The 57,671-nt window shown below is 45.9% G+C and carries 52 protein-coding genes and 1 pseudogene (1 of these 53 running past the window's edge); 33 read left to right on the top strand and 20 right to left on the bottom strand.

Features of this window, described 5'->3' with window-relative positions:
- Positions 1–110, top strand: the final stretch of a protein-coding gene (fadA, locus tag JC606_RS11795; protein WP_102425459.1) for an acetyl-CoA C-acyltransferase FadA. Its footprint begins 1,054 nt before the window's first position; only the last 110 of its 1,164 coding nucleotides appear in the window; its start codon lies beyond the left edge, outside the window; it ends in the stop codon at positions 108–110.
- A 242-nt stretch (positions 111–352) separates the two neighbouring features.
- Positions 353–1,333: an acrylyl-CoA reductase (NADPH) gene (acuI, locus tag JC606_RS11790; protein ID WP_198778640.1), complete on the top strand. Its 981-nt coding sequence runs from the start codon at positions 353–355 to the stop codon at positions 1,331–1,333.
- Positions 1,334–1,421: 88 nt separating this feature from the next.
- Here acuI and JC606_RS11785 read toward each other — a convergent pair whose 3' ends face one another.
- Both JC606_RS11785 and JC606_RS11780 read right to left on the bottom strand, forming a co-directional pair.
- Positions 1,422–2,363 (bottom strand): LysR family transcriptional regulator, encoded by a 942-nt coding sequence (locus JC606_RS11785; RefSeq protein WP_137407579.1) that lies wholly within the window; start codon positions 2,361–2,363, stop codon positions 1,422–1,424.
- A gap of 153 nt (positions 2,364–2,516) precedes the next feature.
- Positions 2,517–2,702 (bottom strand): hypothetical protein, encoded by a 186-nt coding sequence (locus tag JC606_RS11780; protein ID WP_004739241.1) that lies wholly within the window; start codon positions 2,700–2,702, stop codon positions 2,517–2,519.
- Between the two features lie 149 nt (positions 2,703–2,851).
- Between JC606_RS11780 and tusA the strand changes: the two genes are divergently transcribed.
- On the top strand, positions 2,852–3,103 hold the full coding sequence (tusA, locus tag JC606_RS11775) for a sulfurtransferase TusA (RefSeq protein ID WP_004739242.1): 252 nt from the start codon (positions 2,852–2,854) through the stop codon (positions 3,101–3,103).
- 83 nt (positions 3,104–3,186) lie between these two features.
- Here the strand turns inward: tusA and JC606_RS11770 are convergent, their stop codons facing one another.
- Positions 3,187–3,441 (bottom strand): hypothetical protein, encoded by a 255-nt coding sequence (locus JC606_RS11770; RefSeq protein ID WP_198778639.1) that lies wholly within the window; start codon positions 3,439–3,441, stop codon positions 3,187–3,189.
- Between the two features lie 147 nt (positions 3,442–3,588).
- Positions 3,589–4,146, bottom strand: coding sequence for a TMEM165/GDT1 family protein (locus JC606_RS11765; protein WP_004739245.1), 558 nt, complete (start codon positions 4,144–4,146; stop codon positions 3,589–3,591).
- A 420-nt stretch (positions 4,147–4,566) separates the two neighbouring features.
- Here JC606_RS11765 and glyQ point away from each other — a divergent pair, with 420 nt between their 5' ends.
- The 4 genes from glyQ (at position 4,567) to JC606_RS11745 (ending at position 11,347) form a co-directional block, all read left to right on the top strand.
- Positions 4,567–5,487, top strand: coding sequence for a glycine--tRNA ligase subunit alpha (gene glyQ / locus JC606_RS11760; protein ID WP_008223226.1), 921 nt, complete (start codon positions 4,567–4,569; stop codon positions 5,485–5,487).
- Positions 5,488–5,489: 2 nt separating this feature from the next.
- A complete protein-coding gene (gene glyS, locus JC606_RS11755; protein ID WP_198778638.1) occupies positions 5,490–7,556 on the top strand; it encodes a glycine--tRNA ligase subunit beta in 2,067 nt (688 codons plus the stop codon).
- A 202-nt stretch (positions 7,557–7,758) separates the two neighbouring features.
- Positions 7,759–9,846 (top strand): alpha-amylase, encoded by a 2,088-nt coding sequence (locus JC606_RS11750; RefSeq protein ID WP_198778637.1) that lies wholly within the window; start codon positions 7,759–7,761, stop codon positions 9,844–9,846.
- A gap of 250 nt (positions 9,847–10,096) precedes the next feature.
- Positions 10,097–11,347, top strand: a complete 1,251-nt coding sequence (locus tag JC606_RS11745) for a valine--pyruvate transaminase (protein WP_198778636.1) — start codon at positions 10,097–10,099, stop codon at positions 11,345–11,347.
- 216 nt (positions 11,348–11,563) lie between these two features.
- On the opposite strand, the gene JC606_RS11740 is transcribed toward JC606_RS11745, so the two are convergent.
- From JC606_RS11740 to dnaA, 10 genes are all read right to left on the bottom strand, one after another.
- Positions 11,564–11,998 (bottom strand): Hsp20 family protein, encoded by a 435-nt coding sequence (locus JC606_RS11740; protein WP_004739258.1) that lies wholly within the window; start codon positions 11,996–11,998, stop codon positions 11,564–11,566.
- 370 nt (positions 11,999–12,368) lie between these two features.
- Positions 12,369–13,349: an ABC transporter ATP-binding protein gene (locus JC606_RS11735; protein WP_137407576.1), complete on the bottom strand. Its 981-nt coding sequence runs from the start codon at positions 13,347–13,349 to the stop codon at positions 12,369–12,371.
- Positions 13,346–14,332 carry an ABC transporter ATP-binding protein gene (locus JC606_RS11730; protein ID WP_008223241.1) on the bottom strand — a complete coding sequence of 329 codons (987 nt, stop codon included), beginning with the start codon at positions 14,330–14,332 and terminating at the stop codon, positions 13,346–13,348. Before JC606_RS11730 ends, JC606_RS11735 begins: the two co-directional genes overlap by 4 nt.
- Position 14,333: 1 nt before the next feature.
- Positions 14,334–15,227 (bottom strand): ABC transporter permease, encoded by an 894-nt coding sequence (locus JC606_RS11725; protein ID WP_137407574.1) that lies wholly within the window; start codon positions 15,225–15,227, stop codon positions 14,334–14,336.
- Positions 15,228–15,237: 10 nt separating this feature from the next.
- On the bottom strand, positions 15,238–16,191 hold the full coding sequence (locus tag JC606_RS11720; RefSeq protein ID WP_137407573.1) for an ABC transporter permease: 954 nt from the start codon (positions 16,189–16,191) through the stop codon (positions 15,238–15,240).
- 11 nt (positions 16,192–16,202) lie between these two features.
- Positions 16,203–17,957, bottom strand: a complete 1,755-nt coding sequence (locus JC606_RS11715) for an ABC transporter substrate-binding protein (protein WP_137407572.1) — start codon at positions 17,955–17,957, stop codon at positions 16,203–16,205.
- Positions 17,958–18,327: 370 nt separating this feature from the next.
- A complete protein-coding gene (gene gyrB, locus JC606_RS11710) occupies positions 18,328–20,745 on the bottom strand; it encodes a DNA topoisomerase (ATP-hydrolyzing) subunit B (protein ID WP_198778635.1) in 2,418 nt (805 codons plus the stop codon).
- 17 nt (positions 20,746–20,762) lie between these two features.
- Positions 20,763–21,842 (bottom strand): DNA replication/repair protein RecF, encoded by a 1,080-nt coding sequence (gene recF / locus JC606_RS11705; RefSeq protein ID WP_198778634.1) that lies wholly within the window; start codon positions 21,840–21,842, stop codon positions 20,763–20,765.
- A 37-nt stretch (positions 21,843–21,879) separates the two neighbouring features.
- Positions 21,880–22,980 carry a DNA polymerase III subunit beta gene (dnaN, locus tag JC606_RS11700; RefSeq protein ID WP_061033947.1) on the bottom strand — a complete coding sequence of 367 codons (1,101 nt, stop codon included), beginning with the start codon at positions 22,978–22,980 and terminating at the stop codon, positions 21,880–21,882.
- 81 nt (positions 22,981–23,061) lie between these two features.
- The gene (gene dnaA, locus JC606_RS11695) at positions 23,062–24,489 is read right to left on the bottom strand and encodes a chromosomal replication initiator protein DnaA (protein ID WP_004739264.1); all 1,428 of its coding nucleotides are present in this window, start codon (positions 24,487–24,489) and stop codon (positions 23,062–23,064) included.
- 310 nt (positions 24,490–24,799) lie between these two features.
- Here dnaA and JC606_RS11690 point away from each other — a divergent pair, with 310 nt between their 5' ends.
- The 24 genes and pseudogenes from JC606_RS11690 (at position 24,800) to JC606_RS11575 (ending at position 46,833) form a co-directional block, all read left to right on the top strand.
- Positions 24,800–25,549 carry an amino acid ABC transporter substrate-binding protein gene (locus tag JC606_RS11690; protein WP_137407569.1) on the top strand — a complete coding sequence of 250 codons (750 nt, stop codon included), beginning with the start codon at positions 24,800–24,802 and terminating at the stop codon, positions 25,547–25,549.
- A 115-nt stretch (positions 25,550–25,664) separates the two neighbouring features.
- Complete coding sequence (locus tag JC606_RS11685) at positions 25,665–26,336, top strand: amino acid ABC transporter permease (RefSeq protein ID WP_004739268.1); 672 nt, start codon at positions 25,665–25,667, stop codon at positions 26,334–26,336.
- A complete protein-coding gene (locus JC606_RS11680; protein ID WP_198778633.1) occupies positions 26,333–27,070 on the top strand; it encodes an amino acid ABC transporter ATP-binding protein in 738 nt (245 codons plus the stop codon). The genes JC606_RS11685 and JC606_RS11680 overlap by 4 nt, the downstream gene beginning before the upstream one ends.
- 206 nt (positions 27,071–27,276) lie before the next feature.
- Positions 27,277–27,411, top strand: coding sequence for a 50S ribosomal protein L34 (rpmH, locus tag JC606_RS11675; protein WP_004735800.1), 135 nt, complete (start codon positions 27,277–27,279; stop codon positions 27,409–27,411).
- Between the two features lie 45 nt (positions 27,412–27,456).
- Positions 27,457–27,780, top strand: a complete 324-nt coding sequence (rnpA, locus tag JC606_RS11670) for a ribonuclease P protein component (RefSeq protein WP_017055478.1) — start codon at positions 27,457–27,459, stop codon at positions 27,778–27,780.
- Entirely contained in the window at positions 27,747–28,004 is a 258-nt protein-coding gene (yidD, locus tag JC606_RS11665; RefSeq protein ID WP_102426369.1) for a membrane protein insertion efficiency factor YidD, read from the top strand. Before rnpA ends, yidD begins: the two co-directional genes overlap by 34 nt.
- Before the next feature lie 2 nt (positions 28,005–28,006).
- Positions 28,007–29,629, top strand: coding sequence for a membrane protein insertase YidC (yidC, locus tag JC606_RS11660; protein WP_128162547.1), 1,623 nt, complete (start codon positions 28,007–28,009; stop codon positions 29,627–29,629).
- Positions 29,630–29,758: 129 nt separating this feature from the next.
- Entirely contained in the window at positions 29,759–31,120 is a 1,362-nt protein-coding gene (gene mnmE / locus JC606_RS11655) for a tRNA uridine-5-carboxymethylaminomethyl(34) synthesis GTPase MnmE (protein WP_061033980.1), read from the top strand.
- A 50-nt stretch (positions 31,121–31,170) separates the two neighbouring features.
- Positions 31,171–31,605, top strand: coding sequence for an FMN-binding protein MioC (gene mioC / locus JC606_RS11650; protein ID WP_137407567.1), 435 nt, complete (start codon positions 31,171–31,173; stop codon positions 31,603–31,605).
- A gap of 481 nt (positions 31,606–32,086) precedes the next feature.
- A complete protein-coding gene (gene mnmG, locus JC606_RS11645; protein ID WP_061033952.1) occupies positions 32,087–33,982 on the top strand; it encodes a tRNA uridine-5-carboxymethylaminomethyl(34) synthesis enzyme MnmG in 1,896 nt (631 codons plus the stop codon).
- Positions 33,982–34,614 carry a 16S rRNA (guanine(527)-N(7))-methyltransferase RsmG gene (gene rsmG, locus JC606_RS11640; protein WP_137407566.1) on the top strand — a complete coding sequence of 211 codons (633 nt, stop codon included), beginning with the start codon at positions 33,982–33,984 and terminating at the stop codon, positions 34,612–34,614. Before mnmG ends, rsmG begins: the two co-directional genes overlap by 1 nt.
- A 14-nt stretch (positions 34,615–34,628) precedes the next feature.
- On the top strand, positions 34,629–35,402 hold the full coding sequence (locus tag JC606_RS11635; protein WP_026084427.1) for a ParA family protein: 774 nt from the start codon (positions 34,629–34,631) through the stop codon (positions 35,400–35,402).
- A 23-nt stretch (positions 35,403–35,425) separates the two neighbouring features.
- Positions 35,426–36,307 (top strand): ParB/RepB/Spo0J family partition protein, encoded by an 882-nt coding sequence (locus tag JC606_RS11630; RefSeq protein WP_137407565.1) that lies wholly within the window; start codon positions 35,426–35,428, stop codon positions 36,305–36,307.
- 191 nt (positions 36,308–36,498) lie between these two features.
- A complete protein-coding gene (locus JC606_RS11625; protein WP_004739288.1) occupies positions 36,499–36,888 on the top strand; it encodes a F0F1 ATP synthase subunit I in 390 nt (129 codons plus the stop codon).
- A gap of 8 nt (positions 36,889–36,896) precedes the next feature.
- A complete protein-coding gene (gene atpB, locus JC606_RS11620; RefSeq protein ID WP_004739289.1) occupies positions 36,897–37,694 on the top strand; it encodes a F0F1 ATP synthase subunit A in 798 nt (265 codons plus the stop codon).
- 52 nt (positions 37,695–37,746) lie between these two features.
- Positions 37,747–38,004 (top strand): F0F1 ATP synthase subunit C, encoded by a 258-nt coding sequence (gene atpE / locus JC606_RS11615; protein ID WP_004411110.1) that lies wholly within the window; start codon positions 37,747–37,749, stop codon positions 38,002–38,004.
- Positions 38,005–38,063: 59 nt separating this feature from the next.
- A complete protein-coding gene (atpF, locus tag JC606_RS11610) occupies positions 38,064–38,534 on the top strand; it encodes a F0F1 ATP synthase subunit B (RefSeq protein WP_032498590.1) in 471 nt (156 codons plus the stop codon).
- Between the two features lie 15 nt (positions 38,535–38,549).
- The gene (atpH, locus tag JC606_RS11605) at positions 38,550–39,083 is read left to right on the top strand and encodes a F0F1 ATP synthase subunit delta (protein WP_004739291.1); all 534 of its coding nucleotides are present in this window, start codon (positions 38,550–38,552) and stop codon (positions 39,081–39,083) included.
- Between the two features lie 13 nt (positions 39,084–39,096).
- Positions 39,097–40,638, top strand: coding sequence for a F0F1 ATP synthase subunit alpha (gene atpA / locus JC606_RS11600; protein ID WP_008221384.1), 1,542 nt, complete (start codon positions 39,097–39,099; stop codon positions 40,636–40,638).
- Between the two features lie 48 nt (positions 40,639–40,686).
- Positions 40,687–41,553: a F0F1 ATP synthase subunit gamma gene (gene atpG, locus JC606_RS11595; protein ID WP_008221382.1), complete on the top strand. Its 867-nt coding sequence runs from the start codon at positions 40,687–40,689 to the stop codon at positions 41,551–41,553.
- A gap of 51 nt (positions 41,554–41,604) precedes the next feature.
- A complete protein-coding gene (atpD, locus tag JC606_RS11590) occupies positions 41,605–43,008 on the top strand; it encodes a F0F1 ATP synthase subunit beta (protein WP_008221380.1) in 1,404 nt (467 codons plus the stop codon).
- An 18-nt stretch (positions 43,009–43,026) separates the two neighbouring features.
- The gene (locus JC606_RS11585; RefSeq protein WP_198778632.1) at positions 43,027–43,449 is read left to right on the top strand and encodes a F0F1 ATP synthase subunit epsilon; all 423 of its coding nucleotides are present in this window, start codon (positions 43,027–43,029) and stop codon (positions 43,447–43,449) included.
- A 183-nt stretch (positions 43,450–43,632) separates the two neighbouring features.
- Positions 43,633–44,991 carry a bifunctional UDP-N-acetylglucosamine diphosphorylase/glucosamine-1-phosphate N-acetyltransferase GlmU gene (gene glmU, locus JC606_RS11580; RefSeq protein ID WP_008221377.1) on the top strand — a complete coding sequence of 453 codons (1,359 nt, stop codon included), beginning with the start codon at positions 43,633–43,635 and terminating at the stop codon, positions 44,989–44,991.
- A 221-nt stretch (positions 44,992–45,212) separates the two neighbouring features.
- Positions 45,213–46,833: pseudogene (locus tag JC606_RS11575) on the top strand (sensor domain-containing diguanylate cyclase).
- Between the two features lie 74 nt (positions 46,834–46,907).
- Here the strand turns inward: JC606_RS11575 and punC are convergent.
- Positions 46,908–48,119, bottom strand: a complete 1,212-nt coding sequence (gene punC / locus JC606_RS11570) for a purine nucleoside transporter PunC (protein ID WP_137407564.1) — start codon at positions 48,117–48,119, stop codon at positions 46,908–46,910.
- Between the two features lie 163 nt (positions 48,120–48,282).
- On the opposite strand from punC, the gene punR reads away from it, so the two are divergent.
- On the top strand, positions 48,283–49,197 hold the full coding sequence (gene punR, locus JC606_RS11565) for a DNA-binding transcriptional activator PunR (protein WP_061033956.1): 915 nt from the start codon (positions 48,283–48,285) through the stop codon (positions 49,195–49,197).
- 71 nt (positions 49,198–49,268) lie between these two features.
- On the opposite strand, the gene ilvA is transcribed toward punR, so the two are convergent.
- From ilvA to ilvG, 5 genes are read right to left on the bottom strand one after another with little or no spacing between them, the layout of a single operon-like run.
- Entirely contained in the window at positions 49,269–50,813 is a 1,545-nt protein-coding gene (gene ilvA / locus JC606_RS11560) for a threonine ammonia-lyase, biosynthetic (protein ID WP_102426595.1), read from the bottom strand.
- Between the two features lie 3 nt (positions 50,814–50,816).
- Positions 50,817–52,658: a dihydroxy-acid dehydratase gene (ilvD, locus tag JC606_RS11555; protein WP_137407563.1), complete on the bottom strand. Its 1,842-nt coding sequence runs from the start codon at positions 52,656–52,658 to the stop codon at positions 50,817–50,819.
- Positions 52,659–52,691: 33 nt separating this feature from the next.
- Positions 52,692–53,645: a branched-chain amino acid transaminase gene (locus tag JC606_RS11550; RefSeq protein WP_137407562.1), complete on the bottom strand. Its 954-nt coding sequence runs from the start codon at positions 53,643–53,645 to the stop codon at positions 52,692–52,694.
- A gap of 12 nt (positions 53,646–53,657) precedes the next feature.
- Positions 53,658–53,942: an acetolactate synthase 2 small subunit gene (gene ilvM / locus JC606_RS11545; RefSeq protein ID WP_004739310.1), complete on the bottom strand. Its 285-nt coding sequence runs from the start codon at positions 53,940–53,942 to the stop codon at positions 53,658–53,660.
- 1 nt (position 53,943) lies between these two features.
- Positions 53,944–55,590, bottom strand: coding sequence for an acetolactate synthase 2 catalytic subunit (gene ilvG, locus JC606_RS11540; RefSeq protein WP_116869882.1), 1,647 nt, complete (start codon positions 55,588–55,590; stop codon positions 53,944–53,946).
- A gap of 472 nt (positions 55,591–56,062) precedes the next feature.
- On the opposite strand from ilvG, the gene JC606_RS11535 reads away from it, so the two are divergent.
- Positions 56,063–57,586 carry a YifB family Mg chelatase-like AAA ATPase gene (locus tag JC606_RS11535; RefSeq protein WP_061033961.1) on the top strand — a complete coding sequence of 508 codons (1,524 nt, stop codon included), beginning with the start codon at positions 56,063–56,065 and terminating at the stop codon, positions 57,584–57,586.
- Positions 57,587–57,671 lie beyond the last annotated feature (85 nt).

The raw sequence follows: 57,671 nt of genomic DNA, 5'->3' as shown, positions 1-57,671 counted from the left end.
TCTCTACAACGCTAATCAACCTAATGGAAGCGCAAGACGTGAAATACGGATTAGCAACCATGTGTATTGGTTTAGGCCAAGGTATTGCAACGGTATTTGAACGCCCATAGCACTCATCGACGGTAATTTTGTCGGATAATCTTAAGTGCAGCTATCTTTATATAGCTGCACTTTTTATTTCCAACTATCAGACAAACGATAGGTTCGTTCAGCAAACTCAATCAGGAGGAAAGTAGCCAACAATATCTATGCATAAAACGCATAGATTCAATGTTGATGTTTCATTTTTTTTTCTCCAACGATTCAACTAAAGTTACTTCAGTTTCCTAATATTTCTCCCATGGAGCAGATCATGTTTAAAGCACTTGTACTAAACCAAGAAGACAAAAAAACTATCGCATCAGTTTCTCAAATTGAAGAGTCTCAACTACCTGAAGGTAACGTGAAGATCGATGTAAGCTACTCTTCTTTGAACTACAAAGATGGTTTGGCGATTACAGGTAAAGGGCGCATTGTTCGCAACTTCCCTATGGTTCCTGGTATCGACCTTTCTGGTGTGGTTTCACAATCTGATGACCCTCGCTACAAAGCAGGCGACGAAGTGGTTCTAACTGGTTGGGGTGTTGGTGAAGGTCACTGGGGTGGCATGGCTGAGAAAGCAAGCCTAAACGGTGACTGGTTAGTGCCTATGCCTAAAGGTCTAGACGCTAAGAAAGTAATGGCGATTGGTACAGCAGGCTTCACAGCAATGCTTTGTGTTCAAGCAATTGTTGATGCAGGCATCAAACCTGAAGACGGTGAAATCCTAGTTACTGGCGCAAGTGGCGGTGTAGGTAGCGTGTCTATCACTCTACTAAACCAGCTAGGTTACAAAGTAGCAGCAGTAACAGGTCGAGCTTCAGAAAATGGTGAGCTACTAAAATCGCTCGGTGCAACTCGCATTGTTGAGCGTGCTGAACTAGAAGAGCCAGCGAAACCACTTGAGAAACAACTGTGGGCTGGTGCTATCGACACCGTAGGCAGCAAAGTACTTGCGAAAGTATTGGCACAAATTGATTACAACGGCGCGGTTGCAATCTGTGGCCTAGCGGGTGGCTTTGACTTACCAACGACGGTAATGCCATTCATTCTACGTAACGTTCGCCTACAAGGTGTTGATTCTGTTATGTGCCCTCGTGAAAAACGCATTAAAGCGTGGGAACAACTGGCTGAATTGCTACCTGAGTCTTTCTACGGCAGCGCGACAAAAGAAGTATCTCTAGATGACGCGATTCAAGCGGCAGAAGACATCACTAACGGTCAAATCACAGGCCGTGTCGTTATCAAGCTGTAATCGCTCGGACTCTAAAGTGCGACATGTAAAAAAACAAAAGGGCTGATCATGATCAGCCCTTTTTGCTACTTGCTACCAACTCTTAAGTCTAGCCTAAACCGACATCAGCAATCCGCTTTTGAATTAACTCACCACACTCTTCTTTGACCACGCTTCTCAACCATTGTTGTGAGGCAGAAGAGTCACAGCGTGAATGCCAAATCAACGAGTAATCAAACGGCATAAACTCGAATGGCAGCGGCTTAACGACTAAGTCATAACGCTCTGCAACCAAGTATGCCAAATCAGCCGGTACCGTAATCACTAACGGCATTCTATCGACAATCGCCAATGCCGCTTCAAGGTGATAAGCACGCAGTACCATTTTTCGAGGTTGTTGATTGGCTAAAGCGTTGTCCAATAACGCCTTTACACCATCACTGATCGCAATCATCGCATGAGGTAAAGAGACATAATCCTCAAGGCTCAATGAACTGTCTGCCAAAGGGTGATTTTTAGAGAGTAAGCACGACACCCCGACAGGGCCAAGGACCTCTTGATGAAGTGGCGCAACACTGCCACTTGGTCGGCAAATCGCCATATCGACGCGCTCGGTACTAAGCTGCTTAAACAAATGCTCATGCTGCAGCGGGGCAAATTCCAAAGAGATATTTGGTGCTTGCTCATAAATCTTCGGCAATGCATAAGGCAAGATGGTTTGCATCGCGTAATCAGTGGTCGCAATTAGAAAGCGTTCGCTGCAATAGTAAGGGTCGAAATCACTAGGGCTAAGTAGTTGGCGGAATGATTCTAAAGGCTGATCAATTCGCTGACTGATCTCGAGCGCTTTTTTGGTCGGAATAAGATGTTGGCCCTGACGAGTAAACAGAGGATCGTTGAGCAGGTCTCTTAAGCGCCCGAGCACTCGGCTGGTTGCCGACTGACTCAAGTTAAGACGAAGCGCGGCCTGACTAACGCTGCCCTCTTCAATCAATACCTTTAAAGCGACCAATAAATTAAGGTCTCTACGATAGATGTCTTCTAATTCCACGCCACTTACCTAGCTGAATACAATAATCATTGTTCACTAACTTGTTTATAGCATGCTTTAGATAAAAAAAATCCCGCAATTACGCGGGGAAGCCCAAGAAAATTTGGGGATAGTGTCGGAATGTCGTATCGGAATTTGTTTGCTGTACTTAGGTTAGTGCTCTTGCTCTTCGGCTACACCCTGCCAACGGCGCATCTCAACCCAAATACCAATAATCGTTGCTACTATGCCAAAAATAGGCATCAGTGAGGTCTCTGTTGATGAGCGTAAAACTAACGCACAAAAAGAAATAAAACAGAGAACCGAATAAATTGTTAATCTATCTAATCCTGTCAACATCGCCACTCCTTAGCTAGTTGCCTTTGCTTTAAGTTGTTATCAACTTGTTAACTAAGTTATAGGAAATGATTCTGTTTGCCAAGCACTTATTGCATATTTTTTCTGCAGACGTATTATTCACATGTTAGATAGATATAGAGATACAAACCATGACATTCAAACCTGAACTGGCAACCCATACTTTAGAAGCTGAAGGCCTGCGTTGCCCAGAGCCAGTAATGATGGTCAGGAAGACAATTAGAAACATGCAGGATGGCGATGTGTTACTGGTAAAAGCTGACGATCCGTCGACCACTCGAGATATCCCGAGCTTTTGTCGATTCATGGATCACCAGTTGGTAGGCCAAGAGACAGAAACGCTGCCATACCAGTATTTGATCAAAAAGGGATTGGAGGCGTAACGCCCCACCGAGAATCAAACATCAAAAAAGCCGCTGGTACCTTATGTTCTCAAGTAGAATTCAGAGTACCAGCGGCTTTTTGTTTATTCATCTCTAGACTTGGTTTGCAGATAAACAAGCTGTTGTTGTAACGCTCGGATGTCTTTACGCATCGGAATAATATGCGCGACTCGAATCCAAGCCTCAACTGCAAGTCCAGTCATGATCATAGCGCCGGCGACCATTGGTAGCCACATGTCCGTCAGCACCATGCCTAATAGTGTAAGTGCAAGACCAAAGGTAAATAGATAGCTTTGGCTTTGTGGAGTAATACCCATATAACGCGTCAACATAATCATGCCCTCGTGTTCTTAACTCACAAGATTAAAATATCATGACAAGTATGACAGTTATATGTCCATTCGCTCGATAAACCCCACAATTCTGTAAGAGTATGACCTACAATACATTACTCCACTGGTTGAGTATAATAAGACTCAAAACACTCATGAGTAAAACGCAGCAGCGATAGCCAAACCAACAAATAACAGGGCTGTGATCTTACGAATCAGATCAAGTGGCATCTTATCTGCCGACAGCTTACCAATGATCACCACAGGTACGTTCGCCAGCAACATGCCTATGGTTGTACCCAGAATCACCCACGCCAAAGCATCGGCGTATTGTGCCCCTAGAATAGAAGTCGCAATCTGAGTCTTATCACCAATTTCAGCGATAAAAAACGCAATGAAGCTGGCGACAAAAGGACCACGGTTTGAAATTTGTTCGTCATCATCGAGCTTATCGGGAATCAGAATCCAGCCCGCCATTGCAATAAAGCTGACCACCAGCACCCATTTTAAAACTTCTGGCGATAAGTAATCGGCGACGACCACACCGAGCCATGCTGCAAGGGCATGATTGGCTATGGTGGCAAAGAAGATAGCCGCAATGATAGGTATCGGCTTGCGATATCGACTGGCTAATAAAAGGGATAGCAACTGGGTCTTATCACCGATCTCGGCTAAGGCGACAGTTGTAATTGAAATTGCTAAAACGCTCACGACATGCTCATTTGGGATGGAGATTATTATATTTAACCAAAGACAAACCTCGCGCCCCATCCCGGTTCACGATGCTTGTCTAAGGTCTTGCTAAGCGCCACCAAGGTGGTGGTTGCCTCGAACGCCATGATGATTTTGCATCAATTATGTTGACGAACGAACTCATTCACTAGGATATGAACAAGTAAGCTACTCCCCAAAGACCGCGAGATTCTAATCACCCACGTAGACAAAAACAAGTGTCAAACTTATCAAAATATCTACTTGCACCGAAAAACAAACATTAAAGGCAAAAAAATCCATTAAACGACATTTTAGACCACTAATTAAACAAGATTACCCCTACTCGCTTTACGAATATCTCGGTATACTCAGAGGTTATTTTTCTCATTCATTTAAAAGAATCGCGCGAACCTGACTATGCAAAAATACGATATCAAAACCTTCCAGGGAATGATCCTCGCGCTGCAGGATTACTGGGCTCAAAACGGTTGTACCATTGTTCAACCTCTAGATATGGAAGTAGGTGCAGGCACCTCTCACCCAATGACATGTCTACGAGCACTTGGCCCAGAGCCAATGTCTACAGCTTACGTTCAACCTTCTCGTCGTCCGACCGATGGCCGTTACGGTGAAAACCCTAACCGTCTGCAACACTACTACCAATTCCAAGTAGCGCTGAAACCATCGCCAGACAATATCCAAGAGTTGTACCTAGGCTCACTAGAGGTTCTTGGTGTTGACCCACTTGTTCACGACATTCGCTTCGTTGAAGATAACTGGGAAAACCCAACACTAGGTGCATGGGGCCTTGGTTGGGAAGTATGGCTAAACGGCATGGAAGTAACTCAGTTTACTTACTTCCAACAGGTTGGCGGCCTTGAGTGTAAGCCTGTAACAGGCGAGATCACTTACGGTATCGAGCGTCTAGCAATGTACATCCAGGAAGTAGATTCAGTTTACGACCTAGTATGGAACGTTGCACCAGACGGCTCTAACGTAACTTACGGTGACATCTTCCACCAAAACGAAGTTGAGCAATCAACGTACAACTTCGAACACGCAGACGTAGATTTCCTATTCGGTTTCTTCGACCAGTGTGAAAAAGAGTGTAAAGAGCTGCTTGAGCTTGAGAAGCCACTTCCGCTTCCAGCTTACGAGCGCATTCTAAAAGCAGGCCATGCATTCAACATCCTTGATGCGCGCAAAGCTATCTCTGTAACAGAGCGTCAACGTTACATCCTTCGTATTCGCAACCTAACTAAATCAGTTGCTGAAGCATACTACGCATCACGTGAAGCACTTGGCTTCCCAATGTGCAAGAAGGACGAGGAGAAGTAATCATGGCTAAAGAATTTCTAATTGAACTGGGTACTGAAGAGCTACCACCAACGCAACTTCGCACTCTAGCAGAAGCATTCGCGGCAAACTTCGAAGCAGAGCTAAAAGGCGCAAACCTAGCGCACGAAGGCGTGAAGTGGTACGCAGCACCTCGCCGTCTTGCTTTAAAAGTAGCAGCACTGGCTGAAGGCCAAGAAGACAAAGTTGTTGAAAAACGCGGCCCTGCAGTTTCTGTGGCATTCGATGCTGACGGCAACGCAACAAAAGCTGCTCAAGGCTGGGCTCGTGGTAACGGCATCACGGTTGAACAAGCTGACCGTCTAGTAACAGACAAAGGCGAATGGCTTCTTTTCAAACAAGAAGTAAAAGGTCAAGCAACGTCTGAAATCGTTGTTGAGCTAGCGGCTAAAGCACTAGGTAACCTGCCTATCGCTAAGCCGATGCGCTGGGGTAACAAGACGACTCAGTTCATCCGTCCGGTTAAAACACTGACTATGCTGATGGGCGCTGACCTGATCGAAGGTGAGATCCTAGGTGTAGCATCTGGCCGCACTATCCGTGGTCACCGCTTCATGGGTGAACAAGAGTTCACTATCGATTCAGCAGAGCAATACCCAGCGATCCTAGAAGAGCGCGGTAAAGTAATGGCTGATTACGAAGCGCGTAAAGCAATCATCCTAGCTGATTCGCAAAAAGCAGCAGCAGCGGTTGGCGGTAAAGCTGACCTAGAAGATGACCTTGTTGAAGAAGTAACATCTCTGGTTGAATGGCCAGTAGTACTAACAGCGAAATTTGAAGAAGAGTTCCTAAAAGTTCCTTCTGAAGCTTTGGTTTACACCATGAAGGGTGACCAAAAATACTTCCCTGTTTACGATGAAAACAAGAAGCTACTTCCTAACTTTATCTTCGTATCGAACATCGAGTCTAAAGAGCCTCGCCACGTTATCGAAGGTAACGAGAAAGTTGTACGCCCACGTCTTGCTGATGCTGAATTCTTCTTCAACACAGACCGTAAGCGTCCTCTGATCGACCGTCTTCCAGAACTAGACCAAGCTATCTTCCAGAAGCAACTTGGTACTATCAAAGACAAAACAGACCGTATCACTGAGCTTGCTGGCTACATCGCTGAGCAAATCGATGCTGACGTTGAGAAGTCTAAGCGCGCAGGCCTACTGGCTAAATGTGACCTAATGACCTCTATGGTATTCGAATTCACGGATACTCAAGGTGTAATGGGCATGCACTACGCGACTCACGATGGTGAAGACGAGCAAGTTGCACTAGCACTTTACGAGCAGTACATGCCTCGTTTCGCAGGTGATGACCTACCAAGCACTGGTATCTCTTCTGCAGTAGCAATGGCAGACAAGCTAGACACTATCGTAGGTATCTTCGGTATTGGCCAAGCTCCAAAAGGTTCTGACCCATTCGCTCTACGTCGTGCATCACTAGGTGTGCTACGTATTATCGTTGAAAACGGCTACAACCTAGACCTAACGGATCTGATCGCAAAAGCGAAAGAACTACTAGGCGACAAGTTAACCAACGACAACGTAGAAGCTGACGTTATCGACTTCATGCTAGGTCGTTTCCGTGCATGGTACCAAGATGCTGGCTTCAGCGTGGATATCATCCAGGCAGTACTAGCTAACCGTCCAACTAAGCCAGCTGACTTTGACCAACGTGTTAAAGCGGTTTCTCACTTCCGTGAACTAGAAGCGGCAGAAGCACTAGCAGCAGCGAACAAACGTGTAGGTAACATCCTTGCGAAATTCGATGGTGAGCTAGCAGCTGATATCGATCTAGCCCTTCTTCAAGAAGATGCAGAGAAAGCACTGGCTGAAAACGTTGCCGTAATGACAGAAGCACTAGAGCCAGCATTCGCTACAGGTAACTACCAAGAAGCTCTGAGCAAGCTAGCAGCTCTACGTGAGCCTGTTGATGCGTTCTTCGATAATGTAATGGTTATGGCTGATGACGAAGCGCTTAAGAAGAACCGTCTAACGCTACTGAATAACCTACGTAACCTGTTCCTACAGATTGCTGACATCTCTCTACTGCAAAAATAAGTGTAAGTGAGGAAGCTGTTCAAAGCGATGCTCTGAGCAACGAAAGGTAAATACCCAAAGGGAAGCGAAAGCTTCCCTTTTTGTTTTTGTGAACCAAGCATTTGTTTGTAGAGGTGTTATTGATTAACTGAATGAATCAGCACTCAGACTGTAGAGGGCATTGTTTGCTATAACTGGCCTGTTAATTCAAGGGAAGGGAACAATGAAAAAAACAGTACTCGCACTTTCAATGCTTGCACTCAGCGCATGCAGCCAAACCAGCGACAACAGCCTATTATTGACGATTGATAACGACACTGTAGTATTCGAATCGACAGGCAAAGGCACTGTGATCGCAGAACAGGAACTCGCTAAAGGTAGCTATACCTTCTCCATCAGCGACAGTAAAAACACCTGTGGCACCAACTATGCACTGGCGAAAGAGAGTCGCATTAAATTCAATAAGCCCCTTCGCCTAGACGATTGCGCCGAGAAATCTGAGCTCGCCATTAAGGTCTTTCGCGCGAATACCTACCAGTTTACGCTCAACCCGCAAACTAATGAGTTAACGGTTCAAATAAAGCCAAAACAGCAACAACTCCAAAACTTTGCCTGCCCAGTACCTAGTGGCGCACCGACGACCATCAATGTTGCTCAAACCTTTGACGATGGCACCTTGGTCAGAGATGCCCTTTCCGGAATACAAACAACGGTCACTAACGGCAGTGTCACCATGCAGCCAGCAGAAAATAGCCAAGGTGTTTTGTTGCTAGAAAAGGTTGAGCCTGAAACCAAAGCAGATTTTAGTTGGGATAACGCCACGGTTTACTTCGTGATGACAGACCGTTTCCACAACGGCAACCCTGACAACGACAGCAGTTACGGCCGTAGCCAAGATGGACAAAATGAAATCGGCACCTTCCACGGCGGTGACCTAGCAGGCTTAACCGAAAAACTCGACCACATTGAATCACTGGGTGCTAATGCTATCTGGATTACATCTCCTTTAGAGCAGATACATGGTTGGGTTGGCGGTGGTGACCGTGGTGATTTCAAACACTACGGCTACCATGGTTACTACCATCAAGATTGGACCAAACTTGATAAGAACATGGGTACCGAAGACGAGCTAAGAACCTTCATCGATACTGCGCACAGCAAAGGAATTCGCGTTGTTTGGGATATAGTCATGAACCACACAGGCTACGCTACCCTTGCCGATATGCAGGAGTTCGACTTTGGTAAGCTCAACCTGAGTGATGAAGAAGCAACAAAAACGCTTGATGAGAGCTGGACAGATTGGCAACCTGCTAAAGGTCAGAACTGGCACTACTTCAACAACTACATCTCTTACGGCGACAAAGAAGCGTGGGAAAAATGGTGGGGCAAAGCCTGGCTACGCAGCGATATCGGTGCTTACGACTCTCCAGGTTACAACAACCTGACCATGTCATTAGCGCACTTGCCTGATTTCAAAACAGAATCGACAGAAACCACAGGGCTACCGAATTTCTATCGCAACAAATCCACCAGCGCGACTGATGAACTCAAAACACCTCGTGACCACCTCATCACTTGGCTTTCAGACTGGGTACGTGAATACGGCGTGGATGGCTTTAGAGTCGATACCGCCAAGCACGTTGAGCTGGAAGCGTGGGCAGAACTGAAAAAGAGCACTAACCAAGCACTGGCTGAATGGAAACAGAACAACCCAGACAAAGCTCTAGATGACCTACCCTTCTGGATGACCGGCGAAGTATGGGCACACAGCGTGGTGAAGTCAGATTACTTCGCTAACGGATTTGATTCGATCATCAACTTTGAATTCCAGAGCGATATCGCCCCTAAAGCGCTTAAATGCCTATCCGATCTCGATGCTGACTACCTTCGCTATGCAGAGAAGATCAGCAGTGACAGCGAGTTCAACGTGTTGAGTTACTTATCCTCTCACGACACCTCACTATTCTGGACGCAGCACGGCAATGACTTTGCCAAACAAACCAAAGCCGCGAATGCGTTAATGCTGGCTCCGGGTGCAGTCCAGATCTATTACGGAGATGAAATAGCCCGTGACTTTGGACCAACAGGATCAGACCCAATGCAAGGCACTCGCTCAGACATGCCTTGGGAGCAAATCACCGGAGAGCATGCCGAGTTGTTAAAGCACTGGCAAGCACTCGGACAATTCCGCCAACGCCACCCAGCTGTCGCGCAAGGTAAGCACATCATCCGCAACAGCAAGGGATATTACGCCTTCGAACGTCAATACCAAGATGACAAGGTGCTAGTTGTGTATACCGGCTCGAAATAAGCCAGCAGGGTTAAACAGTCAAAACTCATGGAGAAGCTTCGGCTTCTCCTTTTTGATCTCAAAAACTAGTGTAATAAGCAAGCAGTTACTCATTAGCCAAACTTTATAGAAGTTTTTTACGTGTTAGAGCATTTGGCGCTATGCGTCGCAAAAACATTGCGGTATGTTCAAGGATTACACTGATGGCAGACATAAGGTCTGCCTTAATGACACATAACAAGCAATCACAATGAATTAGGTAAAATAAGTAATGCAGTTCTCTAAGTTTGGTGAAAAGTTTAATCGTTACTCTGGAATCACTCGTTTGATGGATGATTTGAATGATGGCCTGCGCACTACTGGCGCAATCATGCTTGGTGGTGGCAACCCAGCCGCTATCCCAGCCATGCTCGATTACTTTAACCAAGCCAGTGCAGATATGCTCGCCAGTGGAGAACTCATCGCCGCCCTCGCCAACTACGATGGCCCGCAGGGCAAAGACAGCTTTATTAAATCTTTAGCGGCGATGCTAAAAGAGACCTATGGCTGGGACATCAGCGAAAAGAATATCAGCCTAACTAATGGCAGTCAAAGTGGCTTCTTTTACCTGTTCAACCTGCTAGCAGGCCAACAGCCAGATGGCTCACATAAGAAAATCCTACTGCCGATCGCACCGGAATACATCGGCTACGGCGATGCGGGAATTGATGACGATATCTTTATCTCTTACCACCCAGAGATCGAACTGCTAGAAAACCGCCAGTTCAAATACCACGTCGATTTCGAACAGCTAAAAGTGGATGACTCAGTCGCCGCTATCTGTGCGTCTCGCCCAACCAACCCAACCGGTAACGTACTGACCGACGAAGAAGTGCGTAAACTGGATAAGCTGGCGCGTAACAACAACATCCCACTGCTGATCGACAATGCTTACGGCCTACCATTTCCAAACATCATCTTTGAAGATGTGGAACCATTCTGGAATGAAAACACGATTCTGTGCATGAGCCTTTCTAAGCTTGGTTTGCCAGGAGTGCGCTGCGGTATCGTGATTGCGAGCGAAGAAGTCACTCAAGCACTAACCAACATGAATGGCATCATAAGCTTAGCGCCAAGCAGTGTTGGGCCAGCGATTGCCAATCACATGATTGAAAACGATGATCTACTGCGCTTGAGCAGCGAAATGATTAAACCTTTCTATAAAGAGAAGTCTTTGCGCGCTGTCGAACTGCTACAAGAAGCGATTGATGACCCACGTTTCCGTATTCACAAACCTGAAGGCGCTATCTTCTTGTGGCTATGGTTTGATGAACTGCCAATCACCACCATGGAACTGTACGACAGATTAAAAGCTCGCGGCGTGCTGATTGTTCCGGGTGAATACTTCTTTATCGGCCAAGAAGATGAGTGGGATCATGCTCATCAGTGCCTACGTATGAACTACGTACAAGACGATGAAGCAATGCAAAAAGGTATTGCGATTATTGCTGAAGAAGTGAAAAAGGCTTACGCAGAACAGTAATCAGAGCTTTTAGCTTACCGTAGACCAAATACAAAAAGAGCACCTCATAGGTGCTCTTTCACTTTTACTTCCCGATAGTTTTGTCACTTGAATACCCTAAATAATTGGGGGTTCAGCTAGGCGACTAGAAAATTCAGCCCTATGAGCATAGGGAACCTATGTGATTAGGGGGAATTTACGACGTCAACAACGCTGTAGCTTCAAGTATGACGGGGATTAGCCTTCTAGTAGGCTATTACCATTAATAGCAATCTTACGTGGTTGCATCGCTTCTGGGATTTCGCGTTCTAGGTCGATGTGAAGAAGACCATTTTCCATGCTTGCTCCTACTACTTTTACGTAATCTGCAAGTTGGAATTTACGCTCAAAATCACGCTCTGCGATACCTTGATACACATAGGTTTTTTCTGCTTCAGGTTTACGCTCACCTTTAACAATTAGCATGTTCTCTTTCTGAGTCAGATCTAATTGGTCATCAGCAAAACCAGCAACAGCCATAGTGATACGGTAGTTGTTCTCGTCTTTTTGCTCGATGTTGTATGGAGGGTAACCGCCAGAAGTATTCTTCGATGTGTTCGCTTCCATCATGTTGAATAGACGATCGAAGCCGATTGCGTTGCGGTAAAGTGGAGTGAAATCTACAGTTCTCATAATGCTATCCTTTTAGTAAGCAATAGTCTTAGCTGCGAATTTTACTTGATCGAACCTGTGTATGAGACCAAGTAAACAGCTAAGAGATTCAATTCGCATTCCTCGGGTTTCACCTCTGTTGGCGACAACACTGGGACATGACAGTGAATCAATTTTTAAGTTGTGTGCTGCTAAAGTTATCCTCTGTTGAGCGATACTTCGTCAGCGGTAATGAAGGTTCTGTTTCTTCTCTTGTAGAGCAAGACAGTCATCCTCTTCACAAATAGATATATGGATTGAGCAAAATAGTTTCAAGGGTCTCAAACAAAAAAAGTGCCCTCAAGGAAGGCACTTTGCTATAAGCTCAATATTTCATTGGGTGTGATTGATGTTATTTATACAAATGACAACTAACTAAGTGCTCAATCTCACCGTCAAATGCCAGGTTTGTTAACTCCGGTTTAACGTTTTTACACTCGAGTGTTGCTTGTGGACAACGCGTTCTAAAGGTGCAGCCACTAGGAGGGCTTAACGGTGACGGAACATCCCCTTGTAAAAAGTTTCGCTCTTTCGTTTTGGTAGGGTCTGGGACCGGGATCGCAGATAACAATGCTTTTGTATAAGGGTGTTTCGGATTGCGATAGAGCTCCTCAGCTGAAGCTTTTTCAACGAGTCGCCCCAGATACATCACGCCGACTTCATCGCATATATGTTGCACAACCGCTAAATCGTGGGCAATGAATAGAAAAGATATTCCCTTCTTCTCCTGCAATTCAGCAATGAGATTAAGCACCTGTGCCTGTACTGATACGTCCAACGCAGAAACAGGCTCATCAGCAACAATAAACTCTGGTTCAAGAACTAAAGCACGCGCAATTCCTACACGTTGACGCTGGCCGCCCGAGAATTCATGTGGATAACGATTCAGAACGTGCGGTCTTAAACCAACAATATCAATCACTTCTGCTATTTTTGCTTCTCGCTCTTCAATAGTTCCAATGTTATGAATATCGAGAGGTTCACGTAATATGTCATGAATCGTCATACGTGGGCTCAATGAGGCAAAAGGGTCTTGAAAGATAATCTGTATATCTTTACGTAAGTTTTTAAGTTCCTTACTAGGTAAGGCCACCAGATCTTGACCATTTAAGCTTACTTTGCCTGCTGTAGGTTCATGTAAACGCAGAATACAACGACCTAACGTGGACTTCCCACACCCAGACTCTCCCACTAAGCCTAATGTTTTTCCTTTGTAAATAGTAAATGAAACATCATCCACCGCTTTACAAACCGCACGATTTTTTTTGAAAAAGCTACTTCCAACAACAAACTCTTTCTTGAGGCCTTTAACTTCTAACAGCGGTATATTCATGCCATTCTCCCTTCTGCATGAAAACATGCGACTTGGTGCGTTTCTCCCTTACTTAGCTGTGGTCTTGACTCTCGACAAAGGTCAATGACACGATCACAACGGTCAGCAAATCGGCAACCTTTAGGTAAATTGGCCAAATCTGGAACCATTCCCTCAATGGTGGGTAAGCGAGGTATTTTCTTATCTCGCACAACAGGAATAGATTGCAATAAGCCTTTTGTGTAGGGGTGCTTGGGGGATGCGAAGATCTGCTCTACCGGTGCTTGCTCTATTATCTGTCCGCAGTACATGACAATAACACGCTGACAGGATTCAGCGACAACTCCAAGATCGTGTGTCACCAGCACAACAGCCATGTTGAACTCTTTTTGCAACCGAACCATTTCTTCCATAACTTGCGCCTGAATAGTAACATCCAGAGCCGTTGTCGGCTCATCTGCAAGCAGCAAATCCGGGCCGCATGAGAGAGCCATCGCAATCATGACACGCTGTCGCATCCCTCCAGATAACTGGTGAGGGTATTCATCAATGCGAGTTTCTGGAGATGGAATACCAACAGTTTCGAGCATTTCGATAGCACGTTGTCTCGCATTCACCTTGTTAAGGTTACTGTGCAAACGAATCACATCGACCATCTGTGTCCCAATTTTTAGCACAGGATTAAGAGCAGTCATCGGCTCTTGGAAAATCATAGAAATATCATTACCACGAACTCTGCGATACTCTTTTTCTTTTAACCCAACAAGCTCTTTACCTTTAAACTGAATACTGCCTGACGCTATCTTCCCTGGCGGTGAAGGAACTAGCCCCATCACAGCCAAAGAACTCACTGATTTACCACAACCAGACTCACCGACAATCGCAACGGTTTCTCCAGGGTTTACGTGAAAGGATATTTCATCAATAGCACGTACCGTCCCTTTATCATTTTTGAAATCGACAGCAAGATTGCTCACTTTTAATAACGGTTGATCATCGCTCACGCTATACCTTCCTTGGATCTAATGCATCTTGCAAAGAGTCTGAAAACAAATTAAACGCCAATACTAGGACAAACAGCAAACCGGATGCTGCAAAGAAATTCGCAAAGTGCCCAGCAGTCACATCGCTGCTTGCTTCTGAAATCATTAATCCCCAGCTAATGCTGTCTTTAATACCTAACCCTAGAAAGCTTAAAATAACTTCACTTTTTATGGCCGTAATAAACAACAGTGTCATATCCACCAACAACAGATGCATCGTATTGGGCATAAGGTGCTTAAAGATAACTCGATAAGTCGGTACACCCAATGAATGTGCCGCCTCAACAAATTCCATGCTTTTAAGTTTTATAACCTCACCACGAACAACCCGCGCCGTCCCCGTCCAAAATGCGATCGTCATGGCAAAGTGCATAGAGTATGGGCTATCATCGAAAGCGACTGCAATCGCAGCGACCATCAAAAAGTAGGGAATACAGTCGATACTATTCATGATCCACAGAATAAATTCGTCTAGAACGGTGCCTGAAAAATACCCCGTGATACAACCGAACCCCGCTCCAACAAGAGTCGCGAAGATGGCAACCGTTAAGCCGACTTCAAAAGCCGTTTTGGTGCTATATGTAGCACGCTGGAAGATGTCCTGCCCATTGATGTTTGTTCCAAACCAATGCTCTATTGTTGGGGCTGAAAAACTCGCCCCCATCATCTCATCCCAGTCTTGAGCGATAAAGCCAGCCCAAACGAGCAGTGCAACAGTAAAGTAGACGGCAACCACGAAAAAACTGATTAAACCTATCTTATCTCGTTTGAATTTAACCCAAGCTTTTGTCCATAAAGACTCTCGCTTTTGTAGGGTTAACTCCTCCGTACTAGGCTTCGCTAACGCTTCTAACATTGTATTCCCCCTACTTCAAAGAAACTCTTGGATCCACTGTTTTGTAAAGCACATCAACAATGCTCACAACAGCAATGAATAAGAATGTAATTAGAACAATGACAGCCTTCAGTACCGGTAAATCGCCCGTTGTAATCGCATCATAGGTAATCAGCCCAACTCCAGGGATACCAAAATAACTTTCTAAAAGTAAAGAGCCACCAATGACAACAAACGGAATAGAGAACACCACTCTCGTGATGATGGGGATCATTGCGTTCTTTAACACATGTTTAAAAAGAATGGTGGTCGGCTTATGACCAAATGCTTTGGCAGTACGAATGTGATCTCGATTTAACTCCTCGACCAACACCGCCCTGTAAAACCTAGTATTGTATCCAACTGACACAAAAACTGCGGAGATCGTAGGGACTGTCGTATAGTAAATATAATCAGACAAAGAGTTCACTTCCCAGCCATAGACTGGGAAGAGGTTAAGGCCAAAACTTGAACAGAAAATCAGTTGTGTTGCGATAATCACAATCAGGTATGAAATGCTCATGCCAACAACCGAAGACGACATCACCAGCTTATCGATAAGCGAGGCTCTATTTTGCGCAGCCAATAACGCCAAACCAACCCCCATCAAATGACCCAAAATAAAGCCGGGTGCTTGCAGTGCAAGCGAGACAGGAATGGTTTTGCTTAAAATAGAGGTAACTTTTTCACCCGTTGAATCTGAATACCCAAAATCAAAAGTAAAAACCTGCTTCACATATTCAGCATAACGGACCCAAAAAGGGTTGTCGTAACCGAGTTGATGACGCATTTCATTAATGTCTTCAATGGTCGGGTTTCGTCCCAATAGATCATATGTTTTATCCGGGCCAAAATAGACCATCAAGATAAAACTGATCAGCGTAACACCGAATAGTAGAGGCATGCTGTATATCAGCTTTTTACCACAATAACGCAACGTTTCCATTCAGCTTCGCCTTACTTTACATCCACATATTTGAAGTAGTTGCCAACAAAGTCATGTTGAGGCCACACAACGACGTCTTTATTCCACAAATCAATTCTCGTGCGAGAAAAGCTGCCAATACCGACGCAGTCTTCCACTAGCATAGTATTCATGGTTTGATAGATCGCCGTTCGTTCTGGGCTTGGTTGCATGACCGATGACTTCTTATACAATACATCGTATTCTGGGTTGCTGTAATTTGAGCTGTTGGAGCCAGGCGAGCGATTTGGACCGTAAAATAGTTGTAAAGTATTTTCCGCATCTGGGTAGTCCAGTAGCCAAGCAAGACCCATCATCTGCGTCTGACTATTCTTCAAATCACGGTTGTAATCCCCAAACGTTGCGTAACCTTTGAATTTAATTTTGTTTTTCGGGTAACCTATCTTAATTAAGTTGCCACGAAACTGTTCAAAAAACTGCTTATCACGTGTGCTAGAGACACTTGGATATTCTAGAGTCGGTAGATTTTTTGCGTTCCAACCGTTGGCTTTCAATAACGCTTTTGCACCAGCAATATCTTGCTGTATCGAGGCCTTATCCATATTTGGATCAAAGCCATCCGTGCCCGGTAAAATAAACCCTGGATAGGCTTTACCTAAACCGAGATAAAAACGCTCAATACGCTCATCCCAATTAAAAGATTTAACGATCGCACAACGTAATGCCTTATTTTGCGCCTCTGTTTTTGCGTCATCATCAAAACCAAAATAGTCGTCATCGAAGTTGAATAAGTTATAAATTAATTCCGATTGCGTCGTTACCCGATAGTGGTATTTTTCCGCATACTCTGGATTCAATGTTACTGGCTGTTTGGATGACAAAACCGTTTCAATTTGCTCATTTTGCAAGGTAGATACTTGGATTTCATTGCCTTTTGTGAACGAATTCCAACGTGCGGAAGGCTGTTTTATCCAGTTCGCTTCAATACGGTCGACGATCGGCAGTGTTTTACCATCAAGCGCCGCAATACCCGCTTTACCATGAACCGCAGGATCGTAACCCGAGCCAGCCAAATCAAACGTTTCATTTCGGTAGGTGGGGTTCCGTTCAAGGACAGTTTTCGTACTGTTGTGTGAGACCAATTTGTAAGGCCCAGAGCCTACAGGGTGTACTGAAAGTTCACGACCATACTTTGTGACAGCTTCGTGCGGCACCAAGGCGGAATAACCCATCGCCAATGTATACGTCAACTGAGGGAAAGGTTGAGTAAGCTTGATCTGAATGGTGTGGTCATCGAGAGCATGCAGGCCTTCAATGTCCTTCGAGTAATCTGCGCCATCCGCTTTCCATTGATCTAAGCCAACAATTTTTCCCGCCCATAACCAAGCACCTTGTGAGCGATTTTTAGGGTCAAAATGTCGTTTAATAGAGTAAACAAAATCACTGGCTACCACCTCTCGGCCTTTTCCGCCGTTAAAGGCTTCATCGTCGCTGTACTTAACGCCTTGTTTGATTTTGATGGTATACGTTAGGCCATCATCCGAAACTTCAGGTAATGCGACGGCAAGGTTAGGTTTTAACTCAAAAGGCACTTTGAGATACTTATATTCATACAGAGTATCGTAAACGGCCGTCACAATAGTATTGGAGTAGCTGGTGCCAGCTTGTGTCGTATCAAATGAAGTCGGTGTTCCATTATCTGAATATTTAAAAACTTTGGCATCATCTGCGATAGCAAAGCTTGATGCTACCAACATGGCCAAAGGCAACAGCCTGAATTTGCTCATAATATATCCTTATGTATGACTTTTTTTGAAGATAAACACGTTCTGGTGGACATTAACCTTTAAAAAGGAAATGCCTTTCATTCCAGTATGCTAAAAATTATTATTTCCGTAGTTATCCATAAACATGCCAGATAGACAAAGATCAATTGAACAATATTTGAACCAATCCACACAAAAACAACAAGTTGCATACAATTTGGTGGCATATTTATCAACATGCCTCTTCGAACCCATACAAGATAACGGCCGATAAGTTGCCGATTTCAATAGTAAAACTCTCAAAAGTCACCGTTTTTCGAGACAAAAAAACCACCTCGAATGAGGTGGTTTAATGGAAAGCATAACCAAAGCTCTCAAGCCATATTGATGACTAAACGTCTAGGTTTGATACTTTAAGTGCGTTCTCTTCGATGAAGTTACGACGCGGTTCAACTTGATCACCCATTAGCGTGGTGAACAGTTGGTCTGCACCGACTGCATCTTCAATAGTTACTTGCATCATGCGACGTGTCTCTGGGTCCATTGTGGTTTCCCAAAGCTGATCTGGGTTCATCTCACCTAGACCTTTGTATCGTTGTAGGCTTAGACCACGACGAGACTCTTTAATCAACCAGTTCAACGCTTCAACAAAGTTTGATACTGCTTGAGTACGCTCACCACGTTTGATGTAAGCGCCCTCCTCAATCAGACCGTCTAACGCTTCTGATAGGCTTGCTAGTTTGCCGTACTCTTTCGAGTTGAACAGATCAACGCTTAACGCGTGTTCGTGTGTTACACCGTGGGTACGAACGACAATCTTAGGTAGGCTTAGACCTAGCTCCTCATGCTTCTCAACTTCTAGAGAGTACTGGCTTGCACCAACCTCTTTCGCATTCAGTTGTTCTACTAGCTGCTTGCCCCATGCTTCTACTGCTGACTCATCGTGACACTGCTCTGCAGTTAGACGAGGCATGTAGATCATTTCATGCATTAGAGCATATGGGTAACGGCGGCTCATGCGCTCTACCAGCTTGATACCAGAGTTGTATTGCTGAACTAGCTTCTCTAGCGCTTCACCTGCCAATGCTGGTGCATCAGGGTTTACGTGTAGCGCTGCGTTGTCTAGAGCCAATGCCACTTGGTACTGGTTCATTGCATCTTCATCTTTGATGTACTGCTCTTGCTTACCTTTCTTCACTTTGTAAAGCGGTGGCTGAGCGATGTAGATGTAGCCACGCTCAATAAGCTCTGGCATTTGACGGTAGAAGAAGGTCAATAGTAGCGTACGAATGTGCGAACCATCGACATCGGCATCGGTCATGATAATGATGTTGTGGTAACGCAGCTTATCTGGGTTGTATTCGTCGCGACCGATACCACAGCCAAGAGCCGTGATTAGGGTTGCCACTTCTTGTGAAGAAAGCATCTTATCGAAGCGTGCTTTCTCTACGTTTAGGATCTTACCTTTTAGTGGAAGAATCGCTTGGTTCTTACGGTTACGGCCTTGTTTTGCGGAGCCGCCTGCCGAGTCACCCTCCACTATGTATAGTTCAGACAGTGCAGGGTCTTTTTCCTGACAGTCTGCAAGCTTACCTGGTAGGCCAGCTAGGTCTAAAGCACCTTTACGACGCGTCATTTCACGTGCTTTACGCGCTGCATCACGAGCTCGTGCTGCATCGATAATTTTAGTACAAACGGTTTTCGCTTCTGTTGGGTTCTCGATAAGGAACTCAGACAGTTTTTCACCCATCGCTTGTTCAACGGCAGATTTCACTTCAGAAGAAACCAGCTTGTCTTTAGTTTGGCTAGAGAACTTAGGATCTGGCACTTTTACCGAGATAACCGCAGTTAGGCCTTCACGAGCATCATCACCTGATGTTGCTGTCTTCGCTTTCTTAGAGAAGCCTTCCTTATCCATGAAGCTGTTCAGAGTACGCGTCAGCGCAGCACGGAAACCAGCAAGGTGAGTACCACCATCACGTTGAGGAATGTTGTTTGTGAAACAGTAGATGTTCTCTTGGTAACCATCATTCCATTGCATCGCTACTTCAACAGTAATGCCGTCTTCACGTTCGTGGTCGAAGTGGAAGATTTTTTGGATGATCGGAGTTTTGTTGGTGTTTAGGTGATCAACGAACGCCTGAATACCACCCTCAAACATGAAGTGATCCGATTTATCTTCTTCACGCTCATCAATTAGCTTGATAGAAACGCCTGAGTTTAGGAACGACAGTTCACGTAGACGTTTAGCTAGAATATCGTAGTGGAAAAGTACATTTGAGAATGTCTCTTCACTTGGCCAGAAACGGATTTCTGTACCCGTTTGGTCCGTATCACCAATCACAGCTAGTGGCGATTGAGGCTCACCATGGTGGTACGTTTGAGTATGGATTTTACCACCGCGGTGGATAGTAAGAGTAACCTGCTTAGACAGTGCGTTTACTACTGAAACACCTACACCGTGCAAGCCACCTGATACCTTGTATGAGTTATCATCGAACTTACCACCAGCGTGAAGAACCGTCATGATTACTTCAGCAGCAGACACGTTCTCTTCTGGGTGAATTTCAGTTGGAATACCACGGCCGTCATCGCGTACCGATACTGAATTGTCTTCATGGATAGTAACAATGATGTCATTACAGTGACCAGCAAGCGCTTCATCAATAGAGTTATCTACTACCTCGAAGACCATGTGGTGCAGACCGGTACCATCATCCGTGTCGCCAATGTACATTCCAGGACGCTTACGAACCGCATCCAGACCCTTCAGTACCTTAATACTCGATGAATCGTAATTATCTGACATAGTTACTCTCTGACTAATTATCCTTGCTCTATTTTGCCATGTTCCACATGAAACATCCTGCTATTTTCATCATGCATATCTGCAATCTGATCAGCGGTAATAGAGCTTACAAAAACTTGAGCCTCGGTCGCCTTTAAACACTCAGCAAGACGTGCACGGCGTTGGCTATCTAATTCGGAAGCGAAGTCATCTATTAAATAGATGCACTGCTTACCTGTCATTTGAGTGAGGTGTTGCCCTTGTGCTACTCGCAACGCACACACCATCAACTTCAATTGACCTCGTGACAAGACATCTTCCACTGGAGTGCCGTTCACTTTTATCTTCAGATCCGCTTTGTTTGGCCCACTAAAGGTGTAACCAAGCTGCTGATCCCTTTCAAAATTCTTCTCTAATATCTCGGCGTATGGGGTGTCTTTGTCCCAGCCGCGATAGTAGTTAATCTTTATCTCAAACTCAGGTAGGAAGGTCGCACAGATCTCTTCGGCGACTTCTTTAAGCTGCTCAACGTAGGTGGCACGCCACTCACTGATGCTTTCCGCTAAACGGGCCAGTTCTTGGTCCCAGTAGCTCAGCTCTCGATAATGCGTTGCCGTTTTCAATAAGGCGTTTCGCTGCTTATTGAGGCGCTTTACCCTGCCCCATGCATCATAGAAACCCGACTCACTGTGGAAGACTCCCCAATCAATGAATGCGCGGCGATGCTTAGGTCCATCTGTCAGTAAATCAAACCCTTCCGGGTGAATCAACTGCAAAGGTAAGACTTGCGCTAACTGCGCGAGTTTTTGCCCAGTTTGACCGCTTATTTTAACCTCTGTTGTGCCATCGCGCTGCTTATTAATGCCAATTGGCAGCTCAAATTGATCCGAGGTCATAAAACGGCCGTGCACAAACAGTTCGCTACACTCATTTTGTATGATGCGTCCCGTTAGGGAACTCTTAAATGAGCGACCGTGGCCGAGCAGATATACTGCTTCAAGAACACTGGTTTTACCGCTTCCGTTAGGCCCTATAAGAAAGTTAAAGCCTGATGACGGTAGAATGTCACAGGCTTCAATATTTCTAAACTGCTTAACGATTAGACGAGAGAGTGGCATAGCGTCATCATATTAATCATTAACGATGGCACCAACTCTACAGACGGATTGGCATAACAACGTACATTGCGCTGTCATCTTGTGCATTTTCAATCAAGGCACTCGCGTTCGCGTCTGACATTGAGATACGAACTTGCTCACAGCGCAGTGTATTGAGAACATCAAGTACATAGCTTACGTTAAAGCCGATCTCTAGTGCATCCCCCTCAAAGGTCACGTCCAGCATCTCTTCGGCTTCTTCTTGCTCTGGGTTGTTAGCAGTAATGCGCATCTCGCTATCTGCAAGGTTAACGCGAACACCACGGAATTTTTCATTCGACAGAATCGCAGCTCGAGAGAACGCTGAACGCAGTTCATCACAACCCGCTTCTAGCGTTTTGGTGGTGTTTTGCGGCATTACGCGGCGATAATCTGGGAAACGACCATCAACCAGCTTCGAAGTGAAGACATAGTTGTTCACTTCAGCGCGTACGTTTGAGTTACCAATCTGCAGTGTTACCGGTTGTTCAGGCGCATCCAATAGCTTCACCAGCTCTTGCACGCCTTTACGAGGAACAATGATCTGCTTCTGTGCGAAATCCGCACCAAGCTGCGCTTGAGATACCGCCATACGGTGACCATCGGTCGCCACACTGCGTAATGTAGAGCCTTCAATCTCAAACAACATACCGTTGAGGTAGTAACGAACGTCTTGGTTCGCCATTGAGAATTGAGTTTTTTCGATAAGACCACGCAGTTCGGCTTGCGTCACAGACACTTCAACTTCGCTGCTCCAGTCTTCTATATTAGGGAAATCGGCCGCAGGCAAGGTTGCCAATGAGAAACGGCTACGCCCAGAACGTACTTGAACGCGGTCGCCATCCAATACCACAGTGATCACTGAGCTATCAGGTAAACCACGGCAGATATCTAGGAATTTACGAGAAGGTACTGTGATGCTGCCGGCTTCGAAATCACCTTCAAGCGTTACACGGCTGATCAATTCAACTTCTAGGTCCGTTGCTGTCATCGACAACACGTTATCTTCTACCTTAATCAGTAGGTTTCCTAGAATTGGAAGTGTTGGCCTGCCACCTAGCGCGCCAGACACTTGTTGTAACGGCTTAATCAGATGACTACGTTCAATGGTAAATTTCATATCTTGCTCTTACGGTCTAAATGGCACGCAGCATATGTACGTGACCAAGATTCTGCTTATTAAGGTTAAGAATACTGTGTATTAAGAAGAAAGGGTACGAATCAAGTTCGAATAATCTTCTTTAATGTCGTGGCTCTCTTCACGCAGCTGAGCAATCTTACGGCAAGCGTGCAGTACCGTGGTGTGGTCACGGCCACCAAATGCATCACCGATCTCAGGCAAGCTGTGGTTAGTCAGCTCTTTTGCTAGCGCCATCGCCAGTTGACGTGGGCGAGCAACAGAACGAGAACGACGCTTAGACAGCAGGTCTGCCACTTTGATTTTGTAGTACTCAGCAACGGTCTTCTGAATATTATCGATAGTAACCAGCTTCTCTTGCAGAGCCAGTAGGTCACGCAGTGCTTCGCGCACGAAATCGATCGTGATTGGGCGGCCAGTGAAGTTCGCATTCGCGATTACACGGTTCAGTGCGCCTTCTAGCTCACGAACGTTAGAACGCAGACGCTTAGCAATAAAGAATGCCACCTCATCCGCAAGGTGAATTTGATGGTCTTCTGCTTTCTTCATTAAGATCGCAACACGCGTCTCAAGCTCTGGTGGCTCGATCGCAACCGTCAAACCCCAACCGAAACGAGATTTAAGACGATCTTCTACGCCGTTGATCTCTTTTGGATAACGGTCAGAAGTTAGGATGATCTGTTGGTTGCCTTCAAGCAGCGCATTAAAGGTATGGAAGAACTCTTCTTGAGAACGTTCTTTATTAGCGAAGAATTGGATGTCATCGATAAGCAAGGCATCAACACTACGGTAGTAGCGTTTGAATTCTTCGATCGCATTGTTTTGTAGCGCTTTAACCATATCCTGAACAAAACGCTCAGAGTGCATGTACACCACTTTTGCATTCGGCTTGCCATCAACAATGGCATTACCTACCGCGTGCAACAAGTGAGTTTTACCTAGGCCGGTGCCACCGTATAGGAATAGTGGGTTGTATGCCGCACCTGGGTTATCCGCCACCTGACGTGCTGCAGCCAAACCAAGTTGGTTCGACTTACCCTCAACGAAGTTATTGAACTTATGCTTAGGGTTGACGTTTGAACGGTGGTTGATATCCACATCCACAGGCTCTTCATCACGCCATGTGTTATGAACAGGCTTACGAGCTTGCAGCTGTGCAGGCGCTGACGACTCTGCCGCTACATCAGCAGCAGTGCGAGTTGGCGCAGGAGCCGATGCAGGCGCTGCTGGCTTTGGTGCCGACACACGCTTACTGCCGACTTCAAAATGCAGATGCGGGATATCATTGCCGCAATATTCTTGCAGCAGACGGTTAATGCTATTTAAGTACTTATCACGAACCCAATCGAGTACGAAACGGTTCGGTGCAAATAGAGTTAGAGTATTGTCATTGAGCTCCGCTTGTAACGGACGAACCCACATACTGAATTCTGTAGCTGGTAACTCTTCTTGAAGCTGTTGCAAACACTGCAACCAAAGCGAAGATGACACGGTGCCCCCACTCTATTTAAGTAATATGAAATGACTGCTAATTTTACCTGTTGATAAGTCAGATCACCAGCAATTGATCACAGATCCAGTGAATAAGATCCAAGTTATTCACAATAAATTTGTAATTAACCGGCGGATCCGCACATCTTGCCCCTAATTTACTCACACAACGATCCACTTATGCCCGGATCCTTGCTAGTTATCCCCAAAACGAGAATGCGATCTAGTTATGGTTAATAACATCTGGTTATTTATTCTATCGAGCAATTTACCAGTAACATCCAATCCCATAAATATAAGGAGTTACCAAATGAATAACTGGATTAAGGCTGCAATTGCGGCTATCGCACTCTCTGCTGCTACTGTTCAAGCTGCGACTGAAGTTAAAGTCGGCATGTCTGGTCGCTACTTCCCATTTACTTTCGTTAAGCAAGACCAACTACAAGGTTTTGAAGTGGATTTATGGGATGAGATCGGTAAACGTAACGACTACAAAGTTGAGTACGTGACAGCGAACTTCTCTGGTCTGTTTGGTCTTCTTGAAACGGGTCGAATCGATACCATTTCTAACCAAATTACAATGACGGATGCACGTAAAACGAAATACCTATTCGCAGACCCATACGTAGTAGACGGCGCACAAATTACCGTTCGTAAGGGTAATGACAGCATTAAAGGTATCGAAGACCTTGAAGGCAAAACAGTTGCGGTAAACCTAGGCTCAAACTTCGAACAACTGCTACACAGCTACGATAAAGATGGCAAGATCAACGTGAAAACCTACGACACAGGTATTGAACACGATGTCGCTCTTGGTCGTGCTGATGCATTCGTTATGGATCGCCTATCTGCACTAGAGCTTATCAAGAAGACTGGTCTACCATTACAGCTAGCAGGTCAGCCATTCGAAACGATTGAAAATGCTTGGCCTTTCGTAGACAACGACAACGGTAAGAAACTACAAGCCGAAGTAAACGAAGCATTAGCAGCAATGCGCGCAGATGGTACGCTAGAAAGTATCTCTCAGAAATGGTTTGGTGCGGACATTACTCAGAAGTAATCACTCACTCTCCATTCAAGGCCCACTGCTTTATACAGCGGTGGGCTTTTGCTTTTATATCACTGATAAAAACGCTTGATATCACGCGGCTTCCAATAAAAATACGAGATAGATTATGGGATTTGATTTTAACTACATGCTAGAGCTGCTACCGATACTGTTGAAGTATCTTGGCACCACCATGGAGATGGCGATTTGGGGCTTGTTCTTTGCTCTGATCCTGTCTGTGATACTGGCAAACATTCGTGTGTTCAAAATCCCAGTACTCGACCAACTCAGCCAACTTTATATTAGCTTCTTCCGTGGCACCCCACTGCTGGTTCAGCTGTTCCTCCTCTATTACGGCCTACCTCAGGTGTTCCCGTGGATGGTTGGTTTAGATGCATTCAGTGCTGCAGTCATTGGTTTAACCCTGCACTTTGCCGCTTACATGGCAGAGAGTATCCGCGCCGCGATTATCGGTATTGATCGCAGTCAGATGGAAGCGAGCCTTTCGGTAGGTATGACGACGAGCCAAGCGATGCGTCGAGTGATCTTGCCGCAAGCGACCCGCGTTGCTCTGCCTTCTCTGATGAATTACTTCATCGATATGATCAAATCAACCTCACTCGCCTTCACCCTTGGTGTAGCTGAGATTATGGCTAAGGCTCAGATGGAGGCGTCTTCAAGCTTCCGTTTCTTCGAGGCTTTCTTGGCAGTAGCGCTGATTTACTGGGGCGTGGTGGTTATCCTCACTCGCATTCAAATCTGGGCCGAAGTGAAACTGAATAAGGCGTACGTACGATGATCAAATTACAAAATATCCACAAGCACTTTGGTGACACCGAAGTGCTTAAAGGGATCGACCTAGAAATCAAGCAAGGTGAGATCATTGTTGTCATAGGTTCGAGTGGTACAGGAAAGTCGACACTACTGCGCTGTGTGAACTTTCTTGAGCAAGCCGACCAAGGCACGATCTCAATTGATGACATCAAAGTCGATGCCAAAAAGCACACCAAAGCAGAGGTGCTAGCACTGCGACGTAAGACTGGCTTTGTTTTCCAAAACTATGCCCTATTTGCTCACCAAACCGCCAAGCAAAACATTGCTGAAGGTTTGATTACAGTGCGTGGTTGGAAGAAGCAGCAAGCCTATGAAAAAGCACAGCAAATACTGGATGATATCGGCCTAGGTGACAAAGCAGACAGCTACCCTGCTGCGCTTTCTGGTGGTCAGCAACAACGTGTTGGTATTGGCCGTGCTATGGCACTCCAACCCGAGCTTTTACTGTTTGATGAGCCAACTTCTGCGCTGGATCCTGAGTGGGTTGGCGAAGTACTTAACCTAATGAAAAAATTGGCAAACCAGCATCAAACCATGCTGGTGGTTACCCATGAAATGCAGTTCGCTAGAGAGGTCGCAGACCGAGTGATCTTCATGGCTGACGGTCATATTGTCGAGCAGGGATCTCCACAGGATATTTTTGGTAATCCACAAGATCCTAAATTAAAAAAATTCCTAAATAAGGTGGGGATCGACTAAGGATCCTTGTGATTTTAGTTATTCTACGTATAATCCCCCGACCGGAATTTTAGTTAACCCAATCATTGACACTTTTTGTGACAGTGATTACAATTCCGCCTCTTTGTTGAGAGGCGTCGGTTTTCCTTTCTTATATAAAGAAGAGAAAAAATGCCCACGCCGGGTTTAACAAAAACCTAAAACTACTGATCAGTAAGGTAATTACAATGAAACGCACTTTTCAACCTACAGTTCTAAAGCGTAAGCGTACTCACGGTTTCCGTGCTCGCATGGCTACTAAGAACGGTCGCGCAACAATCAATGCACGTCGTGCAAAAGGCCGTAAGCGTCTTTCTAAGTAATCTTTGATTATTTTGAATAAGCTAGCCTTCGGTCGGGAGTTACGCTTGTTAACTCCCGAACATTATCAAAATGTCTTCAAGCAAGCTCATCGAGCTGGCTCTCCTCATTTCACCATCATTGCTCGAAATAACTCTCTTTCAAATCCTCGCCTTGGATTAGCCGTTCCGAAAAAACAGATTAAAACCGCCGTGGGTCGTAATCGATTCAAGCGTCTTACTCGTGAAAGTTTTCGTAACACTCAGCACAAACTTCCTAACAAAGATTTTGTTGTAATCGCTAAGAAGAGCGCGCAAGATTTAAGCAATGAAGAAATGTTCAAGCTACTCGACAAATTATGGCTTCGCCTGTCTCGCCCTTCGCGTGGATAGCGCTAATACCCATCTATTTTTATAGATGGTTTATTAGTCCACTCATCGGCCCACGCTGCCGATTTACTCCAACCTGCTCTTTATATGCGATAGAAGCGTTGAAAGCTCACGGTTTTGTAAAAGGGTGTTGGTTATCAGGCAAACGTCTATTAAAATGCCATCCTTTGAACGATGGGGGCTTTGACCCCGTTCCACCAGTCCAAAAACAAGACAGAGATAAATAACGATGGATTCTCAACGTAATATCCTGTTAATCGCATTGGCTTTGGTTTCTTTCCTACTTTTCCAACAATGGAATGTAGCTAAGAACCCAGCTCCACAAGCGGTTGAGCAGGCACAATCTGGCAGCACCCTACCAGCGCCATCTTATGCAGATGATCTAGACCCGGCTCCTGGTCAAGTTGCTTCTTCTGCAAAAACTATCACAGTGACCACTGATGTACTGACTCTGTCAATTGATACGGTTGGTGGTGATGTTGTGAAAGCAGACCTAAATGATTACTCAGCTGAGTTTGATTCTGAAGAGAGCTTTGTTCTTCTTAAGAATGAACCAGGCCACCAATTTATCGCGCAAAGCGGTCTAGTTGGTCCTCAAGGTATCGACCTTAGCAGCACTAACCGCCCTAGCTACACGGTTTCAGCAGACAGCTTCACGCTGGCTGACGGTCAGGATGAACTACGCATCCCAATGACTTACCAAGCGAACGGCCTAGATTACACAAAAACATTCATCCTTAAGCGCGGCAGCTACGCGATTGACGTTGAATACGATGTAGTCAACAACTCTGGTAACAATGCGACATTCGGTATGTACGCTCACCTACGTCAAAACGTTATGGATGACGGCGGTAGCCTAACAATGCCAACTTACCGTGGTGGTGCTTACTCTACGGAAGACACGCGTTACAAGAAATACAGCTTCGACGATATGCAAGATCGCAACCTGTCTCTTAACCTAGCAAACGGTCAAGGTTGGGCAGCGATGATTCAACACTACTTTGCAAGTGCTTGGATTCCACGCGACGAAGCAGGCAGCAACCTTTACACTCGTGTAATTGGTAACCTAGGCGACATCGGTGTTCGTATGCCGAACAAAACTATCGCTAACGGTGACGAAGCAAGCTTTAAAGCAACGCTTTGGGTTGGTCCTAAACTTCAAGACCAAATGGCAGCAACTGCACCAAACCTAGACTTGGTAGTAGATTATGGCTGGCTATGGTTCATTGCTAAACCACTTCATACTCTGCTTTCGTTCATTCAAGGCTTCGTATCGAACTGGGGTGTAGCAATTATCATCCTAACTTTCATCGTTCGTGGTGCTATGTACCCACTAACGAAAGCTCAGTACACGTCTATGGCGAAAATGCGTATGCTTCAGCCTAAGCTGACAGCAATGCGTGAGCGTATTGGCGACGACCGTCAACGCATGAGCCAAGAAATGATGGAGCTTTACAAGAAAGAGAAAGTAAACCCACTAGGTGGCTGTTTACCTATCCTTCTGCAAATGCCTATCTTCATTTCGCTATACTGGGCACTAATGGAGTCTGTTGAACTACGTCACTCACCGTTCTTCGGTTGGATTACTGACCTTTCAGCGCAAGACCCATACTACATCTTGCCACTTCTGATGGGTGCTTCAATGTTCCTAATCCAGAAGATGAGCCCGACGACTGTAACGGATCCAATGCAGCAGAAGATCATGACCTTTATGCCGGTTATGTTCACATTCTTCTTCCTGTTCTTCCCTTCAGGTCTGGTTCTTTACTGGCTAGTATCGAACATCGTAACTCTGATTCAGCAAACGCTTATCTACCGCGCGCTGGAGAAGAAAGGCTTACATTCTAAGTAAGTTCGATAATAGAAAGAGCTAAAGAAAGGCGACCAAAAGGTCGCCTTTTTGTTTTTAGCTGATTACAATTCAGCTAATTGATTAATCGTGAATGCCCTTTTTCGCGTTCACATGCTAGCAGGCACAACTATGACTACAGATACGATTGTTGCTCAAGCGACCGCGCCCGGCCGTGGTGGCGTCGGTATTATCCGCGTTTCCGGCCCATTAGCGACTCAGGTTGCCCTAGAAGTAACGGGAAAAACACTTAAGCCTCGCTACGCTGAGTACCTACCTTTTAAATCTGCCGATGGCATCGAGCTCGACCAAGGTATCGCGCTCTACTTCCCTAACCCGCACTCTTTTACCGGCGAAGACGTTCTAGAGCTGCAAGGTCACGGTGGCCCAGTGGTTATGGATATGCTCATCAAGCGCATCCTGGGGATCTCTGGTGTGCGTGCAGCTCGCCCTGGTGAGTTCTCAGAGCGTGCGTTCTTGAACGACAAGATGGACTTAACCCAAGCTGAAGCGATTGCTGACTTGATTGACGCAAGCTCAGAAGAAGCGGCAAAATCAGCGCTGCAATCATTGCAAGGTGAGTTCTCTAAGCGCATTAATACGCTGGTCGATTCACTGATTCACCTACGAATCTATGTTGAAGCAGCGATAGACTTCCCTGAAGAAGAAATCGACTTTCTGGCTGACGGTAAAGTAAGTGCTGACTTACAGGCTATCATCGATAACCTAGAGGCGGTGCGCCAAGAAGCCAACCAAGGCGCCATCATGCGTGAAGGCATGAAGGTGGTGATCGCTGGTCGCCCAAATGCCGGTAAATCTAGTCTACTGAACGCGCTGTCAGGCAAAGAGTCGGCAATCGTGACCGATATTGCTGGTACCACACGTGATGTACTGCGAGAGCATATCCATATTGATGGTATGCCACTGCATATTATCGATACCGCAGGCTTACGTGATGCATCTGACGAAGTCGAAAAAATCGGCATTGAGCGTGCTTGGGAAGAAATTGCTCAGGCTGACCGAGTCCTATTTATGGTGGATGGCACTACAACCGATGCCACTGACCCGAAAGATATCTGGCCAGATTTCGTTGATCGTTTGCCAAATAACATAGGGATGACCGTCATTCGTAACAAAGCGGATCAAACCAATGAAGAGCTCGGGATTTGTCACGTAAACGATCCAACTCTGATTCGCTTGTCCGCAAAAACAGGTCAAGGCGTGGATGCCCTACGCAGTCATCTAAAAGAGTGTATGGGCTTTGCTGGTGGTCATGAAGGTGGCTTTATGGCTCGCCGTCGTCACTTAGATGCGCTTGAGCGTGCCTCTGAGCACCTCGATATTGGCCAGCAGCAACTTGAAGGCTACATGGCGGGTGAAATCTTGGCGGAAGAGCTTCGTATCACTCAGCAACACCTTAATGAGATAACGGGCGAGTTCAGCTCAGACGATCTCTTGGGGCGTATCTTCTCTTCATTCTGTATTGGTAAATAACCCAAGAAGGCTGGCTAATGCCGACCTTTTTCTTTAGTAAGGACAGCTTAATGATCCACATTATTACAGGTAGCACCTTAGGTGGCGCTGAATACGTTGGCGATCACCTTAATGATCTTCTAGAAGAACAAGGCCATGAGATAACGCTACACAACCAGCCTACATACAATGATATCCCTCAACAAGGCTTCTGGTTAGTGGTGACCTCGACCCATGGTGCCGGTGAATTTCCTGACAATATCAAGCCATTCATAGCCGATCTGACAGAGCACGCACCTCAACTCGATAAGGTTCGCTTTGCAGTCATTGCCATTGGTGATTCAAGCTACGACACCTTCTGCGCAGCAGGCCAAACCGCTCATGAGTTATTAACAAAACTTGGCGGACAGGCGATTTCTGACTGTTTTACCATCGATGTTTTGGAGACTCCGGTCCCTGAAGACGCTGCAGAAGAGTGGTTTAACGATCATAGTGACCAATTTTAACCCTCTATTCTCTTAAAAAAGCGGCTTTTGCCGCTTTTTTTGTGCCTGAATATCGAGATTGTGAATAACTTTTTGGGGTAAAGCCGAAAATTAGCCATTTATTTTCAAGATCTGTTGTGGATAAGATCATACATATTCGGTGATTAACCTATAGTTATCCAAATAACAAGTTTTAGAGCTATTTACCCCTGTGAATAAGTAGCCATTTTGATCCCAGCTAATCCTCATCCTGATCAAAGTTAGATCACACCATTTGATCCAAAAAAGATCCATGATCTCGTTGATCATTTTTGACTTATCCACAGACCGCTTCGATCCTAATAATAGATCCAATAAAAGATCTCTTTAAAGATCTTATCTATATTAATTAAAAACAGCTTAATCGAAAAATTCCAAAAACGTTTTCTCAAGCTATGAAAACAGGTAGAATATCGCTCCTTTTTATCAGTCTAGAAAACGTTTGAATACCTGAGGTCGGTTCATGCTTTATCACGAAAAATTTGACGTCATCGTTGTTGGTGGCGGCCATGCAGGAACGGAAGCCGCACTCGCATCTGCACGTACTGGTCAAAGTACGTTATTACTTACTCATAATATCGATACCTTGGGACAAATGTCTTGTAACCCAGCTATCGGTGGTATCGGTAAGGGCCACTTGGTGAAAGAGGTCGATGCAATGGGTGGTTTGATGGCGCAAGCCATTGATCATGCAGGTATTCAGTTCAGAACACTAAACGCGTCAAAAGGCCCTGCGGTTCGTGCAACTCGCGCTCAAGCAGACCGTGCACTCTACAAAGCCTTTGTTCGTAATGTCCTTGAAAACACGCCAAATCTAACCTTGTTCCAGCAATCGGTTGATGACCTGATCGTTGAACAGGATCAAGTGGTCGGTGTGGTCACTCAAATGGGCCTTAAGTTCCGTGCTAATGCTGTGGTACTGACGGTAGGGACATTCCTCGGCGGTAAGATCCATATTGGTATGGAAAGCTCTTCTGGTGGTCGTGCTGGCGATCCACCATCGATCGCTTTGGCTGACCGACTTCGTGATCTTCCATTTCGAGTTGATCGCCTGAAAACAGGTACACCTCCTCGTATCGATGCGCGCAGTGTTGATTTTTCTGAACTTGAGGTTCAGCACGGTGATAACCCAACACCGGTTTTCTCATTCATGGGCAGCCGAGCACAACAGCCGCGCCAAATCCCATGTTACATCACGCATACCAATGAAAATACGCACGATGTGATTCGTGCCAACCTTGACCGTAGCCCGATGTACGCTGGCGTGATTGAGGGTATTGGTCCTCGCTACTGTCCTTCGATTGAAGACAAAGTGATGCGTTTTGCTGATAAAAACAGCCACCAAATTTTTATTGAGCCTGAAGGCCTAACGACACATGAGTTATACCCGAATGGTATCTCTACTAGTCTGCCGTTTGATGTACAGGTTCAAATTGTTCGCTCAATGAAAGGGTTCGAAAATGCTCACATCGTGCGTCCTGGCTACGCAATTGAGTATGATTTCTTTGATCCTCGCGACCTAAAACTGACTTACGAAACTAAGTTTATTAAAGGCTTGTTCTTTGCTGGTCAAATTAACGGTACTACCGGTTATGAAGAAGCAGCAGCACAAGGCCTCATGGCTGGCTTAAACGCAAGCTTATTCACTCAAGGCAAAGAGGGCTGGAGCCCACGTCGTGACCAAGCTTACATGGGCGTTCTTATCGATGACCTATCAACTATGGGCACCAAAGAACCGTACCGTATGTTTACGTCTCGTGCGGAATACCGTCTGTTGCTTCGTGAAGACAACGCCGATATCCGTCTGACAGAAAAATCTCGTGAACTTGGTTTGGTTGATGATGCGCGTTGGGCTCGATTCAACGAGAAGATGGACAACATGGAGAAAGAGCGTCAGCGTCTGAAAGAGACTTGGATTAATCCAAAATCTGAAGATATTGGCGCGCTGAACCAGATCCTAAAAACACCGATGTCTCGTGAAGCGAGCGGAGAAGATCTTCTGCGTCGTCCAGAAATGACTTATTCACAGCTGACGGCTCTGGATCGTTTTTCTCCAGCACTGGAAGATCAACAAGCGGCTGAGCAAGTTGAGATCCAAGTGAAGTACGAAGGCTACATTCAGCGTCAACAAGACGAAATTGAAAAATCACTGCGTCATGAAAACACCAAACTGCCGGCTGATATTGATTACAGCCAGGTAAAAGGGCTTTCTAACGAAGTAGTTCTAAAACTAACTAACGCTAAACCGGATTCAATTGGTATTGCTTCTCGTATTTCGGGTATTACACCTGCGGCAATTTCAATCCTATTGGTTTACTTGAAAAAACACGGCCTGTTGAAAAAGGGTGAGGAAGCATAATGAGCGTATTACGCGAAAAACTGGATCTCCTGATTGGCCAGACTGACCTAGAAGTATCTGAAAAACAACGTAGCCAGCTAGTTGGCTATGTTGAGTTACTCAACAAATGGAACAAGGCTTACAATCTGACTTCGGTTCGTGACCCATTAGAAATGATGGTGAAACATATCTTAGATAGCATCATTGTTAGCACTCACTTACAGGGTAAGCGCTTTATCGATGTGGGAACCGGACCTGGCTTACCTGGGATTCCGCTCTCAATCATGAACCCAGACTGCGAGTTTTACTTGCTAGATAGCTTAGGTAAGCGTATTCGTTTTATTAAGCAGGTGGTTCATGAGTTGGGAATCGACAACGTCGTGCCGGTCCAAAGCCGTGTTGAAGAGTTTCAACCTGAAGAAAAGTTTGATGCAGTGCTCAGTCGCGCATTTGCGTCAATGACAGACATGGTAGAGTGGTGTCACCATTTACCTAAAGAGCAATCCGGTGTATTTTTGGCTCTTAAGGGACAACATCCTAGAGATGAAATCGACCTGTTACCTGAATGGTGTTCAGTGACAGACATCAAAGCTTTGCGAGTACCAGAGCTTGATGGAGAGCGTCATCTAGTAACTTTATCGCGTCAGGGATAATCAGCGAGGCCATAGTGGGTAGAATCGTAGCAATTGCCAACCAGAAGGGCGGCGTAGGAAAAACAACAACTTGCATTAACTTAGCAGCATCAATGGCGGCGACAAAGCGCAAGATATTGGTTGTTGACCTCGATCCTCAAGGTAATGCCACTATGGCGAGCGGTGTCGACAAATATCAGGTTGAAGCAACTGCTTACGATTTGTTGGTTGAAGACACCCCATTTGATGAGGTGGTTTGTCGAAGTACATCTGGCAATTATGACCTCATCGCCGCTAACGGTGATGTTACTGCGGCAGAAATCAAGCTGATGGAAGTGTTTGCGCGCGAAGTTCGCCTTAAAAACGCACTCGCATCCATTCGCGATAATTATGATTTCATCTTTATTGATTGCCCACCCTCATTAAACCTTCTTACAATTAATGCCATGGCAGCTGCTGATTCCGTATTAGTTCCAATGCAATGTGAATACTTTGCTCTTGAAGGTTTGACTGCGTTGATGGATACCATAAGCAAGCTTGCGGCGGTGGTGAACGAGAACCTGAAGATCGAAGGTCTTCTGCGTACTATGTATGATCCTCGCAACCGCTTATCAAACGAAGTATCAGATCAACTCAAAAAACACTTCGGTAGCAAGGTCTACCGAACTGTGATCCCTAGAAATGTACGTCTTGCTGAAGCGCCGAGTCACGGCAAACCTGCAATGTACTACGACAAATATTCCGCTGGTGCTAAGGCATACCTTGCACTTGCTGGCGAAATGTTGCGTCGTGAAGAAGTCCCAGTATAGGTCTAACCAAAGGAATTCGCTCAATGTCTAAGCGTGGTTTAGGAAAAGGGCTAGATGCATTGCTTGCAACTAGTTCAATGGCTCGTGAAAAACAGCAAGTCGCTTCTCATAGTCAGGCGTTATCGGCTGATGGAGAGCTTACAGAATTGGCTGTTGGTAGCTTGAGGCCAGGTGTTTATCAACCGCGTAAAGATATCGCGTCTGAAGCGCTAGAAGAGCTGGCGGCTTCAATTCAATCTCAAGGCATCATTCAGCCAATCGTTGTACGTCCATTAGCGCAAGATCAGTATGAGATTATTGCGGGTGAGCGTCGTTGGAGAGCGGCTCGTCAAGCAGGCCTTAAGCAAGTGCCGTGTCTGGTCAAGCGAGTGGAAGACAAGGCCGCGATTGCGATGGCGTTAATCGAGAATATTCAGCGTGAAGACCTGAATGTTATTGAAGAAGCACAAGCGCTAGAGCGCTTACAGAATGAATTTGAACTGACGCACCAGCAAGTCGCTGATGTGATTGGTAAATCGAGAGCAACGGTTAGTAACTTATTACGTCTAAATCAGCTCGAAAATGAAGTAAAAGGTTTAGTTTCCAATAAACAACTGGAAATGGGGCATGCTCGAGCACTGCTTGCGCTCGAAGGTGATACCCAGGTTGAGGCAGCGAACACTGCGGCGACCAAAAACATGACCGTGCGTCAAACTGAACAACTTGTCAAAAAGTGTTTAAAACCAGACGTTGAGCCAGAATCGAAGCCAGAAGACACAGAAGCTATCGAACTTTCACGAAGACTCACTGAAAAATTGCAAGCAAACGTTTCAGTTACTCGTTCTGTTAGCGGTAAGTCAAAAGTGACAATTACTCTTGATGAGCCTCACAAATTAGAGCAACTTATTGCTAAATTAGAGTACTAAATGAGATAATTGATTTAGGTCAATTATGTAATAAACAAGTAATTTCGTACAAAAGTTGTCGGTTTGTATGCAAAAATGTAAATGATTGCAGCGTTCTTATTGCAATCGATTTGGCTGAACGTATAATTTTCGCCAATTTCTCAGCACGCTTTTTAGCGAGTGGTAAAGTGGGCTTAAAGAGGAACGAATACATGGTAGCGGCGTTAGCAAGACCAGGACGAGTGCTTGCAAAGCAAATGTTATTGATCGAGCTTAGCGCGGTTATATTAGTGGCGATAGGGTTAGGTTTAGCTGTTAATCCTGACTGGGGTTTTGCTGCATTTATCGGTGGCGGCATTTTTGTCATCGCGAATGTGGTTTTTTGTGTGTGTGCTTTCCTTTTTTGTGGAGCTCGCGCGACTAAGTTAGTTGCGGCGTCGTTCTATGCTGGCGAAGCGCTAAAAATCCTAATCACAGTTCTACTATTCTCTATTGTCTACATGTATATGCAGGTGGAGTTAATTCCCCTCAAACTGACCTATTTACTGGTTCTTGGTATTAATATCTTTGCGCCAGTGCTTTTCATTAACAATAAGAAATAGGACGAGTTATGGCTGCGGCAACAGCATCCGGATACATTGAACACCACCTACAGAATCTATCTTTAGCTAAGTTAGGTTTTGTAGAGGAGACAAGTTTCTGGAACGTACATATAGACAGTCTGTTTTTTTCGGTGTTGACAGGGATGTTATTCCTTTGGGTTTTTCGCTCAGTCGCTAAGAAAGCAACAGTAGGTGTACCTGGTAAGCTTCAGTGTTTTGTAGAAATGGTAGTGGAATTCGTTGGCGACAACGTTAAAGAAACTTTCCATGGCCGCAACCCGCTGATTGCCCCATTAGCACTGACTATATTCTGCTGGATTATTTTAATGAACTTGATGGACTTAGTGCCAATCGATTTCTTACCATATCCTGCAGAGCATTGGTTAGGCATCCCTTACTTGAAAGTGGTTCCTACAGCTGATGTAAATATAACCATGGCAATGGCTCTAGGTGTTTTTGCTCTGATGATCTACTACAGCATCAAAGTAAAAGGCTTGGGCGGATTTGCTAAAGAATTGGCACTGCATCCATTTAATCATCCAATCATGATTCCATTTAACTTGGTACTTGAGGTAATTTCGCTTCTGGCGAAGCCACTATCTCTAGGTATGCGTTTATTTGGTAATATGTTTGCGGGTGAGGTGGTGTTTATTCTTATCGCGGCAATGCTACCGTGGTACTTACAATGGGTAGGTGCACTACCTTGGGCTATCTTCCATATCTTGGTTATTTTGATTCAAGCATTTGTTTTCATGATGTTGACAATTGTTTACTTATCAATGGCTCATGAAGATAGTGATCACTAAAAAAAAATTTTTAAGCTTTATTCTAACTATTAATGTTAATCGGAGAACGTAAATGGAAACTGTACTAAGTTTTTCAGCAATCGCTGTTGCTATTATTGTTGGTCTTTGTGCCGTAGGTACTGCAATTGGTTTTGCTATTCTTGGTGGTAAATTCCTAGAAGGCGCTGCGCGTCAACCTGAAATGGCTCCTATGCTACAAGTTAAGATGTTCATCATCGCTGGTCTACTGGATGCTGTTCCAATGATCGGTATCGTAATCGCACTACTATTCACGTTTGCTAACCCATTTGTTGGTCAACTAGCAGGCTAATTAACTCTTCAATAGTTAATTAAATTTTTGTAGTTGATTCTTAACGAGGGGTAGCTGTTGTGAATATGAACGCAACTCTGCTAGGTCAAGCAATTGCTTTTTCACTGTTTGTTTGGTTCTGCATGAAATATGTATGGCCACCAATCATGCAAGCAATTGAAGAGCGTCAGAAGAAAATTGCTGACGGTCTAGTAGCCGCTGAGCGCGCTGCTAAAGACTTGAACCTGGCACAAGCCAACGCTTCTGAGCAAATGAAAGAAGCAAAGCGCACTGCAACTGAGGTTATTGAACAGGCAAACAAACGTAAAGCTCAAATTATTGATGAAGCTCGCGAAGAAGCTCAGGCAGAACGCCAGAAAATCTTAGCGCAAGCGGAAGCAGAACTTGAAGCTGAGCGCACACGTGCCCGTGATGACCTGCGCAAACAAGTCGCAACTCTGGCTATAGCTGGTGCTGAGAAGATCCTTGAGCGTACGATCGATAAAGACGTACACAAAGACCTTCTTGACAACATTACTGCAAAACTTTAAAGCAAGGGGCTGTATATGTCTGATTTGACAACAATCGCACGCCCCTATGCTAAAGCAGCTTTTGACTTTGCGGTAGAGAAAGGTGAGCTTGACCAATGGAGTCAAATGCTCTCTTTTGCTGCCGAAGTGGCACAAAACAATGATATCCACAATCTACTAAGCAGTTCTCTAACTGCTGAAAAATTAGCGGAAGTATTCATTGCAGTTTGTGGCGAACAATTTGATGAATTCGGCCAGAACTTGATTAAAGTGATGGCAGAGAATGGCCGCTTAATGGCTTTTCCTGATGTTTGCAAAGAGTTCTTATTGCTCAAACAAGAGCACGAGAAAGAGATCGACGTTGAAGTAACTTCAGCAGTTGAACTTTCAGAAGAACAACGCGCAGATATCAGCAGCAAATTGGAACAGCGCCTAGCGCGCAAAGTACAGCTGAATTGCAGTATAGATGAGACTCTGCTTAGCGGAGTTATTATTCGAGCCGGAGACCTAGTCATCGATAACTCAGCGCGTGGTCGACTAGACCGCCTGAGCGATGCATTGCAGTCTTAATGGGGATTGGAGCATGCAACTTAATTCCACTGAAATTAGCGATCTAATTAAACAACGTATTGAATCTTTCGACGTTGTTAGTGAAGCTCGCAATGAAGGTACTATCGTTTCGGTAAGCGATGGCATCCTTAGCATTCACGGCCTAGCGGACGTGATGCAAGGTGAAATGATTGAACTACCGGGTGGCCGTTACGCGCTAGCACTTAACTTGAACCGTGATTCGGTTGGTGCTGTTGTAATGGGCCCATATGCTGACCTACAGGAAGGCATGAAAGTTACAGGTACTGGCCGCATTCTTGAAGTGCCAGTAGGTCCAGAACTACTTGGTCGTGTTGTAAACACACTAGGTGAGCCAATTGATGGCAAAGGTCCTATCGAAGCGAAACTGACTTCGCCTGTAGAAGTAATTGCACCAGGTGTAATCGACCGTAAATCGGTAGATCAACCTGTACAAACTGGTTACAAGTCTGTTGATTCAATGATCCCAATCGGTCGTGGTCAACGTGAGCTAGTAATCGGTGACCGTCAAACTGGTAAAACAGCGATGGCGATCGATGCGATTATTAACCAAAAAGATTCAGGTATTTTCTCTATCTACGTAGCAATCGGTCAGAAAGCATCGACTATCGCTAACGTAGTTCGCAAACTAGAAGAGCACGGCGCGCTAGCTAACACTATCGTTGTTGTTGCATCAGCTTCTGAATCTGCAGCGCTACAATACCTAGCGCCATACGCAGGTTGTGCGATGGGTGAATACTTCCGTGATCGCGGTGAAGATGCACTGATTGTTTATGATGATCTATCTAAGCAAGCTGTAGCTTACCGTCAGATCTCGCTACTACTTAAGCGTCCACCAGGTCGTGAAGCGTTCCCAGGTGATGTTTTCTACCTTCACTCTCGTCTACTAGAGCGTGCTGCTCGTGTAAGCGAACACTACGTAGAAACATTCACTAACGGTGAAGTGAAAGGCAAGACTGGTTCTTTAACTGCTCTTCCTATCATCGAAACGCAAGCTGGTGACGTATCTGCATTCGTACCGACGAACGTAATCTCGATTACCGATGGTCAGATCTTCCTACAAACTGAGCTATTCAACGCGGGCGTACGTCCAGCTGTTGACCCAGGTATCTCAGTATCTCGTGTAGGTGGTTCAGCGCAGACTAAAATCATCAAGAAGCTATCTGGCGGTATCCGTACAGCTCTAGCACAGTACCGTGAACTTGCGGCATTCGCACAGTTCTCGTCTGACCTTGATGAAGCGACTAAGAAGCAGCTAGACCATGGTCAAAAAGTTACAGAGCTAATGAAGCAGAAGCAATACGCTCCTATGTCTGTATTTGACCAAGCACTTGTAATCTTCGCTGCAGAGCGTGGTTACCTTCAAGACGTAGAGCTTGCTAAGCTTCTAGACTTTGAAGCTGCTTTACTATCGTTTGCTCGCGGTCAATATGGCGATCTAGCTACACAGATCGACACAACGGGTGCTTACAACAATGATATCGAAGCTGAGCTGAAGAAGCTTGTCGACGATTTCAAAGCAACCCAGACCTGGTAATTGGTGGGTGGCCTTCGGGTCACCTCATACCATTAACGGAGAGTAACGATGGCCGGCGCAAAAGAGATACGTAATAAAATCGGTAGTGTTAAAAGCACACAGAAGATTACGAAAGCAATGGAAATGGTAGCAGCTTCAAAAATGCGTCGTTCTCAAGACGCAATGGAAGCTACTCGTCCATATGCAGAAACAATGCGTAAAGTGATCGGTCATTTGGCTAACGGTAGCCTTGAGTATAAGCATCCTTATCTTGAGGAACGTGAAGCCAAACGTGTTGGTTACATCATCGTTTCTACAGACCGTGGTCTTTGTGGTGGTTTGAACATTAACTTGTTCAAGAAAGCCATGAACGACATGAAAGATTGGTCTGAGAAAGGTGCTGACGTTGAACTGGCAATTATCGGTTCAAAAGCAACAGCATTTTTCAACAACAGCGGCGCGAAAGTAGCAGCTCAAGTTTCTGGCCTAGGCGATAGTCCTAGCCTTGAAGACTTAATCGGCTCTGTAAGCGTAATGCTAAAGAAATATGATGAAGGTGAATTGGATCGCCTGTTCGTAGTGTTCAACAAGTTTGAAAACACTATGGTACAAGAACCAACGATCGATCAATTACTTCCTTTGCCTAAATCAGATAGCGAAGATATGCAGCGCGATCATGCTTGGGACTACATTTATGAGCCTGAGCCAAAACCACTACTAGATGCACTATTGGTTCGTTACGTCGAATCTCAAGTGTACCAAGGTGTGGTAGAGAACCTTGCTTGTGAGCAAGCGGCTCGAATGATTGCAATGAAAGCTGCAACCGACAACGCTAGCGACCTAATCGATGATTTAGAGCTTGTGTACAACAAGGCGCGTCAAGCGGCTATTACACAAGAACTTTCTGAAATCGTTTCAGGCGCAGCAGCGGTTTAATCGCTTATTCGTTTTAAGCTTAGGTAAAACTAAATAGTTAGAGGATTAACGATGGCTACAGGTAAGATCGTACAGATCATCGGTGCGGTAGTCGACGTAGAGTTCCCACAGGGCGAAGTACCTCGTGTATACGATGCTCTGAATGTTAATGAAGTGAAAGAGCGTCTAGTTCTTGAAGTTCAGCAACAACTTGGCGGTGGCGTAGTTCGCGCAATCGTAATGGGTAGCTCTGATGGTTTACGTCGTGGTTTGACAGTTGAAAATACTGGCGCTCCAATCTCAGTACCAGTAGGTACTAAGACCTTAGGTCGTATCATGAACGTTCTAGGTGACGCGATTGATGAGTGTGGTGAAATCGGTGCAGAAGAGCACTACGCAATTCACCGTGAAGCTCCAAGCTACGAAGAACAGTCTAACGAGACAGCTCTTCTAGAGACGGGTGTTAAGGTAATCGACTTGGTTTGTCCATTCGCTAAGGGTGGTAAAATCGGTCTATTCGGTGGTGCAGGTGTAGGTAAGACCGTTAACATGATGGAACTTATCAACAACATCGCACTTCAACACTCTGGCCTATCTGTATTTGCAGGTGTAGGTGAGCGTACTCGTGAAGGTAACGATTTCTACTTTGAAATGCAGGAAGCAGGCGTTGTAAACGTTGAAAACCCTGAAGAATCTAAAGTAGCGATGGTTTACGGTCAGATGAACGAGCCACCAGGTAACCGTCTACGTGTTGCACTGACTGGTCTAACAATGGCTGAGCGTTTCCGTGACGAAGGTCGTGACGTTCTACTATTCGTAGATAACATCTACCGTTACACGCTTGCAGGTACTGAGGTATCAGCACTTCTAGGCCGTATGCCTTCTGCGGTAGGTTACCAACCTACTCTTGCAGAAGAAATGGGTGTTCTACAAGAGCGTATCACGTCAACTAAGCAAGGTTCTATCACGTCTGTACAGGCGGTATACGTACCTGCGGATGACTTGACTGACCCGTCTCCAGCAACAACGTTCGCGCACTTGGATGCAACGGTTGTACTTAACCGTAACATCGCAGCTATGGGTCTATACCCAGCGATCGACCCGCTAGATTCTACATCTCGCCAACTGGATCCATTGGTAGTTGGACAAGAGCACTACGACATCGCTCGTGGCGTTCAGTCTACACTTCAGCGCTATAAAGAGCTGAAAGATATCATTGCTATCCTAGGTATGGACGAGCTATCTGAAGAAGATAAGCAAGTAGTATCTCGTGCTCGTAAGATTGAGAAGTTCCTTACTCAGCCTTACCACGTAGCGGAAGTATTTACTGGTGACCCAGGTGTTTACGTACCTCTAAAAGAGACTCTACGTGGCTTCCAAGGTCTACTATCTGGTGAATACGATGACATTCCAGAGCAAGCGTTCATGTACTGCGGTACTATCGACGAAGCTATTGAGAATGCTAAGAAGCTATAAGGCTAACTAGGAGGCGATATGGCAGCAATAACCTTTCACCTAGACGTAGTAAGTGCAGAGAAAAAGCTTTTCTCTGGTCTTGTTGAGACGTTTCAGGTGACCGGTAGTGAGGGTGAGCTTGGTATTTTCCATGGTCATACTCCACTGCTGACCGCTATCAAGCCTGGTATGGTGCGTATTGTTAAGCAGCACGGCCACGAAGAAATCATTTATGTTTCTGGTGGTATGGTAGAAGTTCAGCCTGGTACAGCGACTGTACTGGCTGATACAGCTATCCGTGGTGAAGAACTAGACGCAGCAAAGGCGGAAGAAGCTAAGCGCAAGGCTGTGGAGAATATCCAAAATCAGCATAGCGACATAGACTTCGCACAAGCGGCCGGTGAACTGGCTAAAGCCATTGCTCAGTTACGAGTTATCGAACTGACAAAACAGCGCCGCTAATCTTTTATAAGATTATTGGTTCTGAGCTAAAGGCGACCTAAGGGTCGCCTTTTTGTTTTTTGGCATTCTCATGAGTGCTCACTTTACGTATCGCTACCGATTAAATGGTTATTACGATTTAAGTTTTTGCCTCAAAACGGTTACAATATCAGCTTAATAAAAATTACGTCGGATAGGTTTACAATGAAGTTTAGCGCGGTAATTCTTGCAGCGGGCAAAGGTACTCGCATGTACTCAAACACACCAAAGGTTCTGCATACTCTTGCAGGCAAACCAATGGTGAAGCATGTGATCGATACCTGTAATGGTCTAGGCGCTCAAAATATCCACTTGGTTTACGGCCATGGTGGTGATCAGATGAAGGCTACTTTGGCTGAGGAATCGGTAAATTGGGCACTGCAAGCAGAGCAGTTAGGTACAGGTCACGCGGTTGATCAGGCATCAGCGCACTTTGCTGATGATGAGAAAGTACTGGTGCTTTACGGTGATGTTCCTCTTATCTCGCCTGAAACTATTGAAAACCTATTAGATGCTCAGCCAAACGGTGGTATTGCACTACTTACGGTTGTGCTGGATAACCCAATGGGTTACGGCCGTATCATTCGTCGCAATGGTCCAGTAGTGGCTATCGTTGAACAAAAAGATGCAACGGATGAGCAGAAGCTTATCAAAGAGATCAACACTGGCGTTATGGTTGCGACGGGTGGTGATCTCAAGCGCTGGTTGTCTGGTTTAAGCAATGACAACGCGCAAGGTGAATACTACCTGACTGACGTTATTGCTGCGGCTCACGATGAAGGTCGTGCGGTAGAAGCGGTACATCCAGTTAGCCCAATTGAAGTTGAAGGCGTGAACGATCGCTCTCAACTGGCTCGTCTAGAACGTGCTTACCAAGCAGAGCAAGCTGACAAACTATTGAAACAGGGCGTTATGTTACGCGACCCTAGCCGTTTTGATCTACGTGGCGAACTGCAGTGTGGTATGGACGTTGAGATCGATACCAACGTTATTATTGAAGGCAGCGTAAGTATTGGTGATAACGTGGTTATCGGCACTGGATGTGTTTTAAAAGACTGTGAAATTGATGACAACACGGTTATTCGCCCATACAGCGTAATTGAAGGTGCAACTGTTGGTGAAGACTGTACCGTTGGTCCATTTACTCGCCTACGTCCAGGTGCTGACATGCGTAATGATTCGCACGTTGGTAACTTTGTGGAAGTGAAGAACACTCGTCTTGGTGAAGGCTCTAAAGCGAACCACCTTACTTACTTAGGTGATGCTGAGATTGGCCAGCGTGTTAACGTTGGTGCTGGTGCTATTACTTGTAACTACGATGGTGCGAACAAGTTTAAGACCATCATCGGCGATGACGTATTCGTTGGTTCTGATAGCCAATTAATCGCCCCTGTTACTATCGGCAATGGCGCGACAGTAGGCGCGGGTTCAACGGTAACGCGTGATGTTTCTGAAAATGAACTGGTTATCAGCCGTGCTAAAGAGCGCAAGATTGCGGATTGGCAGCGCCCAAAGAAAAAGTAATCTTCTAACACTTAAAGTTTGATTCTTGTGAAAGCCAGCAACTAACGTTGCTGGCTTTTTTGTCATCATTTACTGATAAAAAAATAATCTATTTCCTAATTGTATTTTGTAGGCAGATTGCTAATATTCAGGCTATCATTCTGTAAATTTAAAGTGTGTGCAAAATGAGACTTGTTGATAAAAAGTGGCAAACCTTGCCGATCGTTATTTTATCTTTTTCAATGCTGGTGGGCTTATACGGCTTTTACATCACCTTGGAAAAGTTAGTGGTAGAGAACGAACGTAACCATCTCGTCTCATTGATGTCTGATGTTGTCTACGCAATCCGTGAAGATAGCAGTTTGTTTACTCCCGGAGTGGATGTGGACGACTACATTGGCAACCTTACGCAAGCCAGTACTCGGTTGAGGATTCAGGTCATTAACACTGACGGAGTGGTGATTGGTGATACAGACCTTTCCGATCATGCACTTGCTAGCGTTGAGAACCACAGCAATCGTCCCGAGTTTCAGCAAGCTTTGAAAACCGGCCTTGGCAGCGATGTGCGCTTTAGTACCGTCACCTCTGTCGATCGTATCTATTACTCGCACAAAGAGTCGATGAATGGCAGCAGTTTCGTTATCGTGATTTCTTCACCAATGCATCAACTTAAGCAGATGAATTTCCAGCTAATGGGTATTCTGATCGGGATGGTCGTATTGAGCTTGAGCTTTTTGATTGGCACTTCGTATGTGAGTAACCGTCAGATAGTGCACAAGGTCGAAGAAGAGCAGAAGAAGCAAGATGAGCGCATTCGCCAAAGAACCCATGAGATTGAGCTGATGCACCGTCTGGCCAATATGCTTGCGGCATGTAACAACATGGTGGAAGCTCAGCAGATCGTCTCAGATATCTTGCCGCGAGTTCTTGGTAAGATGAACGGCAGTGTTTCATTGATGCGTGCTTCGCGTAACCAGCTCATCACTCAGCTAGATTGGGGGGGATGCTTGGCCAGGAAGTGCAAGCTTTGCACCGGAAGAGTGTTGGTCACTGCGCAAGGGGCGAGCGCATCAATCAAATGATGACTTCCACTCGTTAACTTGTGGTCACATGCATGAGATGGAAAACAATCAGACTCTTTGTATCCCATTGACTGCGCATGGCAACACCATTGGCATCATGCACCTTTATTTCGGTCAAGGTCATATCGAGATTGACTCAATCACCGAGCAATTGGCTTTCAGTGTGTCAGAACATCTAGGTTTGGCGCTGGCTAACTTGAGCCTGCAAGAGAAGCTTCGCTCACAAGCCTTGAGCGATCCACTGACAGGGCTATTCAACCGCCGCTTCTTCGAGCAGAAGCTAGAAGAGCACTCGATGAATTCGGCCACCAGCGAACAGCCACTGTCTTTGTTAATGCTCGATTTGGATCACTTTAAACGCTTCAATGACAACTTTGGCTATGATGCAGGAGACTTCGTACTAAAAGAGATCAGTGCGCTACTCAAACAGAGTGTCAGTGAAGATGAGATCGCTTGTCGCTTAGGTGGTGAAGAGTTGGCGGTGCTGCTTCCACATTACACCATGCAGCAAGCGACCGAGTTCGGACAAACCTTGTGTGATGCAGTTCGTTCTATGCACTTAGAACACAAAGGGCTTTCTTTAGGTCAGTTAGGTGTATCGATCGGTGTTGCTACGTGTCCTAAGCCAGCCTCAGATACCGAATCTCTAGTGAAGATGGCGGACAACGCGTTGTACATGGCAAAAGACATGGGACGCAGTCGAGTGGTTAACTATGAGGAATACAGCCGCCAAAAGGCACCTGCGTTAGAAGTGGTTGATGGAGAAGCGGTTTCGCAGTAACTCTAGTGAGTACAACATTCAGATATAAAAAGAGCGAGTAACCTCGCTCTTTTTTGTTTTTACGAAGTTAGAAACTAGTCTTGCTTCTCTTCTGCAACAACACGAGAGTTATCTGGTGCTGCAAAGTGTTCAGAAAGCTCTTTGTTCGACACAATGTAGCCAACCCATAGGGCGCCCAAACAAATCACAACTGCGATGCCTGTTGCACTTAGTGCTTGGCTTGCCATTGCTGCTACCAATGCGCTTGATAGGCCGCTGATGCTGATTTGCAAGCTATTCTGTAGACCAGCCGCTGTTGCTGGGCTTTGTTTCGCACTTGATAGAGCACGGTTTACTACGATTGGGTAAAGCGCGCCATTCGCGATTGCAATCAGACAGAAGGGTGCAAGTAGAGGCCAGATTGATGTCAGTTCCCACTGCGATGCGATAAAGATAAGCATTGCAGCAACGCTGAACAAACCAATCAGATTTCTTAGTACCACACCATCACCATACTTCTTCACGGCTTGCTTACCGAAGTAACCACCCGCCATGAATGCGATCGTCTGTGGGATGAAACTCAGACCGATGTCTTTTGCTTCGTAGCCTAATTGAGCCATGATCTCAGGCATACCCGTTAGGTAAGCGAAGAACGCTGCAGAAGCCGATGCAAACATCAATACGTTGCCCACGTAAGGCTTCGATTTCAGCAGCATCTTGATATCAGTCTTAACTGATGTTTGTTTTACTTCTGGCGCTTCTTTTGGTTGAGCCATAGTGGTTGCCACTAGCAGCGCACCCATCAGTGTTAACGTCACGAAGATGCTGTGCCAGCCAAAGTTATCTGCCAGTAGTACACCAAGTTGAGGTGCCAGAGCTGGAGACAGTGCCACCAAAGGCATGATGGTTGCAAAAATTTGTTGGCTGCTGCTCTCTGAGTAACGCTTAATAACCATCGCTTGCCAGATTACCGCTGGTGCACATACGCCAATCGCTTGAATGAAGCGCAGCGTCAGTAGGTGCCATACCTCAGTACTGAATGCCAAACCGAACGAAGCGGCAGTGAAAATAAAAAGACCAACCGCTAGCGTATTGCGGTGACCGTATTTATCACTCGCTAATCCCCATAGAAGTTGACCCATAGCCATACCGCCAAGGAACACAGTAAGAGATAGTGCTATCTGTTCAGGACCGGTTGCGAAATCGATCTCCATCGCCTTAAATGCAGGAAGGTACATATCGGTCGCGATAAAACCTAGCATTGAAAGTACTGCAAGGTAAACCAATTGAAATTTAGAAATATTCATAAGATGCCGTTACGCTAAAAGTAGTGATGTTTTTATCATCAAAAAAATTGTTTGATATACAGAGGTAAAAGTCCCTGTTTATTTATGCTGACATTCTATTTTTCGGATCTGATAAAATAAAACGCTAAAATATGTGGTTATCAATCAAAAAATTTGAAGGCTTATGTTCTCTAAATCCTCTTTAGAAATGCTCGATACTGTGGCGCGCTTAGGCAGTTTTACCGCGGCGGCTGAGCAGTTGCACAAAGTACCCTCGGCGATCAGTTATGGTGTTAGGCAGGTCGAGCAAGAACTGGATGTGCTACTTTTCAGGCGCTTACCGAGAAAGGTCGAGCTCACTCCGGCAGGTGAACTGTTCATTGAAGAGGCGCGTGCACTGCTGAGGCAGATGGAAGAGGTCAGTGCTCAGACTCGTCGAGCAGCTCGTGGCTGGAAGAAAACTTTGCGCCTCACGCTCGACAATGTGGTGAAGCTCGACAAGATGAAGCCGATGATTGAAGAGTTTTATCAAACTTTTGAGTTTGCTGAGCTACAGATCAACATGGAAGTGTTTAACGGCTCTTGGGAGGCAATAGCACAAGGTAGAGCGGATATCGTGATTGGCGCGACCTCTGCGGTGCCAGTGGGTGGCGATTTTGAAGTCAAAGACATGGGGCAATTAGATTGGGCGTTTGTGATGTCGCCAAGCCACCCGTGTGTGCGCGAACAGAACCTTAATGAAGAGTTCGTGAGCCAATATCCAGCTATCTGCTTGGATGATACCTCAAGCGTGCTGCCTAAGCGTCATACTGGACACTACGCCAATCAAAGGCGTTTGCTGTTACCTAACTGGTATAGCGCTATTGAATGCCTGAAGAACGGTGTTGGCGTGGGGTACATGCCGAGGCATATTGCCGCGCCGATTATCGAACAAGGTTTGCTGGTGGAGAAAATCTTGCCAGAGCCTAGCCCGTTGAGCCAGTGCTGTTTGGTGTGGCGAAAAGACGATAACCATAAGTTGATCGAGTGGATGGTCAATTATTTAGGATCCAGTGAACAACTTCACCGTGATTGGTTGGATCATCGCAAAGCGATCTAGTTGAAAGATCTTTGTTGGTAAGATCAAAAAGAGCGAGTGAAAACTCGCTCTTTTGTTTCGGTAGATCTCTCTTATGACAAGAAAAACTTGTAAGAAGGGTTATCAGTTTCATCTTTACACTGGTAACCAAGCTCTCTGAGGTGAGTAGAGAACTGAGCCAAATCATCATCATCCAGTTCGAATCCACACAATACACGGCCGTAATCAGCGCCGTGGTTACGGTAGTTGAACAGGCTGATATTCCAATGGGTACCTAAGGTATCAAGGAACTTAATCAATGCACCTGGATATTCTGGAAACTCAAAGCTGTACAAGCGCTCTTTCAATGGTTTTGATGGTTTGCCACCAATCATGTAACGAATGTGCAGTTTTGCCATCTCATCATCAGACAGATCGACGACTGGATAGCCACCTTCACGCAGGTCGTTGATGATGTGATCGAGTTCTTCTTGTCCACCATTGAGACGTACACCGACGAAGATGTTCGCTAGGCTGTCGTCGTTATGACGGTAGTTAAACTCAGTCACAGCACGGCCGCCAATGATATTACAGAACTCTAGGAAGGCACCTTGTCGCTCAGGAATAGTAACCGCAAGCAGACCTTCGCGCTTCTCACCCAGCTCACAACGTTCAGACACATAGCGCAGACCATGGAAGTTGGTGTTGGCACCAGACAGTACCGTTGCCAGTTGCTTACCTTGCAGTTGGTTTTGCTCGGCAAACTTCTTCAATCCTGCCAGAGCAAGCGCACCAGAAGGCTCGGCAATCGCACGAGTATCTTCGAAGATGTCTTTCACTGCAGAGCAGATCTCATCGCTAGACACGGCAATGTGACCATCGATGTACTGCTGACACAGACGGAATGTCTCTTCACCAATACGCTTAACCGCAACGCCATCGGCAAACATGCTGACTTGATCCAGTACTACTGGCTCACCAGCATCTAACGCTGCTTTCAAGCAAGATGAATCTTCGGGTTCAACCGCGATGACTTTAATCTCAGGCATCAGCTGCTTAACCAGCACTGCAACACCAGCAGCCAAACCACCACCACCGACAGGCACAAAGATGTAGTCCATATGACCATTTTGCTGAAGCATCTCCATACCCATGGTGCCTTGTCCTGCTATCACCAATGGGTGATCGAAAGGAGGCACAAAGGTGTAGCCATGTTCAGCAGAAAGGCGTTCTGCTTCAGCCTTCGCTTCATCAAAGTTGCTGCCGTGCAGAACCACGTTACCACCAAAGCCACGTACCGCATCAACCTTGATGTCTGGTGTGGTTTTTGGCATCACAATCGTGGTTTGAATACCAAGCTTAGAACCGGACAGCGCCATACCTTGAGCATGGTTACCTGCCGATGCGGCAATCACACCTGCGGCTTTCTGTTGCTCTGAAAGGCTTGATACCATGTTGTAGGCACCACGTAGCTTGAACGAGTGGACCGGCTGACGGTCTTCGCGCTTCAGCTGAACCTGATTACCAATACGAGCGCTTAAGCGGGGCATCTCTTGTAGAGGTGTCACGATTGCTGCTTCGTAAACTGGCGCTCTCAGGATCTGACGCAGATAATCTGCGCCAGTTTGTTTTTGGGGACTGACCGTGTCATCACTCATAGATTAGCCCTCAAGCTTCGACTTATCACGCACCGCGCCTTTATCAGCACTGGTTGCCATGCTTGCGTAAGCTTTTAGTGCGAATGATACTTCACGTTGACGGTTTGCTGGTTTCCAGCCTAGTGCATCTTGCTTAACACGACGTGCTTCTAGCTCAGCTTCAGGCACATCAAGTGTGATCGAACGGCTAGGGATATCGATAGTGATGATGTCGCCATCTTGAACTAGGCCGATAGTACCGCCACTTGCTGCTTCTGGAGAAGCGTGACCGATAGATAGACCCGATGTACCACCAGAGAAACGACCATCCGTTAGTAGTGCACAAGACTTACCTAAGCCCATCGATTTTAGGTAAGTCGTTGGGTAAAGCATCTCTTGCATGCCCGGACCACCTTTAGGGCCTTCGTAACGGATAACAACCACTTCACCCGCTTTTACTTTACCGCCTAAGATGCCTTCTACGGCTGTGTCTTGGCTTTCAAATACGATAGCAGGACCTTGGAATTTCAGGTTCTCTTCATCAACACCGGCTGTCTTAACGATACAACCGTCAACGGCAATGTTGCCTGAAAGTACCGCTAGGCCACCTTCTTGGCTGAATGCATTCTCTTTAGTGCGGATACAACCTTCTTTACGGTCGTCATCAAGGCGATCCCAACGGCAATCTTGTGAGAAGGCTTTGGTAGTACGAATACCTGCTGGGCCAGCGCGGAAGAACTTAAGTACCGCTTCGTCTTCTGTCTGCATGATGTCGTATTGAGCTAGCTGCTCTTGCATGCTTAGGCCAAGCACAGTGCGAGTTTGGTTGTTCAGTAGGCCAGCGCGGTCTAGTTCACCTAGGATCGCCATTACACCACCTGCGCGGTGAACGTCTTCCATGTGATATTTCGGTGTTGAAGGAGCCACTTTACATAGGTGTGGAACACGGCGAGACATCTCGTCGATATCACCCATATCAAAGTCGACTTCACCCTCTTGAGCCGCTGCCAATAGGTGAAGAACGGTATTACTTGAACCACCCATTGCGATATCTAGAGCCATCGCATTTTCAAAGGCTGCGCGGTTCGCGATATTGCGAGGCAGTGCTGATTCGTCGTCTTGCTCGTAGTAACGCTTAGTCAGGTCAACGATACGCTTACCTGCATTGATGAACAGCTCTTCACGGTCAGCGTGGGTTGCTAGCATAGAACCGTTACCTGGCTGAGATAGACCAAGTGCTTCAGTTAGACAGTTCATTGAGTTAGCTGTGAACATGCCTGAACATGAACCACATGTTGGACATGCAGAGCGCTCTACTTGCTCACTTTGTTCATCTGAAATTGTTGGATCGGCACCTTGGATCATCGCATCAACAAGGTCTAGCTTGATGATTTGATCGGAAAGCTTGGTTTTACCTGCTTCCATTGGGCCGCCTGATACAAAGATCACTGGGATGTTTAGGCGCATAGCTGCCATCATCATTCCCGGAGTGATTTTGTCACAGTTAGAGATACATACCATCGCGTCCGCACAGTGAGCATTAACCATGTACTCTACTGAGTCTGCGATAAGCTCACGTGATGGCAGTGAGTACAGCATGCCGCCGTGACCCATTGCGATACCATCATCAACCGCGATAGTGTTGAATTCTTTAGCGATACCGCCCGCTTTCTCGATTTCACCCGCAACCAATTGCCCCATATCTTTAAGGTGAACGTGGCCTGGTACGAATTGAGTGAAAGAGTTTACAACTGCGATGATTGGCTTACCGAAATCATCATCTTTAACGCCAGTTGCACGCCATAAAGCGCGCGCACCAGCCATGTTGCGTCCGTGGGTAGTCGTTGCTGAACGATAGATTGGCATTGCTTAAATCCTTATAAAATATTTGGCTGTTGCTTACTGATTGTCTGAAGTTTGGTTTTCTGGGTAAACATAGTCTAGCCAGCCCCACTTATCTTCAGTGGTACCATTGAAGAGACCAAAGTAAGCCGCTTGAACTTTTTCAGTGATAGGACCGCGTTTGCCTTCACCTACTGTAATTTTGTCTACGCTGCGAACCGGAACAATTTCCGCTGCGGTACCTGTCATGAAGACTTCGTCGGCAAGGTATAGCGCTTCACGAGCAATGTTCTCTTCACGGATCTCATAACCCATGTCTTTTGCTAGCGTCATGATTGAATCACGCGTGATGCCCGGCAGAATTGCACTGGTCGCTGGTGGTGTGGATAGCACGCCATTGCGCACTACAAAGATGTTCTCACCCGCACCTTCAGACAGATAACCATCGACACTGAGAGCGATACCTTCATCGTAACCATGACGACGTGCTTCACCACCAACCAGTAGTGAAGATAGGTAGTTACCCCCCGCTTTCGCAGCCGTTGGGATGGTGTTTGGAGCTGCACGGTTCCAGCTTGAGATCATCGCATCTACGCCATTTTCTAGCGCTTCTTCACCTAGGTAAGAGCCCCAAGGGAAAGCGGCGATGATAAGGTCCATCTCAGTATTTTCTGGAGGACATACACCCAAACCCACGTTACCAACAAAGCCTAGAGGGCGGATATACGCTGACTCTAGTTTGTTTTGACGTAGTGTTTCGCGAGTTGCTTCCATAATTTCTTCCTCAGTGTAAGGAATCGGGAAGCGGTAGATTTTTGCTGAGTCTTTTAGGCGCTTTGCGTGCTCTGGGTGACGGAAGATGACCGGACCTTTTGGCGTGTCGTAGCAACGTACACCTTCAAACACTGAAGTACCGTAGTGCATAGCGTGGGTTAAGACGTGAACGTTCGCCTCTGCCCAAGGAACCATTTCACCGTTAAACCAAATATAGTCTGCCGTTTTTGCTGTCATGTTTGCGGTTCCTTATGCACTTATCTTTTGTTGTAAGTTGTTGTTTGGCAATTCATTACGACTGATAGAGATAACGTCAACGGTACGTACATCCCACAGTTTTTCGATTTGATTGACCAAGAAGGAAATCGGACGTTCACTGTCGACAATGATTTCAACGCTAGCGATCTTGCTTTCATGGTTCTGAGTGCCGGCTACTTGTTTAACGATAAAGCCACGGTGACGAATAACACGAAGAACACGCTCTAGTAGTACTGGCTTATCATCGGCTTTGATGTCTAATAGGTATCTTTTCATGTTATGTGTTCTCCAACATATCACTGTTTGAAGCACCTGGCGGTACTAGTGGCCATACGTTCTCTTCTTCATCGATAAGAACATGAAGTAGGTAAGCCGTCTTGCTCTCTAACATCTCTTTTAGAGCGGGCTCTACTTCTTCTTTACGAGTGATGGTTTTGCCCGGGATATCGAAGGCTTTCGCTAACATCACGAAGTCAGGGTTGTCATCTAAGATGGTTTCACTGTGGCGACCATCAAAGAACAGCGATTGCCATTGGCGAACCATGCCCAAGCGAGAGTTGTTTAGCAGTACCATCTTCACTGGGATTTGGCGGCGTTTTAGCGTACCCAGCTCTTGCACGTTCATCATGAACGAGCCATCACCAGAGATAAGAATAGATTGGTCATCAGGACGGCCAACCGAAGCACCCATCGCGGCTGGTAAACCAAAGCCCATAGTGCCTAGACCAGCAGAGGTGATGAAGTTTTGTGGATCGCGAGGTTGAATATGCTGTGCAGCCCACATCTGGTGTTGGCCCACATCGGTTGAAACGATAGAGCTTGCAGGCATCATGTCTGACAGTTGCTTTAACAGCAGTGGAGCAAAGATCAGATCGCCTGGGTGGTCATAGCGCCACTTGAATGAGCTACGTAGACCTTCTGAGTGATGAACCCAAGAGGAGATGTCTTGGCTCAATTCAAGTTGAGGCATGATCTTGTTGATGTCGCCACGAATTGGCGCATCGGCAAGACGCAGTTTACTGAACTCAGCCGCATCGATATCGATATGGATAACTTTCGCGTGTGGTGCAAAGGTATCAAGCTTGCCGGTTACTCGGTCATCAAAACGAGCACCAACTACGATCAGTAAGTCACTCTCTTGAACCACTAGGTTAGCGGCTTTGGTGCCGTGCATACCAAGCATACCAAGGTAGTGCGGGTCGTCACGCTCAATAGTACCTAAGCCTTTCAATGTGCTTACTGCTGGCATTGGGTTAAGGCGCAAAAACTCGCGAACGGCATCGGTCGCTTTTGCTAATTGAACGCCACCACCTACGTATAAAACAGGGCGGGTAGCTTGAGATAAGAAGTGCTGCGCCTGCTCAATAGCATCAGTCGTTGCTACCGGAATTGCAGGAGGAGTAAATTCAGGAAGAGTGTTTACCGGAGCTTCAGCCAGTTGAACATCTTTGGCGATATCAACGATAACTGGGCCAGGTCGGCCAGATTTCGCTACCACAAACGCTTCGGCTAGTGTTGGAGCTAGCTCTTCAATGTCGGTAACTAGGTAGCTGTGTTTAGTACATGATAGAGACATACCAATCACATCCATCTCTTGGAATGCATCGGTACCGATGTGGGAACTTGCTACCTGACCTGTGATAGCGACCAGTGGAATAGAGTCCATAAAGGCATCGGCTAGGCCTGTTACTAAGTTAGTAGCACCTGGACCTGAGGTTGCCATACATACTGCCACATCTTGTGTTGCACGAGCCATACCTATCGCAGCCATGGCCGCGCCTTGCTCATGGCGACATAAGATGTGCTCAACTCCGCCGTCATAAAGTGCATCGTAGATTGGCATGATGGCACCGCCTGGGTAGCCAAATACGGTCTCAATTCCTTGCTGCTTTAGTGCGGATACAACTAGTTCTGCGCCTTTCATCGGAATTCTCCCGTATTACCTTTATTTTGGTAACTTTTTCCTTTGTCTCTGCACATCTTGTGCTCCCATTCTTCCTGTAAATCGGCAAAGCCGAAAATGTTCAAAAATATAAAATTCGAATCTATAAATTAGAAAAAACCCCCGGACTTGTCAGTGCGGGGGTTTTTTCTAATTCGTGGTTACTTTTTTCCCACTCGCCCCCGCGCAGTCTCAATAATGACTACGATAATCAGGTTAATCAGTGCGTAAATGCGAGCGTTAAAGTTCATATAATTCGAGTTTTCTTGTTTATTCTGTTCAGTAAATGTCTACATCTCTAGTGTTATCACACAAATCTGTCGCATGACAAGGAAAATGTCATTCTTTTTTCACATTAAAACACCATTCCACCAAGCTATATAACAATCTTATTGCTTTGGTGCGCAACGAATATCCAGAGCGAATACTTTTAAATCAAAGAGAAAGGAAACTTATGGGACTCGCGATAATTCATAGTCGGGCTAGTGTGGGGGTTGAGGCGCCAGAAGTGACGGTTGAGGTGCATATTAGTAACGGAATGCCCGGTTTCACGCTGGTGGGCTTACCTGAGACAACGGTTAAAGAGTCCAAGGATAGAGTCAGAAGTGCCATCATCAATTCTCGCTTTGAGTTTCCATCGAAAAGAATCACGGTCAACCTTGCTCCTGCGGATTTGCCCAAAGAGGGAGGTCGTTTTGATTTGCCAATCGCGCTTGGGATTTTGGTCGCCTCTGATCAGTTACCCACATCAAAAATAGCGCAGCATGAATTTATTGGTGAGTTGGCACTGTCTGGAGAGCTGCGTTCAGTGAAAGGAGTACTACCAGCGACATTGGCTGCGGACAGTGTCGAGCGCTGTTTGGTTGTACCGCATCACAATGGCGATCAGGCAGCCTTAGTTGGTAAAGGGGCGCATAAGTCGGCTCAAACCCTGTTAGAAGTTTGTGCGGATATGTGTGGACAGGCTCAATTGGGGTTGTATCGCACTGAGCAACATCAAGTCGATGTATCTGAGCTTCGCGACTTGCAAGACATCATTGGTCAACAACAAGGTAAGCGAGCGTTGGAGATAGCAGCGGCGGGTAACCATAACTTACTTTTTCTCGGGCCTCCCGGAACGGGCAAGACCATGTTGGCGTCTCGTCTGCGTGATTTGTTACCTGACATGAGTGATGACGAAGCGATGGAAACGGCATCGGTCGCCTCTTTGACTCAACAAGAGATTAATCAGTACAACTGGAAGCAACGTCCTTTTCGTGCTCCACATCATTCGAGTTCAATGGCGGCACTGGTAGGTGGTGGCTCTGTACCTCGGCCCGGCGAGATCTCTTTGGCGCATAATGGCCTACTGTTTCTGGATGAGATGCCCGAGTTTGAGCGCAAGGTGCTCGATTCATTGCGAGAACCACTGGAGTCGGGTGAAATCATAATCTCGCGGGTGGCAGGCAAAACTCGCTTTCCTGCGCGCTTCCAATTAATCGGAGCATTGAACCCTAGCCCGACTGGTTACTATGAGGGTAATCAAGCACGCGCTAACCCGCAGATTATATTGCGCTACCTCAATCGGCTATCAGGTCCGTTGCTTGATCGGTTTGATATGTCTCTAGAGATCCCACTTCTGCCTAAAGGAACGCTCGCTGAAGGTGGTGATCGCGGCGAAACCACCCAAGTAGTAAAGCAAAGAGTTAAGCAGGCTCGTCAAACCATGCTGTCTAGGAACCATAAATCGAATGCACTGCTCGGTAGTCGAGAAATTGAAAAGTACTGCCCATTGAGACGCGAAGATGCGGAGTTTCTCGAAACAGCACTGCATCGTTTAGGATTATCGATTCGCGCCTATCACCGAATCATCAAGGTCGCACGAACTATTGCTGATCTGGATGGTAACGAGCAGATAGAAAAGAAACACTTATCGGAAGCTCTCGGTTATCGCGCGATGGATAGATTATTGAAGCAACTTACGGCACAAGCTGTGTAGTGGAAAGCAGAAAAAAGCCTGCATAGATACCTGTCTCTTGATCACAAGTCTGGTTAATCAAGAGACTTGGCGAGTTCATAGCCTT

This window comes from Vibrio sp. IB15 (genome assembly GCF_016406055.1).
In the GTDB taxonomy this organism is placed as follows: Bacteria; Pseudomonadota; Gammaproteobacteria; order Enterobacterales; family Vibrionaceae; genus Vibrio; species Vibrio chagasii.
This window is presented reverse-complemented; position numbering and strand designations above follow the sequence as displayed.

What these genes read in the sequence shown, in the direction of transcription:
- rsmG (WP_137407566.1), top strand. Translation starts at nt 33,982, where the DNA reads ATGAGCGTATTACGCGAAAAACTGGATCTCCTGATTGGCCAGACTGAC.
- mnmG (WP_061033952.1), top strand. Translation starts at nt 32,087, where the DNA reads ATGCTTTATCACGAAAAATTTGACGTCATCGTTGTTGGTGGCGGCCAT.
- JC606_RS11550 (WP_137407562.1), bottom strand. Translation starts at nt 53,645, where the DNA reads ATGACAGCAAAAACGGCAGACTATATTTGGTTTAACGGTGAAATGGTT.
- atpH (WP_004739291.1), top strand. Translation starts at nt 38,550, where the DNA reads ATGTCTGATTTGACAACAATCGCACGCCCCTATGCTAAAGCAGCTTTT.
- atpB (WP_004739289.1), top strand. Translation starts at nt 36,897, where the DNA reads ATGGCTGCGGCAACAGCATCCGGATACATTGAACACCACCTACAGAAT.
- JC606_RS11770 (WP_198778639.1), bottom strand. Translation starts at nt 3,441, where the DNA reads ATGATTATGTTGACGCGTTATATGGGTATTACTCCACAAAGCCAAAGC.
- glyS (WP_198778638.1), top strand. Translation starts at nt 5,490, where the DNA reads ATGGCTAAAGAATTTCTAATTGAACTGGGTACTGAAGAGCTACCACCA.
- yidD (WP_102426369.1), top strand. Translation starts at nt 27,747, where the DNA reads ATGGCTTCGCCTGTCTCGCCCTTCGCGTGGATAGCGCTAATACCCATC.
- mioC (WP_137407567.1), top strand. Translation starts at nt 31,171, where the DNA reads ATGATCCACATTATTACAGGTAGCACCTTAGGTGGCGCTGAATACGTT.
- JC606_RS11750 (WP_198778637.1), top strand. Translation starts at nt 7,759, where the DNA reads ATGAAAAAAACAGTACTCGCACTTTCAATGCTTGCACTCAGCGCATGC.
- JC606_RS11585 (WP_198778632.1), top strand. Translation starts at nt 43,027, where the DNA reads ATGGCAGCAATAACCTTTCACCTAGACGTAGTAAGTGCAGAGAAAAAG.
- atpG (WP_008221382.1), top strand. Translation starts at nt 40,687, where the DNA reads ATGGCCGGCGCAAAAGAGATACGTAATAAAATCGGTAGTGTTAAAAGC.
- tusA (WP_004739242.1), top strand. Translation starts at nt 2,852, where the DNA reads ATGACATTCAAACCTGAACTGGCAACCCATACTTTAGAAGCTGAAGGC.
- acuI (WP_198778640.1), top strand. Translation starts at nt 353, where the DNA reads ATGTTTAAAGCACTTGTACTAAACCAAGAAGACAAAAAAACTATCGCA.
- gyrB (WP_198778635.1), bottom strand. Translation starts at nt 20,745, where the DNA reads ATGTCAGATAATTACGATTCATCGAGTATTAAGGTACTGAAGGGTCTG.
- yidC (WP_128162547.1), top strand. Translation starts at nt 28,007, where the DNA reads ATGGATTCTCAACGTAATATCCTGTTAATCGCATTGGCTTTGGTTTCT.
- ilvG (WP_116869882.1), bottom strand. Translation starts at nt 55,590, where the DNA reads ATGAAAGGCGCAGAACTAGTTGTATCCGCACTAAAGCAGCAAGGAATT.
- mnmE (WP_061033980.1), top strand. Translation starts at nt 29,759, where the DNA reads ATGACTACAGATACGATTGTTGCTCAAGCGACCGCGCCCGGCCGTGGT.
- JC606_RS11720 (WP_137407573.1), bottom strand. Translation starts at nt 16,191, where the DNA reads ATGGAAACGTTGCGTTATTGTGGTAAAAAGCTGATATACAGCATGCCT.
- atpD (WP_008221380.1), top strand. Translation starts at nt 41,605, where the DNA reads ATGGCTACAGGTAAGATCGTACAGATCATCGGTGCGGTAGTCGACGTA.
- JC606_RS11735 (WP_137407576.1), bottom strand. Translation starts at nt 13,349, where the DNA reads ATGAATATACCGCTGTTAGAAGTTAAAGGCCTCAAGAAAGAGTTTGTT.
- glyQ (WP_008223226.1), top strand. Translation starts at nt 4,567, where the DNA reads ATGCAAAAATACGATATCAAAACCTTCCAGGGAATGATCCTCGCGCTG.
- atpE (WP_004411110.1), top strand. Translation starts at nt 37,747, where the DNA reads ATGGAAACTGTACTAAGTTTTTCAGCAATCGCTGTTGCTATTATTGTT.
- JC606_RS11680 (WP_198778633.1), top strand. Translation starts at nt 26,333, where the DNA reads ATGATCAAATTACAAAATATCCACAAGCACTTTGGTGACACCGAAGTG.
- JC606_RS11715 (WP_137407572.1), bottom strand. Translation starts at nt 17,957, where the DNA reads ATGAGCAAATTCAGGCTGTTGCCTTTGGCCATGTTGGTAGCATCAAGC.
- JC606_RS11745 (WP_198778636.1), top strand. Translation starts at nt 10,097, where the DNA reads ATGCAGTTCTCTAAGTTTGGTGAAAAGTTTAATCGTTACTCTGGAATC.
- JC606_RS11780 (WP_004739241.1), bottom strand. Translation starts at nt 2,702, where the DNA reads ATGTTGACAGGATTAGATAGATTAACAATTTATTCGGTTCTCTGTTTT.
- glmU (WP_008221377.1), top strand. Translation starts at nt 43,633, where the DNA reads ATGAAGTTTAGCGCGGTAATTCTTGCAGCGGGCAAAGGTACTCGCATG.
- punC (WP_137407564.1), bottom strand. Translation starts at nt 48,119, where the DNA reads ATGAATATTTCTAAATTTCAATTGGTTTACCTTGCAGTACTTTCAATG.
- JC606_RS11630 (WP_137407565.1), top strand. Translation starts at nt 35,426, where the DNA reads ATGTCTAAGCGTGGTTTAGGAAAAGGGCTAGATGCATTGCTTGCAACT.
- dnaN (WP_061033947.1), bottom strand. Translation starts at nt 22,980, where the DNA reads ATGAAATTTACCATTGAACGTAGTCATCTGATTAAGCCGTTACAACAA.
- JC606_RS11740 (WP_004739258.1), bottom strand. Translation starts at nt 11,998, where the DNA reads ATGAGAACTGTAGATTTCACTCCACTTTACCGCAACGCAATCGGCTTC.
- punR (WP_061033956.1), top strand. Translation starts at nt 48,283, where the DNA reads ATGTTCTCTAAATCCTCTTTAGAAATGCTCGATACTGTGGCGCGCTTA.
- JC606_RS11690 (WP_137407569.1), top strand. Translation starts at nt 24,800, where the DNA reads ATGAATAACTGGATTAAGGCTGCAATTGCGGCTATCGCACTCTCTGCT.
- ilvD (WP_137407563.1), bottom strand. Translation starts at nt 52,658, where the DNA reads ATGCCAATCTATCGTTCAGCAACGACTACCCACGGACGCAACATGGCT.
- recF (WP_198778634.1), bottom strand. Translation starts at nt 21,842, where the DNA reads ATGCCACTCTCTCGTCTAATCGTTAAGCAGTTTAGAAATATTGAAGCC.
- ilvA (WP_102426595.1), bottom strand. Translation starts at nt 50,813, where the DNA reads ATGAGTGATGACACGGTCAGTCCCCAAAAACAAACTGGCGCAGATTAT.
- rpmH (WP_004735800.1), top strand. Translation starts at nt 27,277, where the DNA reads ATGAAACGCACTTTTCAACCTACAGTTCTAAAGCGTAAGCGTACTCAC.
- JC606_RS11535 (WP_061033961.1), top strand. Translation starts at nt 56,063, where the DNA reads ATGGGACTCGCGATAATTCATAGTCGGGCTAGTGTGGGGGTTGAGGCG.
- ilvM (WP_004739310.1), bottom strand. Translation starts at nt 53,942, where the DNA reads ATGAAAAGATACCTATTAGACATCAAAGCCGATGATAAGCCAGTACTA.
- JC606_RS11685 (WP_004739268.1), top strand. Translation starts at nt 25,665, where the DNA reads ATGGGATTTGATTTTAACTACATGCTAGAGCTGCTACCGATACTGTTG.
- JC606_RS11625 (WP_004739288.1), top strand. Translation starts at nt 36,499, where the DNA reads ATGGTAGCGGCGTTAGCAAGACCAGGACGAGTGCTTGCAAAGCAAATG.
- JC606_RS11725 (WP_137407574.1), bottom strand. Translation starts at nt 15,227, where the DNA reads ATGTTAGAAGCGTTAGCGAAGCCTAGTACGGAGGAGTTAACCCTACAA.
- atpA (WP_008221384.1), top strand. Translation starts at nt 39,097, where the DNA reads ATGCAACTTAATTCCACTGAAATTAGCGATCTAATTAAACAACGTATT.